Origin of the sequence: Dokdonella fugitiva (genome assembly GCF_004342425.1) — a bacterium.
In the GTDB taxonomy this organism is placed as follows: domain Bacteria; phylum Pseudomonadota; class Gammaproteobacteria; order Xanthomonadales; family Rhodanobacteraceae; genus Dokdonella_A; species Dokdonella_A fugitiva.
Genome location: NZ_SLWQ01000004.1, coordinates 1 through 55,690, shown reverse-complemented (window position 1 = coordinate 55,690; position 55,690 = coordinate 1). Strand labels below are relative to the sequence as shown.

Annotated in this window: 52 protein-coding genes and 4 pseudogenes (1 of these 56 cut by a window edge); 39 read left to right on the top strand and 17 right to left on the bottom strand. The window is 68.3% G+C overall.

Annotation, left to right across the window (positions count from 1 at the left end; all coding sequences use genetic code 11):
• The 5 genes from EV148_RS09020 to EV148_RS09000 form a co-directional block, all read left to right on the top strand.
• A protein-coding gene (locus EV148_RS09020; RefSeq protein ID WP_158287404.1) for an MraY family glycosyltransferase crosses the window boundary here: on the top strand, window positions 1-727 show its 3' portion. The gene continues 350 nt to the left of window position 1, outside the view; only the last 727 of its 1,077 coding nucleotides appear in the window; its start codon lies off the left edge, out of view; the stop codon is at window positions 725-727.
• Window positions 714-2,594 carry a nucleoside-diphosphate sugar epimerase/dehydratase gene (locus EV148_RS09015; RefSeq protein WP_131996841.1) on the top strand — a complete coding sequence of 627 codons (1,881 nt, stop codon included), beginning with the start codon at window positions 714-716 and terminating at the stop codon, window positions 2,592-2,594. The genes EV148_RS09020 and EV148_RS09015 overlap by 14 nt, the downstream gene beginning before the upstream one ends.
• A gap of 37 nt (window positions 2,595-2,631) precedes the next feature.
• Complete coding sequence (gene galU, locus EV148_RS09010) at window positions 2,632-3,507, top strand: UTP--glucose-1-phosphate uridylyltransferase GalU (protein ID WP_131996838.1); 876 nt, start codon at window positions 2,632-2,634, stop codon at window positions 3,505-3,507.
• 100 nt (window positions 3,508-3,607) lie between these two features.
• On the top strand, window positions 3,608-4,120 hold the full coding sequence (locus tag EV148_RS09005) for a DUF11 domain-containing protein (RefSeq protein ID WP_131996835.1): 513 nt from the start codon (window positions 3,608-3,610) through the stop codon (window positions 4,118-4,120).
• 30 nt (window positions 4,121-4,150) lie between these two features.
• Entirely contained in the window at window positions 4,151-5,317 is a 1,167-nt protein-coding gene (locus EV148_RS09000; RefSeq protein ID WP_131996832.1) for a trans-sulfuration enzyme family protein, read from the top strand.
• Between the two features lie 6 nt (window positions 5,318-5,323).
• Here the strand turns inward: EV148_RS09000 and EV148_RS08995 are convergent, their stop codons facing one another.
• Complete coding sequence (locus EV148_RS08995) at window positions 5,324-5,743, bottom strand: hypothetical protein (RefSeq protein ID WP_131996829.1); 420 nt, start codon at window positions 5,741-5,743, stop codon at window positions 5,324-5,326.
• 103 nt (window positions 5,744-5,846) lie between these two features.
• On the opposite strand from EV148_RS08995, the gene EV148_RS08990 reads away from it, so the two are divergent.
• Both EV148_RS08990 and EV148_RS08985 read left to right on the top strand, forming a co-directional pair.
• Window positions 5,847-6,776 (top strand): hypothetical protein, encoded by a 930-nt coding sequence (locus EV148_RS08990; RefSeq protein WP_131996826.1) that lies wholly within the window; start codon window positions 5,847-5,849, stop codon window positions 6,774-6,776.
• Window positions 6,777-6,832: 56 nt separating this feature from the next.
• Window positions 6,833-7,165: a tRNA-binding protein gene (locus EV148_RS08985; RefSeq protein WP_131996823.1), complete on the top strand. Its 333-nt coding sequence runs from the start codon at window positions 6,833-6,835 to the stop codon at window positions 7,163-7,165.
• Here EV148_RS08985 and EV148_RS08980 read toward each other — a convergent pair.
• The 4 genes from EV148_RS08980 to EV148_RS08965 form a co-directional block, all read right to left on the bottom strand.
• Window positions 7,162-7,515: a hypothetical protein gene (locus tag EV148_RS08980; RefSeq protein WP_131996820.1), complete on the bottom strand. Its 354-nt coding sequence runs from the start codon at window positions 7,513-7,515 to the stop codon at window positions 7,162-7,164. The genes EV148_RS08985 and EV148_RS08980 overlap by 4 nt on opposite strands.
• A 2-nt stretch (window positions 7,516-7,517) precedes the next feature.
• Window positions 7,518-8,714 carry an acetyl-CoA C-acyltransferase gene (locus EV148_RS08975; RefSeq protein WP_131996817.1) on the bottom strand — a complete coding sequence of 399 codons (1,197 nt, stop codon included), beginning with the start codon at window positions 8,712-8,714 and terminating at the stop codon, window positions 7,518-7,520.
• 111 nt (window positions 8,715-8,825) lie between these two features.
• Entirely contained in the window at window positions 8,826-11,201 is a 2,376-nt protein-coding gene (locus tag EV148_RS08970) for a 3-hydroxyacyl-CoA dehydrogenase/enoyl-CoA hydratase family protein (protein WP_131996814.1), read from the bottom strand.
• Window positions 11,202-11,375: 174 nt separating this feature from the next.
• Entirely contained in the window at window positions 11,376-11,951 is a 576-nt protein-coding gene (locus EV148_RS08965; protein WP_241988035.1) for a TetR/AcrR family transcriptional regulator, read from the bottom strand.
• A gap of 278 nt (window positions 11,952-12,229) precedes the next feature.
• Between EV148_RS08965 and ndk the strand changes: the two genes are divergently transcribed.
• The 10 genes from ndk to moeB all read left to right on the top strand — a co-directional run bounded on the left by ndk (window position 12,230) and on the right by moeB (window position 22,225).
• Window positions 12,230-12,655, top strand: a complete 426-nt coding sequence (gene ndk, locus EV148_RS08960) for a nucleoside-diphosphate kinase (protein WP_131996808.1) — start codon at window positions 12,230-12,232, stop codon at window positions 12,653-12,655.
• On the top strand, window positions 12,652-13,779 hold the full coding sequence (rlmN, locus tag EV148_RS08955; protein WP_131996805.1) for a dual-specificity RNA methyltransferase RlmN: 1,128 nt from the start codon (window positions 12,652-12,654) through the stop codon (window positions 13,777-13,779). The genes ndk and rlmN overlap by 4 nt, the downstream gene beginning before the upstream one ends.
• Complete coding sequence (gene pilW / locus EV148_RS08950; RefSeq protein WP_131996801.1) at window positions 13,769-14,545, top strand: type IV pilus biogenesis/stability protein PilW; 777 nt, start codon at window positions 13,769-13,771, stop codon at window positions 14,543-14,545. Before rlmN ends, pilW begins: the two co-directional genes overlap by 11 nt.
• 154 nt (window positions 14,546-14,699) lie before the next feature.
• On the top strand, window positions 14,700-15,680 hold the full coding sequence (locus EV148_RS08945) for a helix-turn-helix domain-containing protein (protein WP_131996798.1): 981 nt from the start codon (window positions 14,700-14,702) through the stop codon (window positions 15,678-15,680).
• 174 nt (window positions 15,681-15,854) lie between these two features.
• Window positions 15,855-16,547 carry a YfgM family protein gene (locus EV148_RS08940; RefSeq protein WP_131996795.1) on the top strand — a complete coding sequence of 231 codons (693 nt, stop codon included), beginning with the start codon at window positions 15,855-15,857 and terminating at the stop codon, window positions 16,545-16,547.
• A complete protein-coding gene (gene bamB / locus EV148_RS08935) occupies window positions 16,544-17,743 on the top strand; it encodes an outer membrane protein assembly factor BamB (protein ID WP_182517633.1) in 1,200 nt (399 codons plus the stop codon). Before EV148_RS08940 ends, bamB begins: the two co-directional genes overlap by 4 nt.
• A gap of 101 nt (window positions 17,744-17,844) precedes the next feature.
• A complete protein-coding gene (gene der / locus EV148_RS08930) occupies window positions 17,845-19,245 on the top strand; it encodes a ribosome biogenesis GTPase Der (RefSeq protein WP_131996792.1) in 1,401 nt (466 codons plus the stop codon).
• Between the two features lie 16 nt (window positions 19,246-19,261).
• Window positions 19,262-19,852: a molybdenum cofactor guanylyltransferase MobA gene (gene mobA, locus EV148_RS08925; RefSeq protein ID WP_131996789.1), complete on the top strand. Its 591-nt coding sequence runs from the start codon at window positions 19,262-19,264 to the stop codon at window positions 19,850-19,852.
• Window positions 19,824-21,077, top strand: coding sequence for a molybdopterin molybdotransferase MoeA (locus EV148_RS08920; RefSeq protein WP_131996786.1), 1,254 nt, complete (start codon window positions 19,824-19,826; stop codon window positions 21,075-21,077). The genes mobA and EV148_RS08920 overlap by 29 nt, the downstream gene beginning before the upstream one ends.
• Before the next feature lie 5 nt (window positions 21,078-21,082).
• Entirely contained in the window at window positions 21,083-22,225 is a 1,143-nt protein-coding gene (moeB, locus tag EV148_RS08915) for a molybdopterin-synthase adenylyltransferase MoeB (protein ID WP_241988034.1), read from the top strand.
• 46 nt (window positions 22,226-22,271) lie between these two features.
• Here moeB and EV148_RS08910 read toward each other — a convergent pair whose 3' ends face one another.
• Window positions 22,272-22,568, bottom strand: coding sequence for a DUF1244 domain-containing protein (locus tag EV148_RS08910; protein WP_131996780.1), 297 nt, complete (start codon window positions 22,566-22,568; stop codon window positions 22,272-22,274).
• 77 nt (window positions 22,569-22,645) lie between these two features.
• Here EV148_RS08910 and folD point away from each other — a divergent pair, with 77 nt between their 5' ends.
• Genes folD through EV148_RS08885 form a run of 5 tightly spaced genes read left to right on the top strand, consistent with a single transcriptional unit; the run spans window position 22,646 to window position 27,214 of the window.
• Window positions 22,646-23,500, top strand: coding sequence for a bifunctional methylenetetrahydrofolate dehydrogenase/methenyltetrahydrofolate cyclohydrolase FolD (gene folD, locus EV148_RS08905; protein ID WP_131996777.1), 855 nt, complete (start codon window positions 22,646-22,648; stop codon window positions 23,498-23,500).
• Window positions 23,501-23,534: 34 nt separating this feature from the next.
• Complete coding sequence (locus tag EV148_RS08900; RefSeq protein WP_241988033.1) at window positions 23,535-24,395, top strand: TRAP transporter TatT component family protein; 861 nt, start codon at window positions 23,535-23,537, stop codon at window positions 24,393-24,395.
• A 37-nt stretch (window positions 24,396-24,432) separates the two neighbouring features.
• On the top strand, window positions 24,433-25,437 hold the full coding sequence (locus EV148_RS08895) for a TRAP transporter substrate-binding protein (RefSeq protein ID WP_158287403.1): 1,005 nt from the start codon (window positions 24,433-24,435) through the stop codon (window positions 25,435-25,437).
• Window positions 25,434-25,937, top strand: coding sequence for a TRAP transporter small permease (locus EV148_RS08890; protein ID WP_131996771.1), 504 nt, complete (start codon window positions 25,434-25,436; stop codon window positions 25,935-25,937). Before EV148_RS08895 ends, EV148_RS08890 begins: the two co-directional genes overlap by 4 nt.
• Window positions 25,934-27,214, top strand: a complete 1,281-nt coding sequence (locus EV148_RS08885; RefSeq protein ID WP_131996768.1) for a TRAP transporter large permease — start codon at window positions 25,934-25,936, stop codon at window positions 27,212-27,214. The genes EV148_RS08890 and EV148_RS08885 overlap by 4 nt, the downstream gene beginning before the upstream one ends.
• Here the strand turns inward: EV148_RS08885 and EV148_RS08880 are convergent.
• Together EV148_RS08880 and EV148_RS08875 are read right to left on the bottom strand one after the other, a co-directional pair.
• A complete protein-coding gene (locus EV148_RS08880) occupies window positions 27,178-29,958 on the bottom strand; it encodes a serine/threonine-protein kinase (RefSeq protein ID WP_158287402.1) in 2,781 nt (926 codons plus the stop codon). The genes EV148_RS08885 and EV148_RS08880 overlap by 37 nt on opposite strands.
• A 55-nt stretch (window positions 29,959-30,013) precedes the next feature.
• Window positions 30,014-32,731 (bottom strand): serine/threonine-protein kinase, encoded by a 2,718-nt coding sequence (locus tag EV148_RS08875; RefSeq protein ID WP_131996762.1) that lies wholly within the window; start codon window positions 32,729-32,731, stop codon window positions 30,014-30,016.
• Between the two features lie 111 nt (window positions 32,732-32,842).
• Between EV148_RS08875 and EV148_RS08870 the strand changes: the two genes are divergently transcribed.
• Window positions 32,843-33,415 (top strand): ECF-type sigma factor, encoded by a 573-nt coding sequence (locus EV148_RS08870; protein WP_131996759.1) that lies wholly within the window; start codon window positions 32,843-32,845, stop codon window positions 33,413-33,415.
• 5 nt (window positions 33,416-33,420) lie between these two features.
• Here EV148_RS08870 and EV148_RS08865 read toward each other — a convergent pair whose 3' ends face one another.
• Entirely contained in the window at window positions 33,421-34,782 is a 1,362-nt protein-coding gene (locus tag EV148_RS08865) for an NHL repeat-containing protein (protein ID WP_158287401.1), read from the bottom strand.
• Window positions 34,783-34,873: 91 nt separating this feature from the next.
• Between EV148_RS08865 and EV148_RS08860 the strand changes: the two genes are divergently transcribed.
• From EV148_RS08860 to EV148_RS08840, 5 genes are all read left to right on the top strand, one after another.
• Window positions 34,874-35,617 carry a pseudouridine synthase gene (locus tag EV148_RS08860; RefSeq protein WP_131996753.1) on the top strand — a complete coding sequence of 248 codons (744 nt, stop codon included), beginning with the start codon at window positions 34,874-34,876 and terminating at the stop codon, window positions 35,615-35,617.
• Window positions 35,618-35,857: 240 nt separating this feature from the next.
• Window positions 35,858-37,315: an IMP dehydrogenase gene (guaB, locus tag EV148_RS08855; RefSeq protein WP_131996750.1), complete on the top strand. Its 1,458-nt coding sequence runs from the start codon at window positions 35,858-35,860 to the stop codon at window positions 37,313-37,315.
• Between the two features lie 2 nt (window positions 37,316-37,317).
• Window positions 37,318-37,929 (top strand): hypothetical protein, encoded by a 612-nt coding sequence (locus tag EV148_RS08850; protein ID WP_131996747.1) that lies wholly within the window; start codon window positions 37,318-37,320, stop codon window positions 37,927-37,929.
• Between the two features lie 3 nt (window positions 37,930-37,932).
• The gene (guaA, locus tag EV148_RS08845) at window positions 37,933-39,498 is read left to right on the top strand and encodes a glutamine-hydrolyzing GMP synthase (RefSeq protein WP_131996744.1); all 1,566 of its coding nucleotides are present in this window, start codon (window positions 37,933-37,935) and stop codon (window positions 39,496-39,498) included.
• A 337-nt stretch (window positions 39,499-39,835) separates the two neighbouring features.
• Window positions 39,836-40,021, top strand: coding sequence for a DUF2274 domain-containing protein (locus EV148_RS08840; protein WP_131997450.1), 186 nt, complete (start codon window positions 39,836-39,838; stop codon window positions 40,019-40,021).
• Window positions 40,022-40,048: 27 nt separating this feature from the next.
• Here EV148_RS08840 and EV148_RS08835 read toward each other — a convergent pair whose 3' ends face one another.
• From EV148_RS08835 to EV148_RS08820, 4 genes are read right to left on the bottom strand one after another with little or no spacing between them, the layout of a single operon-like run.
• On the bottom strand, window positions 40,049-41,782 hold the full coding sequence (locus EV148_RS08835; protein ID WP_131996741.1) for a UvrD-helicase domain-containing protein: 1,734 nt from the start codon (window positions 41,780-41,782) through the stop codon (window positions 40,049-40,051).
• 3 nt (window positions 41,783-41,785) lie between these two features.
• Window positions 41,786-43,621 (bottom strand): ATP-dependent nuclease, encoded by a 1,836-nt coding sequence (locus EV148_RS08830; protein ID WP_131996738.1) that lies wholly within the window; start codon window positions 43,619-43,621, stop codon window positions 41,786-41,788.
• A gap of 36 nt (window positions 43,622-43,657) precedes the next feature.
• Window positions 43,658-44,680, bottom strand: a complete 1,023-nt coding sequence (locus EV148_RS08825) for a nucleotidyl transferase AbiEii/AbiGii toxin family protein (RefSeq protein ID WP_131996735.1) — start codon at window positions 44,678-44,680, stop codon at window positions 43,658-43,660.
• The gene (locus tag EV148_RS08820; RefSeq protein WP_131996732.1) at window positions 44,673-45,269 is read right to left on the bottom strand and encodes a DUF6088 family protein; all 597 of its coding nucleotides are present in this window, start codon (window positions 45,267-45,269) and stop codon (window positions 44,673-44,675) included. The genes EV148_RS08825 and EV148_RS08820 overlap by 8 nt, the downstream gene beginning before the upstream one ends.
• A gap of 588 nt (window positions 45,270-45,857) precedes the next feature.
• On the opposite strand from EV148_RS08820, the gene EV148_RS08815 reads away from it, so the two are divergent.
• From EV148_RS08815 to EV148_RS08800, 4 genes and pseudogenes are all read left to right on the top strand, one after another.
• Window positions 45,858-46,127 (top strand): type II toxin-antitoxin system TacA family antitoxin, encoded by a 270-nt coding sequence (locus EV148_RS08815; RefSeq protein WP_131996729.1) that lies wholly within the window; start codon window positions 45,858-45,860, stop codon window positions 46,125-46,127.
• Between the two features lie 3 nt (window positions 46,128-46,130).
• Window positions 46,131-46,631, top strand: a complete 501-nt coding sequence (locus tag EV148_RS08810; protein ID WP_241988032.1) for a GNAT family N-acetyltransferase — start codon at window positions 46,131-46,133, stop codon at window positions 46,629-46,631.
• A pseudogene (locus tag EV148_RS08805) lies at window positions 46,628-46,879 on the top strand (type IIL restriction-modification enzyme MmeI); the annotation flags it as partial. The gene EV148_RS08810 and the pseudogene EV148_RS08805, both read left to right, overlap by 4 nt.
• A gap of 206 nt (window positions 46,880-47,085) precedes the next feature.
• Window positions 47,086-47,375: pseudogene (locus EV148_RS08800) on the top strand (transposase); the annotation flags it as partial.
• 26 nt (window positions 47,376-47,401) lie between these two features.
• Here the strand turns inward: EV148_RS08800 and EV148_RS08795 are convergent.
• A pseudogene (locus EV148_RS08795) lies at window positions 47,402-47,962 on the bottom strand (LysR family transcriptional regulator); the annotation flags it as partial.
• A gap of 170 nt (window positions 47,963-48,132) precedes the next feature.
• Between EV148_RS08795 and EV148_RS08790 the strand changes: the two are divergent.
• Genes EV148_RS08790 through tadA form a run of 3 tightly spaced genes read left to right on the top strand, consistent with a single transcriptional unit; the run spans window position 48,133 to window position 49,723 of the window.
• Window positions 48,133-49,008 (top strand): NmrA family NAD(P)-binding protein, encoded by an 876-nt coding sequence (locus EV148_RS08790; RefSeq protein ID WP_131996726.1) that lies wholly within the window; start codon window positions 48,133-48,135, stop codon window positions 49,006-49,008.
• On the top strand, window positions 49,005-49,211 hold the full coding sequence (locus EV148_RS08785; RefSeq protein ID WP_131996723.1) for a hypothetical protein: 207 nt from the start codon (window positions 49,005-49,007) through the stop codon (window positions 49,209-49,211). The genes EV148_RS08790 and EV148_RS08785 overlap by 4 nt, the downstream gene beginning before the upstream one ends.
• Window positions 49,212-49,231: 20 nt before the next feature.
• Window positions 49,232-49,723, top strand: coding sequence for a tRNA adenosine(34) deaminase TadA (gene tadA, locus EV148_RS08780; protein WP_131996720.1), 492 nt, complete (start codon window positions 49,232-49,234; stop codon window positions 49,721-49,723).
• 5 nt (window positions 49,724-49,728) lie between these two features.
• Here the strand turns inward: tadA and EV148_RS08775 are convergent, their stop codons facing one another.
• Window positions 49,729-50,262 carry a DUF488 domain-containing protein gene (locus EV148_RS08775; RefSeq protein WP_131996717.1) on the bottom strand — a complete coding sequence of 178 codons (534 nt, stop codon included), beginning with the start codon at window positions 50,260-50,262 and terminating at the stop codon, window positions 49,729-49,731.
• Between the two features lie 9 nt (window positions 50,263-50,271).
• On the bottom strand, window positions 50,272-50,484 hold the full coding sequence (locus tag EV148_RS08770; RefSeq protein ID WP_131996714.1) for a hypervirulence associated TUDOR domain-containing protein: 213 nt from the start codon (window positions 50,482-50,484) through the stop codon (window positions 50,272-50,274).
• 122 nt (window positions 50,485-50,606) lie between these two features.
• On the opposite strand from EV148_RS08770, the gene EV148_RS08765 reads away from it, so the two are divergent.
• The gene (locus tag EV148_RS08765) at window positions 50,607-51,203 is read left to right on the top strand and encodes a uracil-DNA glycosylase family protein (protein WP_131996711.1); all 597 of its coding nucleotides are present in this window, start codon (window positions 50,607-50,609) and stop codon (window positions 51,201-51,203) included.
• A gap of 45 nt (window positions 51,204-51,248) precedes the next feature.
• Here the strand turns inward: EV148_RS08765 and EV148_RS18895 are convergent, their stop codons facing one another.
• A complete protein-coding gene (locus tag EV148_RS18895) occupies window positions 51,249-52,514 on the bottom strand; it encodes a CPBP family glutamic-type intramembrane protease (RefSeq protein ID WP_131996708.1) in 1,266 nt (421 codons plus the stop codon).
• 140 nt (window positions 52,515-52,654) lie between these two features.
• Between EV148_RS18895 and EV148_RS08755 the strand changes: the two genes are divergently transcribed.
• The 3 genes and pseudogenes from EV148_RS08755 to EV148_RS19095 all read left to right on the top strand — a co-directional run.
• Window positions 52,655-53,653 (top strand): FkbM family methyltransferase, encoded by a 999-nt coding sequence (locus tag EV148_RS08755; RefSeq protein WP_158287400.1) that lies wholly within the window; start codon window positions 52,655-52,657, stop codon window positions 53,651-53,653.
• Window positions 53,654-53,757: 104 nt separating this feature from the next.
• Complete coding sequence (locus EV148_RS18665; protein WP_131996701.1) at window positions 53,758-54,780, top strand: restriction endonuclease; 1,023 nt, start codon at window positions 53,758-53,760, stop codon at window positions 54,778-54,780.
• Between the two features lie 806 nt (window positions 54,781-55,586).
• Window positions 55,587-55,690, top strand: a pseudogene (locus tag EV148_RS19095) (DUF1153 domain-containing protein); the annotation flags it as partial.

The following is a 55,690-nucleotide window of genomic DNA, read 5'->3' as shown; positions in this document are numbered from 1 at the left end:
GATGGTCGCCGGGGCGATCCTGCTGCAGGACGCGCTGCCGCCGCACGTCGCCCGAGCCGGTGCGCTCATGCCGCTCGCCGCGGTGGCCGCGGCGCTCGCGGTCGTCTGGTCGATCAACCTGCACAACTTCATGGACGGCCTCAACGGCTTGCTCACCCTGCAGGCGATGTTCGTGCTCGCCGTGCTGGCCGCGCTCGCGCTGCTGCGCGGCGTGCCCGGAGGGATGCCCATGCTCGTGTGCGGCGCCGCCTGCGCGGGTTTCCTGCCGTTCAACTTCCCGCGCGCACGCATCTTCATGGGCGACGTCGGCAGCGGCGTGCTCGGCTTCGTCGTCGGCGCCGGCGCGCTCTGGCAGGCCATGCATCCGGAGATCGCGCCGACCAGCGGCCTGGTCCTCTGTTCGGCCTTCGTTACGGACGCCACGTGCACGCTGGTTTCCCGCATGCTCCACGGACGGCGTTGGTATAGTGCGCACCGCGAGCACCTGTACCAGTGGCTCGTGCGCTGCGGCTTCTCGCATGCCCGCATCGTCGCCCTGTACATGGGCTGGAACTTGCTCGTCGCATTGCCTGTCGTTGGCTGGATGAACCGCGTGCCGCACCCCTCGATGTCCACAACGCTCGTGCCTGCCATCGCCGTCCACGCCGTCGCCCTTGCGGCCTGGTGGTTCGGCAAGCGCTGGTGCCTGCGCCACGTGCGTGAACGGAGCGCCCATGCTGCCGCGTAGGGCCGTCGCCGCGATCCATCCGCGCCTCGCCGTCGTCGCGCACGACACGTTCATGGTCTGGCTCGCCTGGACCGCGGTCAGCATGATGCGCTGGTCCCTCGCGCCGAACCCGTCGCCGGTCTCGCTGTTCGGGCCCGAAGTGTGGATCGTCATCGCCGCGCAAGGCGCGATCTTCTGGTGGACCGGCCTGTACAAGGGCCTGTGGCGCTTCGCGAGCCTGCCGGACCTCTGGAACATCGCCAAGGCGGCCGTGCTCGGCGCGCTCGTGATCGCGATGGCGCTGGCCATCTACAACCGCCTGGAAACCGTGCCACGCACGGTGCTGGTCGTCTATCCGCTCGTGCTCGCGCTGCTGCTCGGCGCGCCGCGCCTGCTGTATCGCTACTGGAAGGACAGCCGCCTCGACTTCGTCGCGCGTGCGCCGAGCGAGCGCGTGCTCGTGCTCGGCGCGGGCAAGGCCGGCGAGGCACTCGTGCGCGACCTGCGCCGCGAGAACCGCTACGCCGTGGTCGGCTTCCTCGACGACAACGCCCAACTGCGCGGCGCGCGCGTGCATGGCGTGCCCGTACTCGGCTCGATCGACCAGCTGCCGCAACTGGCGCGCGAGACCGCCGCGGAAATGCTCGTCATCGCGATGCCGGCGGCGAACAAGGCGCAGATGCGGCGCGCGGTCGACCTGTGCGAGGCGACCGGGCTGCCGTTCCGCACCGTGCCACGCCTGGAGGACGTCGTCGCCGGGCGCTCTAGCTTCAACGAACTCAAGGAAGTCGCGATCGAGGACCTGCTCGGCCGCGAACCTGTGCGCCTCGACTGGACCGCGATCCGCACGCGGCTCGCGGGCCGGCGCGTGCTCGTCACCGGCGGCGGCGGCTCGATCGGCTCGGAACTGTGCCGGCAGGTCGCGCGCCTCGGCGTCGAGTCGCTGAGCGTGCTCGACCAGTCCGAGTACAACCTGTACACGATCGAACAGGAACTGCGCCGCGACTATCCGGACCTGCTGCTCAATGCATGGCTCGGCGACTGCGGCGACGCGATGACGTGCGAACGCGTGTTCGCCGAAGCCCGCCCGGAAGTCGTCTTCCACGCGGCCGCGTACAAGCACGTGCCGCTGCTGCAGGGCCAGGTGCGCGAGGCATTCCGCAACAACGTGCTCGGTACGCGCGTCGTCGCCGAGGCGGCCGACCGCCACGGCACCGACAGCTTCGTGCTGATCTCGACCGACAAGGCGGTCAACCCGACCAGCATCATGGGGGCGTGCAAGCGCGTGGCGGAACTGTTCTGCCAGAACTTCGCGCAGCACTCACGCACGCATTTCATCACGGTGCGGTTCGGCAACGTGCTCGATTCGGCGGGCTCGGTCGTGCCGCGCTTCCGCGAACAGATCCGCGCGGGCGGCCCGGTCACGGTCACGCACCCGGAGATCACCCGATACTTCATGACGATCCCCGAGGCCTGCCAGCTCATCCTGCAGGCGGCCGTGCTGGGGCAGGGCGGCGAGATCTTCGCGCTCGACATGGGCGAGCCGGTGAAGATCCGCGATCTCGCCGAGCAGATGATCCGCCTCGCCGGCAAGCACGAAGGCAGCGACATCGCGATCGTCTACACCGGCCTGCGGCCCGGCGAGAAGCTGTTCGAGGAACTGTTCCATCCGCAGGAGCGCTACACCGACACGGCGCATGCGAAGATCTTCCTCGCCCAGCCGCGCAGCATGGCGTGGCCGCTGCTGACCGCGCAGCTCGGCAAGGCCGAAGCCGCCGTGCGCGAGTTCGACCAGGAGACGCTGCGGCGCATCCTCGAGCAGCTGCTGCCGGAATTCGCCGTGACCGAAGCGGCGCAGGACAACGTCGTCACGTTCGGTCCGCGCTGACGGAACATCCAACAGGGACTTCGCAGAAGGACATCGCATGAGCAAGCGTTTGCGCAAGGTCGTCTTCCCGGTCGCCGGGCTCGGCACGCGTTTCCTGCCCGCGACCAAGGTGGTCGCGAAGGAAATGCTGCCGGTGCTGGACCGCCCGCTGATCCAGTACGCGGTCGACGAGGCGGTCGATGCCGGCGCCGACACCCTCGTGTTCGTGACCAACCGCTACAAGCACGCGATCGCCGACTACTTCGACAAGGCGTACGAGCTCGAGAGCAAGCTCGCCCAGTCCGGCAAGAACGACCTGCTCGCGATGGTGCAGGGCACGCTGCCCAAGCACGTGCGCTGCGTGTTCGTGACGCAGCCGGAGGCGCTCGGCCTCGGTCATGCGGTGCTGTGCGCCAAGCCCGTGGTCGGCGACGAGCCGTTCGGCGTGGTGTTGCCCGACGACCTCATCTGGAACGGAGAGGGCGCCGGCGCATTGCGCCAGATGGCGGAACTCGCCCAGGCGGAGCAGGCGGGCGTGATCGCGGTGGAGGAAGTGCCGCGCGACCAGACCTACAAGTACGGCATCGTCGACGCGACGCCGGTGTCCGAGCGGGCCGCCAGGGTCAAGCTCGTGGTCGAGAAGCCGAAACCGGAGGTCGCGCCGTCCAACCTCGCGATCGTCGGCCGCTACGTGCTGCCCGGGCGCATCTTCGAACTGCTCGAGCGGACGACGCCCGGTGCGGGCGGCGAAATCCAGCTGACCGACGCGATCGAGGCGCTGCTCGCCGAGCAGGCAGTGCTCGCCTATCGCTTCGAAGGCACGCGTTTCGACTGCGGCAACAAGCTCGGCCTGGTGAAGGCGACGCTCGCGATGGCGCTCGCGGATCCCTCCCTCGCGCCGGCTACGCGCGAGTTCGTCGCCGGGTTGCATTGAGCGCGACCGGCGACGCGCGCGCGCGTCGTCTGGTACACGCAATGGCATTTGCCTAGAATTCCACGGCAACGGCCGCCCATCGGCCGGGGGACTCGACAGGATGGAACGGATCGACCGGTTTCGCCGCGGTGCCACGGGCGCTCTGCTGCTCGCATCGCTCGTCGCGGCCCGCCTCGCCGCTGCCGGCACGCCGGCAGCACTGACCATAACGATCGACGACGCGCGCGATTTCGCCCGGCTCGGCGGCTTCCTCGACTACACCGTCACGCTCGCCAATGCCGGCGGCGTCGACGCGACCGGCGTCGTGCTCGCCAACGCGTTCCCGCCACAACTCGATCCCGCGTACACGACGTGGGTCTGCCTGCCGAGCGGCGTCGGTGCGACCTGCACGGAGAGCGGCTCCGGTCCGCTCGAGGACGCCAACCTTTCGATCCCGGTCGGCAACAGCCTCACCTGGCTCGTGCACGCGCCCGTGCGCGTCGACGCAACCGGCGAGTCGGTCGACAACGCCGTCAGCGCGACGTGGAACTCGACGACGGTCAATGCGCTCGACAGCGATGCCCTCGTCATCTTCCGCGAAGGGTTCGACACGCCCTACGGCGACGGTTCGTGAGCATGATCGCGGCCGCGTGACCGTTCCGGCATGGATCTCGGCTACATCCTGAACCAGCTCGGCGAGGAGCGCGAACGCTATTTCGGCGCGGTCGCGCCGCCGATCGTGCAGTCCTCGATCTTCGCGTTCCCCAACGTCGAGGCGATGCGCGAGGGTTTCCGCGACGAGCTCGGCGAACACGTCTATACGCGCGGCAACAACCCGACCGTCGAGATCCTGCGGCGCAAGGTCGCTGCGCTCGAAGGCGCCGAAGACTGCCTCATGTTCGGCAGTGGCGCGGCGGCGATGTCGGCCGGCGTGATCGCCAGCGTCGCCGGGGGCGACCATGTCGTCTGCGTCGCGCGCCCCTACAGCTGGACGCGCGCGGTGCTCAAGGACCTGCTCGGCCGCTTCGGCGTGTCGACCACGTTCGTCGACGGCACCGATACCGGCAATTTCGAGGCGGCGCTCACCACGCGCACGCGCCTGATCGTGCTCGAAAGCCCGAACTCGATGACCTTCGAGCAGCAGGACCTCGCCGCGGTGGCGGCGCTCGCGCGCGCCCGTGGCATCCGCACACTCTGCGACAACAGCCATGCGACCCCGTTGAACCAGTCGCCGATCGCGCTCGGCATCGACCTCGTCGCGCATTCGGCGACCAAGTACCTCAACGGCCACAGCGACGTCGTCGCCGGTGCGCTGTGCGGCAGCTCGGCGCTGATCCGCGACGTGTTCCGCGGCCCGTACATGACGCTCGGCGCGATCCTCGCGCCGCACGATGCCTGGCTGATGATCCGCGGCCTGCGCACGCTGCCGATCCGCATGCAGCGCATCGCGACGACGACGACGACCGTGCTCGCCTTCCTCGAGGGCCATCCGCGCGTGCGTCGCGTGTATTCGCCGCGCGCATCGGACAACCCGCAACTCGGCCTCACCGAACGGCAGCTCGCGGGCGCGAGCGGGCTGCTGACGATCGAGCTCGCCACCGATGAGGTCGCCGCGGTCGAGCGCTTCTGCGACGGCCTCACGCGCTTCCTCATGACCGTGTCGTGGGGCGGCTACGAATCGCTCGCGTTCCCGGTGTGCGCGGTGTTCCCGCGCGATGCGCCGTTACGCCCCCCGCAGGGCGTGCCGCTCAATGCGGTGCGCCTGTCCATCGGTCTCGAGGATGCCGACGTGCTCGTCGCCGACCTCGAGGCCGCGCTGCAGCGGCTGTAGGCGGCGTCACACGCCGAACAGGCGCCAGCTCACCGCGAACGTCGCCGCGGCGAACAGGAAAAGCAGCAGCGACAGCAGTTTGAGCAGGCGGGCGATGCGCAATGCGGCCTCGCCGTGCCGCACGGGCGTGTCACGCAGGACCCGCGTACCCGCGACCGGCCAGCGCTGCCCGGCCACCGCGGCGCGCGCGCGGCGCAGTGCATGGATCGCCAGCACGAGCAGGCACGCGGCGATCAGCACGACGGTGATGCCGATCCACTGGCGCATCTGCATGACGAGGCCTTCGATCGACGAAGCGATCGCGCGCTCGACCAGCCAGCGCCGCGCGAAGTACAGGAACGCCGCCGCCGCGGCAACCGCGAACACGAGCACGGACACGGTGATTCGGCGCAGGCGGGTATCGGCGCGCTGGATCTCGATCGTCATGCCACCCCCGGGAACGTGCGCGCACTATAGCGACCGCCGGGCGCGCGCGACGTGCCGTCCGTCGCCGAATCGCCGCGCTGGTCGCGGCTGCTATGCTTGCGTGATGGACATCCGATTCATCCCCGTGATCGCGCTCGCGCTCATGCTGGCCGCGTGCCAGTCGCCCGCGCCGCGCGCATCGAATGCCGCGGTTCCGGCCGCGTCGGCCGCGGGCGAGTACGACAACCACGAGCAGGTCTGGAGCGCGCGCGAGAACCCGGCCCTCATCGCGCCGCCGCACGTGCACGTGACGGTCGAAGCGACGCCACGCACCGACTGGACGATCTGGCGAGTGCAACTGGACGCCACGCCGCCGATCGAGGCGTCGTGGGCCCTGCGCACGAGCGATGCGGACGGTGCGCTGGTCTGGCTGCCGCATCGCGCGCTCGTCGCCGGGCCGGGCCGCGGCGCGGCGTTCGACCCGGCGCAATGGACCGCGCTCGATGCCTGCGCGCTGCGCGGCCGCGCCACGGCGCGCGGCGTGCAGCTCGCGGCGGACGCGAGCGCCTGCGCGGTGCTCGCACCCGGCGTCGGGCCCATGGCGGCATTGCTGCCCCTCGACATCGAACGCGAGGGCGACGCGTTGCACGTGCGTTTTTACGTCGACCAGGCTCGCGGCACGGATGCGCGCGAGAGCCTGCGGCGCGTGCGGCGCTACGAAGGCTGGGCCGCATTGAACGGCGCCGGGCCGACCGCGGCCGCCGACAGCAACGACTGGCACACGGACCGCAAGGTTTCCCTCGGCAACGAGGGCGGACGCTATGCCCTGGCCTACCGCGACGGGCGACCATCCGGTTATTCGCTGCTGCTCGAGCGCCTGAGCTATCGCGACGGCAACGTGCCGGTGCTCAAGCTCTCGGTCGTCGATGACGCGACGGGTCGCACCCTCGCCTATGCGTGGGCGAATCCCGAAGCGACGAGCATCGGCATCAACCTCGGCTGGGTGCAGGTCGGGCTGGAATCGTCCGCGACGATTCACCCCGCATCGCCGTGAGCGGCGAGGCAAGCGCGGCGGGCTGCGCCCGCCGTCGTTCCTGACTGGACGAATGCATGGACACCATCAGCTGGAGTGATTTCGAGAAGGTGCTGCTCGTCGCCGGCACCGTCACGCGCGTCGAGCGCTTTCCCGAGGCGCGCAAGCCGGCCTACAGGATCTGGGTCGACTTCGGCCCGTACGGCGAAAAGAAGACGAGCGCCCAGGTGACGACGTTGTATGCGCCGGAAGACCTCGTCGGCCGACAGGTCGTCGGCGTGATCAATTTCCCGCCGAAGCAGGTCGGCCCGTTCGTTTCGGAATTCCTGCTCACGGGCTTCCCGACGGAGCAGGGCGTCGTCGTCACCGCGATCGAACGCGCGGTGCCGAACGGAACGCGCCTCGCCTAGCCGCTACGAACGGCGTCTGCGCCGGCGCAGCGGAGCACTGCAGCGCCGGCGGCCGCCTCCAGCGCGGCGGCGAGGCAGGCCCACATCCCGAACAGCGGCACGATGCGACGGCCTGCGAAGGCATCGATGTCGAGCGACAGCATCGTTTCGAGCGAGCCGCCGAACAGGCCGCCGAGGCCGAACTGCACCCAGGCAGTGACGACCGCGAGGAATGCGAGCATCGCCGCGGCCGATCGCAGCGCGGGGGCCTCGAGGGCGCCGTCGCGCCCCGCCGCGATCATCCATGCACTGCAGCAGGCGACGCCTGCCGCAGCGCCGGCGAGCGCGACGGCGACGGGCCCGACGATCATCGTCAGAGCGCTTCGAAGATGCCCGCCGCGCCCATGCCGGTGCCGATGCACATCGTGACCATGCCGTACTTCTGTTTGCGGCGGCGCAGGCCGTGCAGCAGGGTCGCCGCGCGGATCGCACCGGTCGCACCGAGCGGATGGCCGAGCGCGATCGCGCCGCCGAGCGGATTCACCTTCGCCGGATCGAGGCCGACGTCGCGGATCACCGCGAGCGCCTGCGCCGCGAACGCTTCGTTGAGTTCGATCCAGTCGAGCTGGTCCTGCTTGAGGCCGGCCTGCGCGAGCGCCTTCGGGATCGCCGCGATCGGGCCGATGCCCATGATCTCCGGCTTCACGCCGGCGACCGAGAAGCCGACGAAGCGCGCGATCGGCGTCAGGCCATGCTGCTTGATCGCCTTCTCGCTGGCGAGCAGCAGCGCGCCCGCGCCATCGGACATCTGCGAGGCATTGCCCGCGGTCACGCTACCGCCCATGCGGAACACCGGCTTGAGCTTGGCGAGTCCTTCGAGGCTCGTGTCCTTGCGCGGGCCTTCGTCGACCGCGATCACGCGCGTGTCGTCGCGGATCGTGCGCGCCGCGAGGTCGGGGTAGTGGTCGGCGAGGGTGAACGGAGCGATCTCGTCGGCGAATTCGCCGGCGGCGATCGCCGCGAGCGCCTTCTGGTGGGAGGCGAGCGCGAACGCGTCCTGGTCTTCCCGGCTGACCTTCCACTGTTCGGCAACCTTCTCGGCGGTGATGCCCATGCCGTAGGCGATCGCGACGTTGTCGTCACTGAACGCGGCGGGGTTCATCGCGATCTTGTGGCCCATCATCGGCACCATGCTCATGCTCTCGGTGCCGCCGGCGAGCATGAGGTCGGCCTCGCCGAGGCGGATGCGGTCGGCCGCCATCGCGATCGCCTGCACGCCCGAGGAGCAGAAGCGGTTGATCGTGACGCCGGGCACGCTGTCGGGGAGTCCTGCGAGCAGCACGCCGATGCGCGCGACGTTCATGCCTTGCTCGGCCTCGGGCATCGCGCAGCCGATGATCGCGTCGCCGATCGCGGCGGGGTCGATGCCGGGTGCTTTCGCGATCGCGGCGCGGATCACGTGCGCGAGCAGGTCGTCGGGACGCGTGTGGCGGAAAACGCCGCGCGGCGCCTTGCCGACCGGCGTGCGCACGGCGGAGACGATGTAGGCGTCCTGGATTTGGCGGGTCATGGAATGCTCCGGGAATCGGGAATGGGGAATGGGGAATCGTCGAGCAGGCGAGAACCGTCGGCGTCAGCGCCTTCGACGGCTCCCGGTTTCCTGCGCCCGATTCCCGGCTTTTCAGTTCCTCAGCGGCTTGCCGGTCGCGAGCGTGTGGGCGATGCGCTCCTGCGTCTTCGGCATCTGCGCGAGTTCGAAGAAATGCTTGCGTTCGAGGTCGAGCAGCCATTGCTCGTCGACCTGCGAGCCGCGCTCGACCGCGCCGCCGCAGAGCACGTCGCCGATGCGCGTGGCGATGACGTCGTCGTGCGCGGAGATGAAGCGGCCTTCGAGCATGTTGACGAGTGCCATCTTCAGGGTCGCGAGGCCGACGTCTCCGGCGACGCTGACCGCGTTCGCCGGGAGCGGCGGGCGATAGCCGGCATCCGCCATCGCGGCGGCGACCTTCCTGGCGACATGCAGCAACTCGAAGCCGTTGAACACGACGACGTCGTCAGGGCGCAGCAGGCCGAGCTGCTTGGCCTCGAGCGCGCTGCCCGAGGTCTTCGCCTGCGCGACCGCCTCGAACATGCACTTGATCTCCGGAAACACGTCGCCGTCGGCGGCGCGCTGCGATGCGCGCACGGCGATCTCCTTGAGGCCGCCGCCCGCGGGCAGCAGGCCGACGCCGGCTTCGACGAGGCCGATGTAGCTCTCGAGCGCCGCGACCGTGCGCGCGCAGTGCATCTGGAATTCGCAGCCGCCGCCGAGCGCGAGGCCGCGCACGGCGGCGACCACCGGCACGAGCGAATACTTGATGCGCTGGCTCGTCTTCTGGAAGTTCGCGATCATCGACTCGAGCTTGGCAATCTGCCCGGATTGCACGAAGCCGAGCATGCCCTTGAGGTCCGCGCCGGCGGAGAACGCCTTGTCGCTGTCCTGCCAGATCACGACCGCATCGAGGTTCTTCTCGGCGTAGTCGATCGCCTGCTGCACGCCGTCGAGCACCGCGTCGTTGACCGTGTTCATCTTGGTCTTGAACGAAAGGATCCCGACGCGCTCGTCGCCGAAGCGCCAGAGGCGCACGCCGTCGTTCTCCCATAGCGTCGTGCCGGTATCGAACGTCTCGCCGACGAGCGCATCCGGGAACAGCTGGCGCGCGTATACCGGATGCGACGAGCGCGGCTCGTCCTTGCCTGTGCCTGGCGAATACGAGCCGCCGGCGTGATGCACGCCGTCGACCTGGCCGACCCAAGCCGGCAGCGGCGCATTGCTCATCGCCTTGCCGGCCGCGATGTCCTCGGCGATCCACTTGGCGACGTCGGCCCAGCCTGCGGTCTGCCAGGTTTCGAACGGCCCGAGCTTCCAGCCGTAGCCCCAGCGGATCGCGAAGTCGACGTCGCGCGCAGTGTCGGCGATGTCGGCGAGGTGGTAGGCCGAGTAGTGGAAAAGGTCGCGAAACACCGCCCACAGGAATCGCGCCTGCGGATCGGGCGACGCGCGCAGCTTGGCGAACTTCTCGGCCGGATTCCTGATCGCGAGGATCGCGGCCACTTCATCCGACGGCTTCGCCGCCGCCGGCACGTAGTCCTGCCGGGCGAGATCGAGCACCACGATGTCCTTGCCGCGCTTGGTGTAGATGCCTGCGCCGGTCTTCTGGCCGAGCGCGCCCTTGGCGATGAGGGCCGAGAGCCAGGGCGGCGACTGGAAGTGCGCATGCCAGGGGTCGCCGGGGAGCGTGTCGGCCATCGTCTTGATCACGTGCGCCATCGTGTCGAGGCCGACCACGTCCGCGGTGCGATAGGTCGCGCTCTTCGGCCGGCCGATCGCCGGGCCGGTCAACGCGTCGACGAGGTCGAAGCCGAGGCCGTACTGCGCGGTGTGGTGCATCGTCGCCAGGATCGAGAACACGCCGATGCGGTTGCCGATGAAGTTCGGCGTGTCCTTCGCGTGCACGACGCCCTTGCCGAGCGTCGTGGTCAGGAATGCCTCGAGGCCGGCGAGCACGCCGCGGTCGGTGCGGCTGTCGGGGATCAGCTCGACCAGGTGCATGTAGCGCGGCGGGTTGAAGAAGTGGATGCCGCTGAAGCGCGGCTGCAGCGCGGCCGGCAGCGCCTCGGCGAGCGCATTGATCGACAGCCCGGACGTGTTGCTCGCCAGCACTGCAGAATCAGACACATACGGTGCGATCTTCCTGTAAAGATCGAGTTTCCAGTCCAGCCGTTCCGCAATCGCCTCGATGATGAGGTCGCAGCCGCGCAGGGCCTCGAGGTGCTCGTCGTAATTGGCCGGCGTGATGCCCGCGACCTTCGACTTGTCGGCGAGCGGCGCCGGCGACAGCTTGGCGAGGTTCGCGATGGCCTTGATGGCGATGCCGTTCTTGTCGCCGTCCTTCGCCGGCAGGTCGAACAGCAGCGTCTCGACGTCGGCATTGGCGAGGTGCGCGGCGATTTGCGCGCCCATGACGCCGGCGCCGAGCACGGCCGCCTTGCGGATACGGAGGGGCGGATGACTCATGGAAGACTCCGGATTGAAAAGTGGATGTCGATGTTGCCGGCAATGTGTTGCCGACGACGTGTTGCTGTCGATGAAAAGTGCGGCCATGGATGGCCGCTCTGGACGACACGAGGCCGTGAATGCGTCACGAGGCCAAGCGCGACGCCGAAGCGGCCATCAGGGACGATGGCACAGCTACGCCCTCAATCCCGCGGCGGCGAACCGCACGAGATGCTGCGCCGCCTGCTCGCGATGACTGTGCTCGCTGACGTCGCTCTTGCGCTTGATCATGCCGAAATCGGCCATCGCATAGGTGAGGGCGCCGGCGACGATATCGAGGCGCCAGTACAGCTCTTCCTTGTCCAGCTGCGGCAGCAGGCGCGCGAACGCGGTGGCGAAATCACGCAGCACGTGGCCGTAGTTGTCGGACAGGAACTTGCGCAGGCGCTCGTCGTGTTCGGCATAGGCACGCGCGAGCACGCGCACGAACGCGGCACCGCCGGCGCTGTCCATCGATTGTTCGAGCGCGGGGCGGATGAACGCGTCGAGCACGTCCTCGAGCGTGTGGTCCGCTCGCGCCTGCACGGCCGCGAGCGCCGCGAGGCGATGGCGGTTGAGCTCGTCGAGGCGGCGCCTGAACACCTCCTCGATGAGGCTTTCCTTCGAACCGAAGTGATAGTTCACCGCGGCGAGGTTGACCTTCGCGGCCGCGGTCACCTGGCGCAGCGAGGCGCCGGCGAAACCATGCCGGGCGAACAGGGTTTCGGCCACGCCGAGGATGCGTTCCCTGGTGGAAAAATTCGGGTTTGCGCTGCGCACGATCCGGACGACGGGTCAAACGATCGTTTGAATGTTAGGCGAGTCGGCGGCGATCGGTCAAACCGGCGAAGCCGGCGGTGTCCATCGCGCCATTAATTAGCTAGAATCTCGCGCGATAATGTGAGCTAAGCCCGCGGATTGGCGCGGATTTGGCGTTATAACGGCATCCGGGCGCCCGAACGCGGCCCGGCCGTCCCCCAGAAAACCGACCTGACTGGAGAAACCGGCACATGGCGCTGGAGCGCACCCTTTCGATCATCAAGCCCGACGCAGTGGCTAAGAACGTCATCGGCGAGATCTACACCCGTTTCGAGAAGGCGGGCCTGAGGATCATCGCGGCGAAGATGAAGCATCTCTCGCGCAAGGAAGCCGAAGGTTTCTACGCGGTCCACCGCGAGCGCCCGTTCTTCAACGCGCTCGTCGAATTCATGGTCTCGGGCCCGGTGATGATCCAGGTGCTCGAGGGCGAAGGCGCGGTGCTCAAGAACCGCGAACTCATGGGCGCCACCAATCCGAAGGACGCCGCGCCGGGCACGATCCGCGCGGACTTCGCCGCGTCGATCGACGCCAACGCGGTGCACGGCTCCGACGCGCTGGAAACGGCCAAGGTGGAAATCGCGTATTTCTTCGCCGACACCGAGATCAGCCCGCGCTGAAGGAAGCGATCGTGACGACGGCGAAGGCCAACCTGTTCGACTACGACCGCAAGGGGCTGCGCGACCTGTTCGCGCAGCTCGGCGAGAAGCCGTATCGCGCCGACCAGGTCATGAAGTGGGTCTATCACCGCCACGTCACCGACTTCGCGCAGATGACCGACGTCGGCAAGGCGCTGCGCGACAAGCTTTCGCAGGCGATCGAGATCACGCCGCCGAACACCCTGTTCGAGAAGCAGGCGAGCGACGGCACGCACAAGTGGCTGCTCGGCATGGACGGCGGCAACGCGATCGAGACGGTGTTCATCCCGGAGACCTCGCGCGGCACGCTGTGCGTGTCCTCGCAGGTCGGCTGCGGCCTCAACTGCCAGTTCTGCTCCACCGCGACGCAGGGCTTCAACCGCAACCTCTCCGCCGCCGAGATCGTCGGCCAGGTGTGGGTCGCGGCGAAGCACCTCGGCAACGTGCCACACCACCAGCGCAAGCTCACCAACGTCGTCATGATGGGAATGGGCGAGCCGCTGCTGAACTTCGACAACGTCGTCACCGCGATGGACGTCATGCGCGACGACCTCGGCTTCGGCCTCGCCAACAAGCGCGTCACGCTGTCGACCGCGGGACTCGTGCCGATGATCGACAAGCTGTCCGAGTCCAGCGACGTGTCGCTCGCGGTTTCGCTGCACGCCCCGAATGACGAGCTGCGCACCGAGCTCGTACCGCTCAACAAGAAGTATCCGATCGCCGAACTGCTCGCCGCATGCGCGCGCTACGCCGCGCGCCGCCCGCGCACGACGATCACGTTCGAATACACGATGCTCAAGGGCGTCAACGACAAACCCGAGCACGCGCGCCAGCTGATCAAGCTCATGCGCCGCCTGCCGGCCAAGGTCAACCTGATCCCGTTCAACCCGTTCCACGGCACGCGCTTCGAGCGTTCGGAGGAGGCCGACATCCGCGCCTTCCAGAAGATCCTGCTCGACGCCGACGTGCTGACGATGGTGCGCCGCACGCGCGGCGACGACATCGACGCGGCGTGCGGCCAGCTCAAGGGCCAGGTCATGGACCGCACGCGGCGCCAGGCGGAATTCCGCCGCAAGCTCGAAGGAGGCGTCGCCGATGCGGCTTGAGCGTGCATTCCTCGTGGTGGCGCTCGCGGCGTCCGCCGGCGTACTCGTCGGCTGCGAGGGCGGCAGCACGGGGACGGTGAGGAAGGACGACCCCGCGACGCAACGCGACGACGCCGCGCGCGTGCACACCGAACTCGGCCAGAAGTACCTGCAGCAGGGCAAGCTCGAGCTCGCGCTCGAGAAGCTCAACAAGGCGCTCGATTTCAACCCGGACTACGTCGATGCGCAAACCGTCATCGCCGTACTCTACGAGAGCATCAATGACCTGCCGAAAGCCGAAGAGCACTACCGGCGCGCGGCGCAGCTGAAGCCCAAGGGCGGCGCCGAGAACAACAACTACGGCCGTTTCCTCTGCACGCAGGGGCATTACGACCAGGCCCAGCAGTATTTCGAGCGCGCGCTCGCCGACCCGTTCTACCAGACGCCGGCGCTCGCGCTCGCCAATTCGGGGACCTGCCTCGCCAAGGCCGGCAAGACCGAGGAAGCCGAAAAGGTGCTGCGCCAGGCGCTGGCGCTCAACCCGAACGATGCCGGAGCACTGCTCGCGCTCGCCACGATCCTGTACGGCAAGGGCGACTACATGAAGGCGCGCGCGTTCGTGCAGCGCTTCGAGTCGCTTTCCGCGCCGCGCCCGGACGCGCTCATGCTCGGCCGCAACATCGAGCTGCACCTCGGCAACGCGAGCGGGGCGAGCGAGTATTCGCGCAAGTTGTTGCGCAGCTTCCCGGATTCGGCCGAAGCACGGACGCTGAATCCACACGGGTAGGGAAGCGGTGAGAGGGATCGACCAGGATGCCGGGATCGTCGACGACACCGGCTCGCATGCAGCGAAGGGGAGCCCGCAGCGGACGTGCGGGCCTGACGAGGCGGACCGGGAGTGCAGCCAGCTGGCGCTGCCCCCGTCCAGAGGAATCCATCCGATGAGAGCCGAAGAGGCCACCGAAGTGAACGAGTATTCCGCACCGCAGGACGTTCATGCAGCAGGGGCGCCGATGGATCTGCGCGACCGCATCGAAGCATCGTTCGGACAGCAACTCGCGAACGCACGCGAACAGCGCGGACTGGGCCGCGCGGATGTCGCCGCGCGCCTCAAGCTTCCGCTCAAGCTGGTCGAGCGACTCGAATACGACGACTACACCGGCATCAGCGACGGCGTGTTCCTGCGCGGCTACCTGTCCGCCTATGCGCGCCTCGTCGGCGTGCCCGAGGAGGACGCGGCCCGCGTCGCCGCCGCGCACGCGCGCACGGCGCCGCTCGTCGCGACCGGCACGATCTCGCACACGCGCTACCTGTTCGAACGCTATTCGGGCAGCGCGACCTACCTCGCGCTCACCGCGATCATCGTCGTACCGGCCGTCTGGCTCGCCACGCACGGCGGCATCGAGCAGAACCTCGTGCGCACGACGCCGCTCGATCCGCCCGCGCACGTCGCGCTCGCCGAAATTCCCGTGGGCACCGCGGCCGACACGGTGTCGCCGGGGAGTGCCACGGACGCGCCGGCGGACGTGCCGGCGGATGCCGCCGAGGACCCGCCGCCCGTCGTCGCATCGATGGCGCCGTTCCCGGTCGCACCGGTCGAACCGAAGCCGCAGGCCCCCGTGCCCGCGGCGGCCAGTGGCGAGGGCGCCCACCTCATCAATCTCAAGCTCGCCGAGCAGAGCTGGGTCGAGATCGTCGCGCCCGATGGCCGTCGCCTCGAATACGGCATGCTCGCGGCCGGCAGCGAACACGCCTATCGCAGCGACGCGCAGGTGTCCGTGCGCATCGGCAACGCGCAGGGCGCGGAAGTCAGCGTCGATGGCCACGCCTTCGACCTCGGTCCGTACCAGCGCGGCAACGTCGCGCACTTCAAGCTGCTCGCCGACGGCAGTGCCGCGCGGCCCGACCGCGTCGCGCAGTAGTACGCCCGCCGCGTCCGCGGCGGGCGTTGGACCACGTCCCGCGGTGAGCGCCTGCTGAACCGCGCCGCCCGTGCCGCACGGCGCGGCGCGGCCGTTTCCTGCTAACCTTGTCCGCCTTTGGGCCGGCCCGCGCCGTGCCCTGCTTTCCGCATCGTTGTCCTTCCGGGTGAATGCATGTCTTTCGACGTTCTTGACGAACACGAACAAGGGGAACTGGTCCAGAAGTGGTTGCGCGAGAACGCGGCGGCGATCGCCGCCGGCATCGCGCTCGGCCTGGTCCTGATCTTCGGCTGGCGCCAGTGGAACAGCCACCAGGCGAGCCAGAACGAAGCCGCCGCGAGCCGCTACCAGGCGCTCGCCGATGCCGTCGAGGCGAAGAAGCCGGATGATGCGCTGCAGGTCGCCGAGACCTTGCGCACGGAATTCCCGAAGTCGACGTATGCGGTGCTCGCGGCCCTGCAGCAGGCCGAGATCGCGGTCGGCAAGAACGATCTCGCCGGCGCGGCGAGCGCCCTCGATTGGGCGCGCGAACACGCGCGCGATGGCAGCCTCGGCGCGCTGATCGCGTTGCGCAGCGCGCGCGTGAAGCTCGCCCAGGGCGACGCGGACGCGGCGCTCAAGCTCGTCGACGGCGTGCCGAAGGGCAGCTACACGGCGACCGCCGCGGAAATCCGCGGCGATGCCTACGTCAAGCTCGGCCGCGCCGACGATGCGCGCAAGGCGTACGAGGAGGCGCTCGCGAATCCCGCCAATGGCGCGATGATGATGCCGGGCAGCGTGCTCGAGATGAAACTCGAGGACGTCGGCGGCAGCATGCCTGCGACGGGCGGCCTCGTCGTGCCCGCGATGGAGAAGCCGGCATCATGAAGCGCACCCTCCTGCTCGCCGCAGCCATCGCCCTCGCGCTGTCCGGTTGCACCTGGCTGAAGAGCCTCGGCAAGAAGGACAACGTGCAGCCGCCGACCGAACTGGTCGAGTTCGCGCCGACCACGCAGGTCGATCGCGTGTGGAGCGAGAGCGTCGGTTCGGGCGCCGGCGCATCCGGTGCGCGCCTCGCCCCCGGCGTCGACGGCGACCGGCTGTATGCCGCCGGCATCGACGGCAGCATCGAGGCGCTCGATGCGGCGACGGGCCGCACGCTCTGGCATGCGCGCCTCGGCGATCGCCACGGCTGGCGCGTCTGGTCGCGTCGCGACAACTCGTTGCGCTGGGCCGGGGGCCCGAGCGCGGCGGGCGACCTCGTCGTCGTCGGCGGCCTCGACGGGCAGGTCTACGCATTGTCCGCGGCGGACGGCACGGAGCGCTGGAAGGCGCAGATGAGTTCGGAAGTCATCGCCGCGCCGGCGATCGCCGACGGCATCGTCGTCGTGCGCAGCAACGACGGCCGCCTCGCCGGCCTCGATGCGACCGACGGCAGCCGCAAGTGGATCTTCGACCAGTCGGTGCCGGCGCTCAGCCTGCGCAGCAATTCCGCGCCGCTGGTCACCAGCGGTGTCGTCTACGACGGTTACGACAACGGCCGCGTGGTCGCCGTGCGCCTCGACGACGGCAATGAGCTGTGGTCGCAGACGCTGTCCGGCGGCGAGGGCCGCACCGAAGTCGAACGCCTCTCCGACGTCGACGGCAACATCGTGTCCGACGGCCACGCGCTCTACGCCGCCGGCTATCGCGGCCAGCTCGCGGCGATCGCGCTCGACAGCGGCCGGCCGGTCTGGCAGCGCGACCTGTCGAGCTACACGGGTGCCGCGGTCAGCGGCAACACGCTCGTCGCGGTCGACGCGGACGGCAACGTGTGGGCGTTCGATCGCGAGACCGGCGTGAACCTGTGGAAGCAGGACCAGCTCAAGTATCGCTGGCTCACCGCGCCGGCGATCCAGGGCAAGTACGTCGTCGTCGGCGACGTCGAAGGCTACGTGCACTGGCTCAGCCTCGACGAGGGCAAGTTCGCCGCGCGCGAACGCCTCAGCCGCAAGCCGATCGAAGGCGCGCCCCTCGTCGTCGGCGACCTCGTCTACGTCGAGGACGTCAAGGGCCATATCGCGGCCTATCGCGCGCGGCAGTAGGCGCGCGCGCATGGGTCGACCGCGCGCCTGCGCGCGGTGCCGTATCCTGATACCCCCGTGCCTTCGACGCACGGGGTTTCGTTTTTTTCGCGGAGCGAGCAATGCTGCCCGTAGTAGCCCTGGTAGGGCGCCCGAACGTCGGCAAGTCGACCCTGTTCAACGTGCTCACGCGCTCGCGCGACGCGCTCGTGCACGACCTGCCGGGCGTGACGCGTGATCGCCATTACGGCGTGTGTCGCCTCGGCGCCACGCCGTTCGTCGTCGTCGACACGGGCGGCTTCATCGAGAACGCCGAAGGCCTCGACAGCCAGACCGCGCGGCAGGCGCAGTTCGCGATCGACGAGGCGGACGTCGTGCTGTTCACGGTCGACGCGCGCGACGGCGTGCTGCCGACCGACCGCGCGATCCTCGACCGCCTGCGCCGCTCGGGTAAGCCGATGCTGCTCGTCGTCAACAAGGTCGACGGCCTCGACGAGAACGCGGTGCTCGCCGAATTTTCCGCGCTCGGCATCGCCGACACGTTCCTCACCTCGGCGGCCCATTCGCGCGGCGTCACGCCGTTGCTCGCGACGGTGCAGTCGCTGCTGCCGAAGGTCGACGCCGATGCGCTCGCCGAGGGCGCCGACGACGGCATCCGCGTCGCGATCGTCGGCCGCCCGAACGCGGGCAAGTCCACCCTCGTCAACCGCCTGCTCGGCGAGGAGCGCGTGATCGCATCCGACGTGCCCGGCACGACGCGCGACTCGATCCGCATCGCGCTCGAGCGCGACGGCCGGCGCTACACGCTGATCGACACCGCCGGCATCCGGCGTCGTGCGCGCATCGAGGACGCGTTGGAGAAATTCAGCGTGATCAAGTCGCTGCAGTCGGTCGAGGCGGCACACGTGACGGTGCTCATGCTCGATGCGCGCGAGGGTGTATCGGAGCAGGATGCGACCCTGATCGGCCACGTGCTCGAATCGGGCCGCGCGCTCGTCGTCGCGGTCAACAAGTGGGACGGCCTCGACAAGTACCAGCGCGAGCAGTGCATGACCTCGCTCGCGCGCAAGCTCGACTTCGCCGCGTGGGCACGCCAGGTCTACATCTCGGCCTTGCACGGCAGCGGCATCGCCGAACTCATGAAGGCGGTCAACCGCGCCTACGCTTCGGCCAACCACGTGTTCACTTCGTCCGAACTCACGCGCGCGGTCGAGCAGGCGTACCAGGCCTACCAGCCACCGCTCGTGCGCGGCCACACGCCCAAGCTCAAGTACGCGCACCCGGGCGGCACCAATCCGCCGACGATCGTCATCCACGGCGCGCGTACCAAGCACATCGCCGAGGGCTACCGGCGCTATCTCGAGAATTTCTTCCGCAAGCGCTACCGCCTCGAGGGCACGCCGATCCAGATCGTGTTCCGCGACGGCGAAAACCCGTACGCCGGCAAGCGCAACGAGCTCACCGAAGGACAGCAGCGCCGGCGCACGCGGATGATCCGCAACGCCAAGCGCGGCAAGCGCTGAGGCCAGGCTGCCGGCCATGACCGCGCGACCGGCGATCACCGCGGCGATCCTCGCGGGTGGCGCGGGCCGCAGGCTCGGCGGGCGCGACAAGGGCCTCGAGCCACTCGCCGGCGTGCCGCTGGTCGAACACGTGCTCGCCGCACTGCAGGGCGTCGATGCGCGGCTGATCGTCGCCAACCGCAACCACGACGTCTATTCGCGCTACGCGCGCACGGTCGCCGACACGGTCGACCGGCACGGCCCGCTCGCCGGCATCGCCACGGCATGCGCCGCGTGCGAAACCCCTTGGCTGCTGACCGTCCCGGTCGACTGTCCCGAACCACCGGTGGACCTCGCCACGCGGCTGCTGCGCGAGGCGCTCCTGCACGACGCGCCTGCGGTCGTCGCCCACGACGGCACGACGCGGCAGCCGCTGTTCGCGCTGTACCGGCGCGAGCTCGCCGATGCCGCCGCCGCGGCCGCCGCGGCGGCGCAGGGCGTGTGGGCGTGGCAGGATGCGATCGGCGCGCGCGAACTTGATTTCGCCGATCGCGGGCAACAATTCCAGAACCTCAACACCCCGGACGATTTTCTCGCCCATGCCAGCAGGCCACACTCCACCGACTGAGTTCGCGACCCGCCTGCCGGTCGCCGAAGCGCGCGCGCATGTGCTCGCGCTGTGCGCCGAACGACGCCTCGCAAGCGAGTCGGTCGCGCTCGACCAGGCGCTCGGGCGCGTGCTCGCGGCCGACATCCTCGCGGCGCACGACCAGCCGCCGTTCGCCAACTCGGCGATGGACGGCTACGCCCTGCGCGGCGCCGAGCTGCCGCGCGAGGGCGAGCGCCGCTTCCGGATTGCAGGGCAGATGCTCGCCGGCGCGGCAGTCGAGATCGCTTTCGGCCGTGGTGAGTGCGTGCGCATCACGACCGGCGCGCCGTTGCCACGCGATGCGGATACCGTGGTCATCAAGGAAAACGTGCGCCTCGACGGCGACGCGATCATCGTCGGCGCGGGCGAACGCGCCGGCGCGAACGTGCGTCCCGCCGGCGAGGACATCCGTGCCGGAGCGCGTGCCCTGCGCGCCGGCGACATGCTCACGCCCGCGCGCCTCGGCGTGCTCGCCGCCTGCGGACAGGCGCGGGCGCACGTCGCGCGCCGCCCGCGCGTCGCCCTGTTCGTCACCGGCGACGAACTCGTGCCACCGGACCAGCCGCTCGGCTACGGCCAGATCCACGACAGCAATCGCTACGGCCTCGCCGGCATGCTGCGCACGCTCGGCATCGAGCCCGAGCCGGTCGCTCGCCTGCGCGACGACCCCGAAGCGTTGCGCGTGGCGCTGCTCGAGGCCGCGCGCCGCTGCGACCTCGTGATCAGCAGCGGCGGCGTGTCCGCCGGGGAGGCGGATTACCTGCCGGGCCTCGTCGCGGAGCTCGGCCGCGTGCACTTCTGGAAGGTGCGCATGAAGCCGGGCATGCCGATCCTCTGCGGCAGCATTGAAAGCGCGCTCGTGTTCGCGTTGCCCGGCAACCCGGTGTCGTCGCTCGCGACGTTCGAGTTGTTCGTGCGCCCGGCGCTGCTGGCGCTGCAGGGGGCGAACGAAGCCGACCCGCCGCCGCGCAAGGCGCGCCTCGCCGCGCCCCACGTGAAGCGCCACGAACGCGCCGAGTACCTGCGCGCGCGCCTCGAATGGCGCGACGACGGCGCCTGCTGGGCGACGCCGCTGGAGCAGCAGGGCTCGGGCATGCTGCGCGGCATGGCCGGCGCCGACGCGCTCGTCGCGCTCGGCGAGGACGTGCGCGAACTCGGAGCGGGCGCGGTCGTGGATATCCTGCCGTTGCCCGGCCTATGCTGAGCGCGATGAACGCCCATCCCCGCCCCGCCGACGACGCACTGGAAATCGATCCGGCCGACGCGCTCGAACGCCAGCGGCACGGCGCGCTGCTGCTCGACGTGCGCGAGGACGACGAGCGCGCGGGCGGCTACGCGAGCGGCTCGCTCGGACTGCCGCGCGGCGAGATCGAGCGCTGCATCGCGGACCTCGCGCCCGCGCGCGAGCGCGAGATCCTCGCGATCTGCGCGGGGGGCGCGCGCTCGCTGCTCGCCGCGAAGACGCTGCGCGAACTCGGCTACGCGAACGCACGATCGGTCCGCGGTGGCCATGCGCGCTGGCGCCTCGAAGGCCTGCCGATGGAACGCGGCGCGCTCGACGCCGATGCGAGCGAACGCTACGCGCGGCACCTCGTGCTGCCGGAAGTCGGCGTCGCCGGGCAGCAGAAGCTCGCGCGCGCGCGCGTCGCGCTGGTCGGCGCGGGCGGGCTCGGTGCGCCGATCGCGCTGTACCTCGCGGCCGCAGGCGTCGGCACGCTCACCCTCATCGACGACGACGTGGTCGAACGCTCGAACCTGCAGCGCCAGGTCATCCATGCCGACGCGCGCGTCGGCATGCCGAAGGTCGACTCCGCGCGCGCCGCGCTGGACGCACTCAACCCGAACGTGCGCGTCGTTACCGTCCACGAGCGGCTGCGCGCGGCGAACGTCGAGGCGATCCTGAGCGGACACGACCTCATCGTCGATGGCGCCGACAACTTCCCGACGCGCTACCTGCTCAGCGCCGCGAGCCTGCGCCTCGGCCTGCCACTCGTTTACGGCGCGGTGCACCGGTTCAGCGGCCAGGTCAGCGTATTCGATCCGCGGCGCGCGGATTCGCCGTGCTACCGCTGCCTGTTCCCGCAACCGCCCTCGGCGGCGGAAGCACCCAACTGCAGCGAAGCAGGCGTGCTCGGCGTGATGCCGGGCATCGTCGGCCTGCTGCAGGCGAACGAAGTGCTCAAGCTCGTGCTCGGCATCGGCGAGCCGCTGGTCGGCCGGCTGCTCTGCCACGATGCGCTCGCCGGCACGTTCCGCGAATTGCGCCTGCCGCGCGACCCGGCGTGCCCCGGTTGCGGCGCGGGCGCGACGTTCGCCGGTTACGAGGACGTCGCGCGCATCTGCGCCGCGTAGGCCGGACGCGCGCGACGCGGCCGGCATCTCCGCGACGCGGCCTCGCCTAGGCGTGTCGGCGTTGCGCCGCGGCGAACGCGGCGAGCTGCTCCGGCGTCGCTTCGGGCTGGTGCTTCGCCTTCCACTCGGCGAACGGCTCGCCGTAGATGCGCTCGCGCGCCGCGTCCTTGCCGAGCTCGATGCCGCGCGCGGCGGCCGCTTCACGGTACCAGTCGGCGAGGCAGTTGCGACAGAAGCCGCCGGTGATCATGAGGTCGATGTTCTGCACGTCGGTGCGCGTGCGCAGGTGCTCGAGCAGGCGGCGGAACGCGGCCGCTTCGAGTTCGGTTTCCAGATCGGACATGGCGCCTCCCGTGCCGCGCGTGGTTTGAGCCGTGCCGCGCGGGCGTGGGATAATGCCTGCTTTCGCCTGGAATCGAAATGACCGCGCGACTCCTCGACGGCCGCCGCATCGCCGATGACCTGCTCGACAGCGTGGCCGCGCGCGTGCGCGCGCGCGTCGCGGCGGGCCGGCCGGCGCCCGGGCTCGCGGTGATCCTGGTCGGCGCGGATCCGGCGTCTGCGGTCTACGTGCGCAACAAGCGCCGCGCCTGCAAGCACGTCGGGTTCCGCTCGTTCGATCACGACCTGCCGGCCGATACGCGCGAGGACGAACTCGTCGCGCTGATCGACCGCCTCAACGCCGACCCCGACGTGCACGGCATCCTGCTGCAGTTGCCGTTGCCCGCGGGCATCAATCCGACGCCGTTGATCGACCGCATCGACGCGCGCAAGGACGTGGACGGTTTCCAGGCCGAGAACGTCGGTCGCCTCGCGCTGCGCCAGCGCGGCCTGCGGCCGTGCACGCCCAAGGGCGTGATGACCCTGCTCGCGCATACCGATCGTCCTGTGCGCGGGCGCAAGGCGGTCGTGGTCGGCGTGTCGAACCACGTCGGGCGACCGCTCATCCTCGAGCTGCTGCTCGCCGGCTGCACGACCACGGGCTGCCACAAGTTCACGCGCGACCTGCGCCACGAGGTCGCCGACGGCGACATCGTCGTCGTCGCGGCCGGCAAGCCGGGCCTGGTGAAAGGGGAGTGGATCAAGCCGGGTGCGGTCGTCATCGACGTCGGCATCAATCGCCTCGACGACGGCCGCCTCGTCGGCGACGTCGAGTTCGAGGCGGCGGCCGAGCGCGCGTCGTGGATCACGCCGGTGCCTGGCGGCGTCGGCCCGATGACCGTCGCGACGTTGATGGAAAATACCCTCGACGCCGCCGAGACCTTCTTCGACTGACAGCCCGCGCCATCCGCGCGCAAGCGAGACACGCATGATGCCCATTCGAGTCCTTCTCTCCGGCGGCGTGCTGCTCAGCGCCCTGATGTTGCTGGGTGGCTGTGCCGGCGTCGTCAACCGGGCCAGCCAGCGCCTCGCGGACAGCCTCACCGCCGGCGTGCTCGACCAGGACGACGTCGAACTCGCGCGCGACGGCATTCCGTCGTGGCTGCTGCTCGTCGACGGCGTGATCCATGGCGACCCCGAGAACACCGGCGCGCTGCTGGCCGGATCGCGGCTGTACGGCGCCTATGCGGGCGGCTTCGTCGACGATCCGGCGCGCGCCAAGCGCCTGTCGGCGCGCAGCTTCGACTATGCCCGGCGCGCGACCTGCATCACCGCGGCGGCACTGTGCAAGCAGATCGACGCGCCCTTCGAGCCGTTCCAGGCCGAGGTCGCGCGCAGCCGCGACGCCGCGATGCTCTATGCGCTCGCCGCGGCCTGGGCCGGCCGCATCCAGGCCAACAGCGACGACTGGAAGGCGATCGCCGACATCCCGAAAGTGCAGGCGCTGCTCGATCGTGTCGTCGCGATCGCGCCCGGTCACGCGCAGGGCGAGCCGTACATGTATCTCGGCGTGCTCGCGACGCTGCGGCCGGCTAGCCTCGGCGGCAAGCCGGAAGAGGGCAAGGCCGATTTCGAGAAGGCGCTTGCTTTGTCGGGCGGGCGCAACCAGATGGTGCGCGTGCTGTACGCGCAGCACTATGCACGGCTCGTTTTCGACCAGGAACTGCACGACAGGCTGCTCGACGAAGTGCTCGCGACCGATCCGCACGCACCGGGACTCACGCTGATCAACACGCTCGCGCAGCAGCGCGCGCGCAGGCTGCTCGAATCGGGCAAGGATTTCTTCTGAGGGCGCGCGCGCCCGCACACGAACGATGGGAACGACGATGAACCGCTTGAACCAGACCCTGCTCGCCGCCGCGCTCGCGCTCGGCGCCGGCGCGGCCGATGCCGCGACGCTGAAGATCGCCACGATCGCTCCCGACGGCACCGCCTGGATGCGCGAGATGCGCGCGGCCGGCGACGCGATCAAGACGAAGACCGAAGGCCGTGTCGAGATGAAGTTCTATCCCGGCGGCGTCATGGGCGACGACGCGACCGTGCTGCGCAAGATGAAGATCGGCCAGCTGCAGGGCGGCGCGTTCACCGGGGGCGAGGCGTCGATCATGACCAAGGACGCGCAGATCTACAGCCTGCCGTTCATGTTCCGCAGCCAGAGCGAAGTCGACAAGGTGCGCGCCAAGCTCGACCCGCTGCTCAAGCAGCAGTTCGCCAAGGACGGTTACGAGCTGCTCGGCATCAGTGGTGGCGGCTTCGCGTACCTCATGAGCACGCGCGAGATCAAGACGCGCGACGACCTCAAGGCCGCCAAGGTGTGGGTGCCTCAAGGCGACAAGGTCGCCGAACTCGGCTTCAAGGCCGCCGGCGTCACGCCGATCCCGCTGCCGCTCTCCGACGTCTACACGAGCCTGCAGACCGGCCTCATCGATTCGGCCGCCAACACGACCTCGGGTGCGCTCGCGTTCCAGTGGCACACGAAGATCAAGCACATCGTCGATCTCCCGCTCAGTTACGTCGTCGGCGAGGTCGTCGTCGACAAGAAGGCGTTCGATGCCCTCTCCGCCGAGGACCAGAAGGTCGTCGAGGCGGAGTTCACGGCCGGCTTCGCACGCCTGGAAACGAGCAACCGCAACGACAACACTGCCGCGCGCGAAGCGCTGAAGCAGCAGGGCATCACCTTCGACGCGCCGTCCGAGGCCGAGCGCAGGAACTGGCAGGCGGTCGGCCAGGACGTGTTCAAGCAGCTCGAGGGCGAAGGTGCGTTGTCGCGGCCGATGCTCGATGCGCTGACCGCGGCGCTCGCCGAGGCGCGTGGCGGATCCGCCGAATGACCGGCCACTGCGCGACCCTCGTGCGCTGGATCGAGCGCATCGAGACCGGCCTCGTCGCCGTGCTCGTGCTCGCGATGGTCGTGCTCGCCGGCGCGCAGATCCTGCTGCGCAACCTGTTCGAGAGCGGCCTGTCCTGGGCCGATCCGCTGCTGCGCGCGATGGTGCTGTGGGCGGCGATGCTCGGCGCGCTCGCGGCCGCGCGGGACGACAAGCACATCGGCCTCGATCTCGTCACGCACTTCGTGCACGGGCGCACGCGCCGCGTGCTGCGCGTCGCCACCTTGCTGTTCGCCGCGGCGATGTCCGCGGCGATGGCGTGGTACGGCGTCGGCCTCGTGCGGCTCGACGTCGACTCGGGCGCCGCGACCGCAGGCATCCCGAATTGGGTGATCGAGGCGATCGTCCCCGTCGGATTCGGCCTGCTCGCGCTGCGCCTCGCCATGCGCGCGTTCCTGCCGCCGCGCAGCGACGCGCCCGCGCTCGCGCCGGAGCTGCCGTGATCTGGCTCGTCGCGGGGCTGCTGCTCGTCCTCGCCGCGCTCGGCGCGCCGCTGTTCGCGCTGATCGCCGCGGTCGCGCTGCTCGGTTTCCATGCGGCGGGGCAGGATGGCGTCGCGGTCGCGGTCGAGTTCTACCGCCTGGCCGACATGCCGGCGCTGATCGCCATCCCGTTGTTCACGCTCGCCGGCTACGTGCTCGCCGAAAGCCAGGCGCCACAACGCATGGTGCGCGTGACGAACGCGCTGCTCGGCTGGCTGCCGGGCGGCCTGGCGATCGTCGCGGTCATCGCCTGCGCGATGTTCACCGCGTTCACAGGCGCGACCGGCGTGACGATCGTCGCACTCGGTGCGGTGCTGTACCCGGCGTTGCTGCAGCAGAGGTACGGCGAGAAGTTCTCGCTCGGCCTGCTCACCGCGTCGGGCAGCCTCGGCCTCATCCTCGTGCCGTCGATGCCGCTGATCCTCTACGGGGTCGTCGCGCAGCAGTTCCACACCACGCCACCGGTGACGATCGACGCGCTGTTCAAGGCCGGCGTGCTGCCGTGCGCGCTGATGGTGCTGCTGCTCGGCATCTACAGCGTCTGGCACGCGCGCCGCGTCGGCGTCGCGCGCTCGAAGGTCTCCGGCCGTGAACTGCTCGCCGCGCTGCGCGGCGCGGCCTGGGACATTCCGCTGCCGTTCGTGATCCTCGGCGGCATCTATTCGGGCAAGCTCGCCGCGTCGGAAGCGGCGGCCGCGACGGCGCTGTACGTGCTGGTCGTGACCGTGCTGATCCGCCGCGAGATCCCGCTGCGCAAGCTCCCGGCGATCGCGCGCGAGGCGATGCTGCTGGTCGGCGCGATCCTCGTGATCCTCGGCTTCTCGCTCGCGCTCACCAACTGGCTCATCGACGCCGAAGTGCCGGAGAAGCTGTTCCAGGCGATCCAGGGCCACATCACGAGCCGCGGCACCTTCCTGCTCATCCTCAACGTGTTCCTGCTCGTGTTCGGCATGCTGCTCGAGGGCTTTCCCGCGATCATCATCCTCGTGCCGCTCGTGCTGCCGGTCGCGCTGCACTACGGCATCGACCCGGTCCACCTCGGCATCGTGTTCCTCGCCAACCTGCAGCTCGGCATCTTCCTGCCGCCGGTCGGCATGAACCTGTTCATCGCGAGCATGCGCTTCGGCAAGCCGGTCATCACGCTCGTGCGCGCGAGCCTGCCGTTCTTCCTGATCCTGTTCGCCGCGGTGCTCGCGATCACCTACTGGCCGGAACTCTCGCTCGCGTTGGTGCGCTGAGCGGTCTTCACGCCACGCCAGCGGCGCAGCGCATCGTCGACCGCGGCGGCCTCGACCGGCAGCAGGCGCGCCTGCTCGCCGGTCAACGCGGCGATCGCCTCGGCCGCGCGGTCGCGCTGGCCGGTTTCGATCCAGCAGGCGGCGAGCGCCGCGCGTGCGTGCAGGCGCTCGTCGCGTTTCGCCGCGATGGCGTCGAGCAGGGCGACCGCTCGTCGCGCATCGGCGCATTCGCGGTCGGCCGCGTCGAGCGCGAGGGCGAGCCACGTCCGCTCGACGAGCCCCGCGGCGACGGCGCCGTCCGGGACGCCTTCGATGGATGCCAGCGCGGCGCGGTAGGCTTCGAGCGAAACGCTCGCGTCGTCGAGGCGGCGTGCGTGCCGCTGCGCGCGTGCGAGCAACAGCCACGCCTCGGCATGCTCGCTCGCACTCACGCCATCGATCGTCTTGCGCTCCTCGCGCAGGCGTGCAAGCACGTCGATCGCCTCGGCGCTGCGTCCGGCCGCGTCGAGCGCGAGCGCCCAGCCGCGCAGCTGGTTGTCCGGCCGGCGCAGGCGCTTGCGCGTCGGGTTGGCGACGCGCCAGGCGATCGCGCGTGCGTAGGCGTCGGCGGACTCGGTCACCTCGCCGGCGCGATACAGCGCCGAGGCGAGATTGACGAGCGCCTCGTTCGTATTCGGATGATCGTCACCGTAGACACGTCCGGCGATCGACAGCGCTTCGCGCTGGACGGCGACGGCTTCGTCGTAGCGGCCTGCCTGGGTCAGCGCGTAGCTGCGCGCGCCGAGCAGGTAACTGCGGTCCCAGTCGCCGGCCGTGGTGCGCGCCGCGATCGCCCGCCATGCGGGTTCGAGCAGGGCGAGTGCTTCGTCCGCCTGTTCGCGCGCGGCGAGATTGAACGTCCACGGCACGAGCACCTGCCAGTACGGTTCGCTGTCCTTGCCGAACAGCGCCGCGCGCGCCTGCGCGCTGCGGCGCAGGCGGGGCTGCGCCTCGCTCCAGCGATCGAGGTTGGCCAGCTCGATGCCGGCATGCAGGTCCGCCGTCGCGCGCAGGTCGGCCGCCTGGCGAGAGTCACCCGCGCCGAGCGCGAACGCGCGTTCGGCTTCGGCGAGCGCGTCCTCGTTGCGCGACTGGCGACTCCATACGGTGCCGAGCGCGAGTCGCACGCTCGCCTCGGCGAGGCGGTCGTCACCGGCGACGCGCAACGCGAGCGCCTCTTCGAGCAGCGGTCGTGCCTCGTCGAATGTGCCGAGGCCGTTGCGCGCGCGGCCGAGCGCCTCGAGCAATGCGGCACGCTGCGCGGGCTGGTCGCGGAGCTTGCGCCGCACGGTGCGCACGCCTTCGTCGAGCAGGTCGGCCGGCGTCACGGTCTCGCCGGGGTGCGTCGCCGGGTTGGCGGCCCTGAACACGTCGACGAGCACGTCGACGGTGCGGCGCGCGGTTTCCGCCTCGCGCTGCGCGACATCGCGCTGCTCGGCGGCGACGTGCGCCTGCCATGCGGCGAGGGCACCACCACCGATCACGGCGATCGCACCCAGCGCAGCAGCGGTCGCCGCGATCGCATGGCGGCGCAGGAAGCGCCCCGTGCGGTAGCGCCAGTCGCCGCGGCGCGCGTGCACGGGCCGGTTCGCGAGATGGCGTTCGATGTCCGCGGCGAACTCGCCGACGCCCGCATAGCGCTGGCGCGGATCGTCGCGCAGTGCCTTCAGCACGATCGCATCGAGGTCGCCGTGCAGGCGCCGGCGCAGGGTTCGCGGCGTGAGCTGGCGGCGCGCCGCCGCGCGCGCGGTACGCACGCCGCCGGTGCGGGCGAGGGCCGCGCTCGGCCGGGCCGGCGCGAGCGTGCCTGTCGACGGCTGCACGGCGTCCGCGAGCTCGCGCGCGCGGCGACCGACGAGCAGTTCGTACAGCAACAGGCCGAGCGCGTACACGTCGACCGCGGTCGTCACGGCTTCGCCGCGCAGCTGTTCCGGCGCCGCGTATTCGGGCGTGAACAGGCGCGTCGATTCGGCCATCGTCGGCGGCGCGTCGAGCAGTTTGGCGATGCCGAAATCGAGCAGCTTCACGATGCCGTCGCGGCCGACCAGGATGTTCGACGGCTTGAGGTCGCGGTGTACGACGAGGCGCTGGTGCGCGTGGCTGACGGCTGCACAGACCGTCAGCAGCAGGTGCAGGCGCTGCTCGATGCCGAGGCGCCGGCGGTCGCACCAGGCGCGCAGGTCCTCGCCATCGACGTATTCGAGCGCGAGCCACGGCTTGCCGTCCGCGGTGACGCCGCCATCGACGAGATGGGCGATGTTCGGATGCTGCAGGCCGGCGAGGATCTGCCGCTCGCTGCGGAAGCGCGCATGCGCCTCGTCCGCATCCCATTCGCCCCGAATGAGCTTGATCGCGACCTGCTGCGCATACGCGCCGTCGGCCCGTTCGGCGAGCCAGACCGCGCCCATGCCGCCGCGGCCGATCTCGCGCACCAGCCGGAACGGCCCGACGAGCCGGCCCTGCGCGGACTGCACCTCGTCGGCGGCAATCCGCTCGGCGAGGCCCTGCAGCACGAGCGGTGCGTGCGCGGACAGGTCGGTGCGCGCGCTGGTGGCCGCGTCCGCGCGCAGCATCGCCAGCACTTCGTCGCGCAACTGCGCATCGTCGCCGCAGTCGTGCAGCAGGCGTCCGTGCCAGGACGATTCCGGCAGGTCGACCAGGCGGTCGAACAGGTCCCGTGCGCGTTGCCAGCGCCGTGCGTCCATGGCTCCTCCTCGCGCCGATGCTACCCCGCGCCTGGCGCGGCGTCTGCCGCGTCGTTCACCGCGCCGCGGCCCAGGCGTCGCGGATGCGCGCGACGATGCGCGCGTAATGCACCGCGAGCGGCGGTGCCGGATCCACCGGAGGCGCGTGCTGCGTGCAGAGCATCGCCAGGTACGCCGCGAACCGCGCATCCGCGCCGGCGGCCTGTGGCGTGCGCATGAACGCCTCCGCGATCGCGCCTGCGTCGGCGCACGCGGGTGCGGTCGCGGCCGCAGGCCCTTGCTCGATCAGCGCGGCGGCGAAGGCGAGTGCGCGGCCGCGCAGCATGGCGTCGTCGCCGGCCGCATGGCTCGGTGCGAGCACGTCGGCCATGCGCTCGCCGTCGGCGCGCGCATCGGCGGTGCGGCCGGCGACGAGATGGACGACCGCGCGCCACCACAGGCTGCGGCCGAGGTCGGCGTCGAATTCGGCCTCCCGCGCGAGCTCGACCGCTTCGTCGAGCCTGGCCAGCGCATCGGCGTAATGTTCCTGCTTCACGAGCAGCACCGCGAGGTTGCACAGCGCGCTCGCGAGTTCGGGGTTCCTGCCGCCGGCCTCGTTGCGCCGGTCGAGTTCGACCGCATGCTCCATCGCGGCCACCGCCTCGTCGATGCGTCCGGCGCCGTTGAGCGTACGCGCGAGCGTGTTGTACGACTCGGCGACGGTCGGATCGTCGCGACCATACAGCTTCTCGGCGATCTCGATCGCCTCGCGCTGCATCGCGATCGCCTCGTCGTGCCGGCCGAGCGCGCTGAGTGAACTCGACAGCGTGCCAAGCGTATCGACGAGAAGCACGCGCTCGGTGTCGTCGTCGTGGCGCAGTTCGGCCAGCCACGGCGCCAGCACGCGCTCGGCTTCCGCGGGCCGGCCGAGGCGATTGAGCGCGAACGCGAGATGCGAGGCGAGTTCGACGCGCAGGTAGCGGTCCTCGCGCCGGTCGCCGAGCAGGGCGAGGCCGCGTCGCATCGATTCGACGACCGCCTCGTAGCGGTTGGCGAGCTGCAGGCCGTAGACGCGCAGCGCGAGCGAGTACGCGACGAGGCGTGCCTGCTCCGGCTCGCGCGGATCGAGCAGGCTTTCCGCGTGGTCGAGCAGGGGCGGGCAGTCGTCCGGGTGGTTGCCGAGGTCGCGCAGGCGGCATTGCTGGATCATCGCGGCGGCGAGCTGCGCGCGGTCGGCGCGTGCCTCCGCCGATGCACGCACTTCTTCGATGAGCGGTGCAGCGGCGTCGAGTTGTTCGAGGCCGAGGTACGCCGATGCCATCGTCAGCAGCAGCTCGCCGCGCGCGGCGTCTTCGCCGGGCAAGGCGGTGCGCATCGTGCGCACGCCGGCATCGAGCAGGTCGCGCGCGCTGAGCTGGTCGCCCTTGCGGTGCGCGGGATCGGCGTTGTCGAACAGCGAGCGCATGAAGGCGAGCGCCGCGCGTGCGCTGTCGCGCTGCACGTTCGCTACGCGCGCCTGCCACAGCGCGGCGCCGAGGCCCGCGCACAGGGCGAACACGGCGACGCCGGCGAGCGTCGCCGCGAGCGCGTGCCGGCGCAGGAACCGCGCACTGCGGTAGCGCCAACTGCCGCGGCGCGCGAGCACGGGCTGCCGGGCGAGATGGCGACGCACGTCGTCGGCGAACGCCTGCACGCTCGCGTAGCGCTGGCCCGGTTCCTTGCGCAGCGCCTTCAGCACGATCGCGTCGAGGTCGCCGCGCAGTTCGCGACGCAGGCGTGCCGGCGCGAGGTCGCGGCATGCGGCGATCGCGGCGCCCGCGTCATCCCCGCGGGCGAGCGCGAGGCTCGGTCGCGTCGGCTCCCGATCGAGCACGGCGCGCTCGTAGGCGGCCGGCGTCGGATGGTCCGCCTCGAACGGGCGCCGCCCGCACAGCAGTTCGTAGAGCAGCAGGCCGAGCGCATGGATGTCGACCGCGGTCGTCAGCAATTCGCCGCGCACCTGTTCCGGCGCCGCGTATTCGGGCGTGAACATGCGCGTCGAGCTGATGCCGGCATCGGTGCCGTCGAGCAGCTTGGCGATGCCGAAGTCGAGCAGCTTCACGACGCCGTCGTTGCCGACGAGGATGTTCGACGGCTTGAGGTCGCGGTGCACGACGAGGCGCTGGTGCGCGTGCGCGACCGCATCGCAGACGGTGAGGAACAGCTGCAGGCGGGCGGCGAGGTCGAGCCGCCGGCTGTCGCACCACGCGCGCAGGTCCTCGCCGTCGATGTACTCGAGCGCGAGCCAGGGCTTGCCGTCCGCGGTGATGCCGCCGTCGACGAGATGGGCGATGTTCGGGTGCTGCAGGCCGGCGAGGATCTGCCGTTCGGCGCGGAACCGCGCGAGCACTTCGTCGACATCCCAGCCGCTGCGGATGAGCTTGACGGCAACGCGCTGCTCGAACGCGCCATCGGCGCGCTCGGCGAGCCAGACCGCGCCCATGCCGCCGCGGCCGATTTCCCGCACGAGGCGGAACGGACCGACGCTGCGGCCCTCGTGCCCGGCTTCCGCATCGGCGGCCTTCACGCCGGCGAGGCGCCCGGCGAGTTCCACGACCGCCGCCGGCAGGCTGGCATCGAAGATCTCCTGTTGTCCCGTGGCCTGGTCCGCGCGCAGCATCGCGAGTACTTCGTCGCGCACCAGCGGGTCGTCTGCGCAGGCTTCCGCGACGCGAGCGTTCCAGCCGGCCTGCGGCGTATCCACGAGCTCGTCGAACAGTTCGCGTGCGCGGCGCCAGCGTTGCGCATCCATCATGCCCCCTCCACATCCCCGATCGATTCTACGCCGCGCCACGGGCACGCTTCGCGCCGCGCGCGATGCTGACGCGGGGCGGGCGGCGCATTACCATCGCCGCAGGAGGGACCCATGAGCAGCGAATACCCGGAACTGACCCGCGTCATCGCCGCGAGCGCCGAGGACTCCGCCGCACGCGAGGAAGCATTGCGGCTCGTCTACGACGACCTGTTGCGGATCGCGCGCGCGGAACTCGGCCGGCACCGGCGCGGCGACACGCTCAACACGCGGGTACTCGTCAACGAGGCCTACCTCAAGCTGTTCGAGGGCCATGCCGGCGTGTTCGAGAACCGCGTGCACTTCTTCGCCACCGCCGCGCGCGCGATGCGCCAGGTGGTAATCGACTACGCGCGCGCGCGCCTGGCCGAACGCCGCGGCGGCGGCGCCGAGCATGTCCCGCTCGACGTGCTCGAAGGCGCACCGCTGCCGGTCGACGAACAGGCGGCCCAGCTGGTCGGCATGGACCGCGCGATGGAGAAGCTCGCGCTGCTCGATCCGCGCCTCGTGCAGGTGGTCGAGATGCGCTTCTTCGCCGGCCTCGAGGTCAAGCAGATCGCCGAACTGCTCGGCGTGTCCGAACCTACGATCAAGCGCGACACGCGCGCCGCCAAGGCGTTCCTGCAGAAGGAACTCGAGGCGGCCTGATCCGCTCACGGCTTCTCCATGCCGCTCTGGAAGATGCGATCGAGCGTGAACGCGGCGACCGCGAAGTCGTAGTCGTTCGTGTTCATCTCGTAGAGCGTGGCGCCGGCGACGAGCAGGCGCCCGCCCTGGAATGCGAGCGCGTGGCCGAAGTCCTGCTGGCCGAACGAACCGAAGTCGTGCGCGGCACGACCCGCGGGGGCGGCGAATTCGAGCGCGTCCAGCTCGAGGGAGGGATCGAGACGTGCCACGAACAGGTCGGACGGCGCGTTCTGCGTCGGCACGTGGCTGCCGGCGACGAGCCAGCGGCCGTCGGCTTGCGGCAACAGCGCGGAGAACGTGACGCTGTAGCTGAGCGCATACTCGTACCCGGGGGCGATGCCGTGCGGGCAGGTGACGCCGCCACCCCCGGCGAGCAGGCACCTGGTGAATCCCCGCGACGAAGGGGCCATACGGTTGCCGATCGCGACATATTGCTGCCACTGCGCGTTCCAGGCCACGTCGGTGTATTCCGACTTCACGCTTGGCGAGCGCGCGTACCCATGCCCAGCGCTGAATGTGGTATCGACGACACCGTCGGCGCCGATATGGACGATCACGCCGAAATGCGCGGCATCGGCATCGTACGCCGAGCCTGCGGTGACGAACGAGCCGTCCGGATTGCGGCGGATGCGCACCGCGTCGAACGACACGAACGGCGCACCGGTGTAGGTGGTCTTGCCGCCGTTGCCGAAACCAGCATCGGGCGTGCCGTCGGCCAGGAGGCGCACGACGGCAAGCGTCGTCCCGGTGTCGGTCGAGGCGTAACCCGCCAGAACGATCTTGCCGTCCGGCTGCACGAGGATCGAGTTGGCGACGTCGGTCTTGAAGCCGCCGATGTTGAAATCGGGATAGGCGCAGGCCGACTGGCCGCCGACGAAGTTGGCGGGTTCGCCAGCGGGGTCGAAGCGGCAGACGAGGAGGCTCGTGTCCGCGCCCGAGACCTGCTTCGAGCCCGCGACGAGCAGGTAGCCTTGTGCATCGAGCACGGCGCTCGTCACGCTGATCGATGCCTGGCCCGGCGGCGCGACGACCTTGCCCAGGCCTTCGCTGCCGTAGTCGTAGTCGACCTGGCCGTTCGCGAGCAGGCGTGCGATGCCGATCTTGCTGCCCGTCGTGCTGTCGACGTCGCCGACGAGGTAGCTGCGGCCTTGTGCATCGACGACGATCGCGCGGGCGTAATCCTTGTCGGTGTTGCCGGCGTCGAACGAGACCGTGCGCTGCCCGGCGGAGCCGAACGAGCTGTCGAGCTGGCCGTCGAGGGCCTGGGCACGGGCGCCGGTGGTCGCGGCGAGGACGAGGGGCAGGGCGAACAGCGGCGATGTACGCATGGTGATGGCTCCGGCAGTGCGGCGAAGCGCCGCTCGTCTCCACCTACGAAAACCGGGCGGGGCAGGGATCATCCGCCGCTAGAATCGCGTGATGACCGCGCTCACCTTGCTCCATGCCGACGACGACCTGCTCGCGATCGACAAGCCCGCCGGGCTTGCCGTGCATCGCAGCCGCCTCGTCGGCGCGGACGACGACTACCTCATGGATCGCCTGCGCCTGCAGGCCGAAGGCCCCCTGCACGCGGTGCACCGGCTCGACCGTGCGACCAGCGGCGTGCTGCTCGTCGCGCGCCATGCCGCGGCGGCCGCCGATCTCGGCCGCCAGTTGATGGCGCGCTCGGTGGGCAAGGCCTACCTCGCGGTGGTGCGCGGCTGGCCGGCCGAGCACGGTGAAATCGATTACCCCCTGTCCGGCTCGAGCCTCGCCGGCGAAGCCAAACCCGCGCTCACGCGCTGGCGGCGGCTCGCGACGGTCGAGGTGCCAATCGCGCACGGGCGCTATCCGCAGCAGCGCTACTCGCTGCTCGAGGTGGCGCCGGAAACGGGCCGCTACCGGCAGATCCGTCGCCATTTCCACCATATCTCGCACCACCTGCTCGGCGATACCAGCCATGGCCGCGGCGACCACAACCGGCTGATCCGCCAGCATTACGGCGTGCATCGCCTGTTGCTGCACGCGTGGCGGCTCGAGGTGCGCCACCCGGCCACGGGCGAGCCGCTGCGCCTCGAGGCACCGCTCGACGCGGCCTGGCAACGGTTGCTCGGGGCGTTCGGTTGGGAGGCGGCGCTGGCCGGGCACGCGCAATGCGCGAGGCAGGAAGTCGCAGCCCCGTAGCCGCTCGGGTCCTCCTATGCCTCCGCGCACTCCCGGCGCAGGCCGCAGGCCGGAGTCGAAGGGCCGTCGCGCGAGTGGCGTCCCCGCACGAACGTCGCTCGACTCCGCCCGCTTCACGGGCTGCGCCCGGCGCGAACGGGTTGCATGCGTGCGTCCAGCCAGCCCATGCATTCACCGGCTCCCACGATCCGGCTGTGAAGAGTGGGTAGCGAGGACGCCGCGACCTCTGTAAAATAGGGCATGCGCATACTCACCGACGCTCTCACCTTCGACGACGTCCTGCTCGTTCCGGCCCATTCGGCCGTCCTTCCGCGCGACGTCGACCTCTCCACCCGGCTCACCCGCAGGATCCGCCTGAACCTGCCGATCATTTCGGCGGCGATGGACACCGTGACCGAGGCACGCCTCGCGATCACGATGGCGCAATGCGGCGGCATGGGCATCATCCACAAGAACATGACGATCGAACGCCAGGCGGCCGAAGTGCGCCTGGTCAAGAAGTTCGAGGCGGGCGTGATCCGCGACCCGATCACGGTCGAACCGCTCACTTCGATCCGCGAGGTCATGCAGCTGACCCGTCGCCACAACATCTCGGGCGTGCCCGTGGTCGAGGGCGAACAGCTCGTCGGCATCGTCACCAACCGCGACCTGCGCTTCGAGAAGAAGCCCGACGATCCGGTCAAGAACGTCATGACGCGCAAGGAGCGCCTCGTCACCGTCAAGGAAGGCGCCGAGGACGACGAAGTGCTCGCGCTGCTGCACAAGCACCGCATCGAGAAAGTCCTCGTCGTCGATGATGCGTTCCGCCTGCGCGGCCTCATCACGGTGAAGGACATCCAGAAGGCGCGCGACAATCCGAACGCGTGCAAGGACGCGCACGAGCGCCTGCGCGTGGGCGCCGCGGTCGGTACCGCCGGCGACACCGAGCAGCGCGTCGCCGCGCTGGTCGAAGCGGGCGTCGATGCGATCATCGTCGATACCGCGCATGGCCATTCGCAGGGCGTGATCGAACGCGTGCGCTGGGTGCGCAGGCAGTTCCCGGATGTCTCGCTGATCGCCGGCAACATCGTCACCGCCGATGCCGCGCGCGCGCTCGTCGACGCGGGCGTCGATGCGGTCAAGGTCGGCGTCGGTCCCGGCTCGATCTGCACCACGCGCATCGTCGCGGGTGTCGGCGTGCCGCAGATCTCCGCGGTCGCGATGGTCGCCAAGGCGCTCGAAGGCAGCGACGTCGGCCTCATCGCCGACGGCGGCATCCGCTATTCGGGCGACATCGCCAAGGCGATCGCCGCCGGCGCGGACTGCGTGATGATCGGCGGCATGTTCGCCGGCACCGAGGAAGCGCCCGGCGAGGTCGAGCTCTACCAGGGTCGTTCGTACAAGAGTTATCGCGGCATGGGTTCGCTCGGCGCGATGGAGAAGGGTTCGAAGGATCGTTACTTCCAGGACGAAGCCGACGCCGACAAGCTCGTGCCCGAAGGCATCGAGGGCCGCGTGCCGTACCGCGGCCCGCTGCGCAACATCGTGCACCAGCTGTCCGGCGGCCTGCGCGCGTCGATGGGCTACGTCGGCTGCGCGACGATCGAGGAGATGCGAACGCGCCCGCAGTTCGTGCGCATCACGACCGCCGGCGTGCGCGAGTCGCACGTGCACGACGTGACGATCACCAAGGAAGCTCCCAACTACCGCCTGGATTGACCGTGCGCACGACGCCGATGCTCCTCGCCGCGCTGCTCGCAACGACCTGCAGTGCGGCCAGCGACGAACCGCCGACGCAGCTGCGCGTCGAACTCGACGGCCGGCAGTACGTGACGACCGCGGGCGCTTCGCTCGAGGTCGACATCGGTGGCACGAAGAAGAAGCTGCGCATCGACGAGCTGCCGTGGCGGCACTTCGCACAGGGCTCGCTGCAGTTCGACTACCCGCGGCATTTCCCGTGGGAGAGCGACCCGTCGCCGCCGCGCAGCTGGACGCTGGACGGCAACGACGCGGTAATCATGGTGTTCGAGCAGCCGCGCGGCCACGCACGCACGGCCGACGACGTCGCGGACGGTTTCGAGAAATCGCTCGGCTCGACCAAGCCCGCCGAACGCGCGAAGGCGGTGCTGCGCACCGAACGCGCCGGCACGCTGACCGGCGTCACGTCGAAGGTGCGCGTCGCCGCGAACACGATCAGCCACGAAGTGTTCGCGCTCGGCAAGGACGACCACGCCTGGCTGCTCGTGCTGCAGGACGCGCTCGACGAGCAGGGCGACCACAGTTCCGAATACATCGAGATGCGCCAGCGTCTCGCCGCCACCTTGGAGTTCTGATCCTTGGACCGCATCCACCAGGACCGCATCCTCATCCTCGATTTCGGCGCGCAGTACACGCAGCTCATCGCGCGCCGCATCCGCGAACTCGGCGTCTACTGCGAGATCTGGGCCTGGGACCACGACCCCGCCGAGATCGCTGCATGGGGCGCGAAAGGCATCATCTTCTCCGGCGGGCCGGAGTCGACCACGCTCGCCGGCGCGCCACGCGCGCCGCAGGAAGCGTTCGACAGCAACCTGCCGATCCTCGGCATCTGCTACGGCATGCAGACGATGGCCGCCCAGCTCGGCGGCGCGACCGAAGCGGCCGATGCACGCGAGTTCGGCCATGCGCGCGTCGAGGTCGTCGCGAAGGACACGCTGCTCGCCGGCCTCAGCGACCATGGGCCGGCACCGGTGCTCGACGTCTGGATGAGCCACGGCGATCACGTCGCCGCGGCGCCGCCCGGCTTCGTCGTGACCGCGAAGACCGATCGCATCCCGGTCGCCGCGATGGCACACGAGGAGAAGCGCTGGTACGGCGTGCAGTTCCATCCCGAAGTCACGCACACGAAGCAGGGCAATACGCTGCTCAAGCGCTTCGTCACCGAGATCTGCGGCTGCGAGACGCTCTGGACCGCAGCCAACATCATCGAGGACCAGGTCGCGCGCGTGCGCGCGCAGGTCGGCGACGACCGCGTGCTGCTCGGCCTCTCCGGCGGCGTCGATTCCTCGGTCGTCGCCGCGCTGCTGCATCGCGCGATCGGCGATCGCCTCACCTGCGTGTTCGTCGACACGGGCCTCCTGCGCTGGCAGGAAGGCGACCAGGTCATGGCGACGATGGCCGAGCACATGGGCGTGCACGTGATCCGCGTCAACGCGGCCGATCGTTTCTACGGCGCGCTCGCCGGCGTCGAGGACCCGGAAACCAAGCGCAAGATCATCGGGCGGCTGTTCGTCGAGGTGTTCGACGAGGAAGCGCACAAGCTCGAAGGCGTGAAGTGGCTCGCGCAGGGCACGATCTATCCCGACGTGATCGAGTCGGCCGGCAGCAAGACCGGCAAGGCACACGTGATCAAGTCGCACCACAACGTCGGCGGCCTGCCCGAGCAGATGAAGCTCAAGCTCGTCGAACCGCTGCGCGAGCTGTTCAAGGACGAGGTGCGCCGCATCGGCGTCGAGCTCGGCCTGCCGCGCGAGATGGTCTACCGCCACCCGTTCCCGGGCCCCGGCCTCGGCGTACGCATCCTCGGCGAAGTGAAGCGCGAATACGCCGAAATACTCGCGCGCGCCGACGCGATCTTCATCGAGGAACTGCGCAAAGCCGACCTCTACGACCGCACGAGCCAGGCCTTCGCGGTGTTCCTGCCCGTGAAGTCCGTCGGCGTCGTCGGCGACGCACGCGCCTACGAATGGGTGATCGCGCTGCGCGCGGTCGAGACGATCGACTTCATGACCGCGCACTGGGCCCACCTGCCGTACGACTTCCTCGGCACGGTCTCCAACCGCATCATCAACGAGATCCCGCACGTCTCCCGCGTCGTCTACGACATCAGCGGCAAGCCGCCGGCGACGATCGAGTGGGAGTGAATTTACGTCCTTCGAGGACTATCGCCAGCTATCGAAAAACTGACGTAAAGTATTGATTTAGAAAGAAATACGTCACAGCAGCTATCGGTGGCTATCGCCGGCCAGCAGAAAAAGTTGGCGGTAGAGCTGACGGTAAAAATCGAGGCCGGATTAAGACGCTCTCGTTCACTATTCAGACTTTTACCGTCTTTGACGGTAAAAGCCTTCTCGGGAATGCTTGTTTTATGCGGCTTTCCGGGCATCAGCAGGTCTCCAGGTCCTTGACGGTAAAACCTGACGGTAAAGCCGTCACAAGCCGGAGGAAACCTCGATGCTTACTGACGCTGCACTACGAAATATGAAGCCTAAGTCCAAGATTTATAAGGCTTCGACCACGCTCAAGGCCGACCTCGACCGCTACGCGGCCATGCACGCGCAGACCTACGGCGAAGCGGTCGATGCGACGACGCTGATTCCGCACATGCTGGAAGCATTCATGGCGAGGGACCGGGGCTTTCGCCGGAAGTCGTCGGAGCAGAAGTAGTCGCGTTGCTGCGGCCGAAAGACGTTCCTAAAGCCGATGACCTTGAAGTAGGGCGGTTGGAGTGAACATGTCGCAGAGCATCAGCACATGATGCCGAGCGCGGGTGATGCCAACCCGCGTCAACTTCCGGCAGCGTGGGTGCGGCGGAGCTTCTTGTGTGAAAAGCAGAGGGCTGCTGTTCGGGTCGTCGAAGAGGATCGCCGCGTCGAACTCCTTGCCCTTCGACTTGTGGATGGTCATGACGTGGATGCCTCTTAGGTCGTTTCCGCCAGACAGGAGCTGGTCTTCGGCAATGGCCGCATCGAGCGCGCTGCGAGCATTTCGATATGCTCCCTGCGTTTGCCAGAGTTCGGTCAGTGCCGCGGAAATGCGGCGACCGCGCTGAAAGGCGACAAGCTGTTCGGCATCCTCGGCTATGGATTGAAACGGGTTGGCACCCGCGTTGCGGAGGATGCTGCGCGCGTCCAGCCAATCCCGCTTCGGGTCTCCCGTGAACTCGTGGGTGCGCAGTGTGCGCAGTGCATCCAAAAGTTTGGATGCCACTCCGTTGGCGCGAGGGGAAGTTCCGCCGCGGCCTTGTATCGCGCTTGTTGCCAACCGCTGTGCGGTACCAAGGTTGGTGTTCCCGCCGCGCGCGCGAAAAACTGTCGCAGCAAGATCAAGTCCATCGGCCAGGTCCAACAGCTCTTCCGCTGCTGGCCTGCGCGGCTCCAGCATGAACGCCACCATGCGGCTGGAAAGAAGCACCGACGCTTCGTCGATCATCACCCGATGCGGGATCAGGTTCGTGCCATCGCCGGTCAGCGCGCGGGAAATGACGTTGACACCACGCCCCCATGTTGCCAGGACGGCTAGGCTCTCGATGTCGCCCTGAGCCGCTTCCTTGGCGCGCTGGATGGCGATTCCGATTGCCTGGCGGATCGCACGGTCACGGTACTCTCGATTGGCGCGATAGTTCATGCGCGACACGCCTCGGTAGGCTGCCCCTCGCGGTGTGTTCAGTAGCACGTCGTTGCCGAAGGCGACGATTTCCGAATCGGGGCTTCTGTGATTCTCGCCTGCCAGATCCACACGCAACGGTTGCAGGGCGGCCATGATGTGCGTTACCCGGTCGGAACTGACGCCCGGCCGGAAGTCGTAAATCTGCTGGTCCAGGTCGGCGAGGCACATCATCTGCGTGCCAGCGGATAACAGACGGACGCATTGCCACTGGTCTTCTGCGGTATCTTGGGCCTCGTCCACAACGATCAGCGGATAGCACGACGAGAAGAGTTCTCGCAGGCGCGCGCTTCGAGACAGTAGTTCATGAGCTTTCGGGGCGAACAGGTCGAACGCGACCCTGCCGGCCTCACGGAACAGGAGCTCGCGCTCGACATTCCAATTGCCGCCGTTGTTCTCGAACTCGTGCCGCATCGCTGCCTCATCGTGAGGCATCAGCAACCGCAGGGATCTTGGTGCGCCCAACAGATATCCGTAAGCCTGCAAGATGCGCCAAAAGAACGAGTGGAACGTCTGGATTGAGAGCTTTCCTTGCAGGGCAGCCGGCAACTGTGTCTTGCTCGCTTCGGCGACGCGCGCTACGGCAGCACGCGAGAAGCTGAGAAACAGGACAGATTGACCAAGTGACAGGCCCCGTTCTATGACAAGTCTGGCCTTGGCTAAAGCGATGGTCGTCTTGCCGCTGCCTGGGCCACCCGTAACGAGGATGGCACCGTCCTCGTCGAGGATGCTTTGTCGCTGCGCGCAGATGACCAGGGCCACGATCTAGAGTTCCTCGGGGTCTTCGGCCGCGGCTTGGTTGTTGCCTGCCGCTTCCGCGTTGGCGTCGGCTTGCGGGGCAGGCACTTCCTTGCGCCTTGGCTTCGGGTAGCGTTGATAGATGTCGGCGAGGAAGTCGGTGATGGTCTTGGGCAACTCGGCTACGGCGCAGAGTTGCAGCAGCTTTGCCGCGCCGCCTTCGCCCTTCAGGCCCTTAAGCGTGGAGGTGGTCAGCTTGCGTAGTTCGTCGTCAGCGGGGCGGGCGGCCGGAATCCCGAACCGGCCATCAGTGTCCTCGGCGCGTAGGGCTTCCAAGTATTGCCACTGACGATCCAGGGGCGCTTCCTCGGCCATCAGCACCTCGGCGCCTTTTTGCTGGATTTCCTTGGCTACCACGTAGCTGCCTTGAAGGGCAGTGACTTCCGCATCCGTGCGCTTCTTGCGATCGAAGAAGGCAAAGGCTGGCGTGCCGATCTCCTTGAAGAAGGCGCCCAGCTTCTCCAGGTTCCCATCACCGTCAGCGTTGATGACGCACAGACCGGCCACGTCCAAGGGAAACAAGGCAGGATCGTTGTCCTCCATTTTCTGTGCGGCCACCAGCAAGGCATCCTGTTCAGTGATGCCCTCGCCGACGATCACGCCTTGGCCGAGCATGGCTTCCGCGATGGCCCGGCGGAAGTTCTGTCGGTAGTTCTTAGCCTTCATGCCGGCGGGTAGCTTGATCGCCGTGCCGGTCAGTGTGCCTTGCTCGTCGCGGTTGAGCTTCAGTATCCCGTCCGGCTCGAAGCGTTCGATGACGTAGGGAGAGTGCGATGTGACGAAGCATTGCGAGGTTTCTTCCAGAAGGTAGTTCGCAATCCGCCGCTGAGTGTGCGGTGGAAGGGCGATCTCGGGTTCTTCCATCGCAAAGATGACGTTGTCTTTTTTGAGGTCAGCGATGAAAGTCAGTAATGCCAGCAGAAGCGTGTTCAGCGTTCCGCTGCCCGCCTGCTGGAACGGAACGGCTTCCTCACCGCGGCCCATCGTCAGGAAGAAGGCGATGGTCTTTCGCAAGTGCTCACGCGTGAGTTGGGAGACGAACAGACGGGTCGAGCGGCCCTCGCCGCCGGGCGCGATGTATTCCGACAGCCGTGCTTCGATTTCATCCAGGATCGGCCCCAGTTCGGTGGCGTCGGCGTCTATCGGTGGATCGAGGGCAGACAGCCGCCGGCGGATGCTTTCCCACATCCCCTTTCGGGCTTCTTTCATTCGCAGGATGTTGTCGAGCAGCGTGCCGCGCTCCAGGCTCAATGCACGCGAGCCGGTGCGAATGGTGCGCAGGTAGAGGAAGCCTATCGCTCGCTTGACCTTGGTGGGTATCGACCTGGGATCGGCGGCGTCATCGTCATCGCTTCGGCCATAGATCGTCTTGGCGAAGAACTGGTCTTCTTCGATGTCGTACTGGGCGACGGTAATCAGGCGAAGGCAGAGTTCCACGTTGGGATCGTCGGCGTTGCCAATCTCGCCTTCGCCGAGAACCCGCTTGTCAGCTTTGTGCCAGAACTCCAAATTGGCGGCGCAGAGCTTCTTGATGTCGTCGGTCAGATCGACGAGGACGGCTTCGATGCGGATAGGAACGGGGGTTTCGCCATCTTCGTTCAGATAGCCGGCATTGCGGAAATCGAACTCTTCAACCGGGGGTGTTCGATTCAGGCGATCCGGCCCAAGCACGAGATCGAGTGCTTCGCAGATCGTGCTCTTTCCGACGTTGTTGCCGCCGATCAGGAGCGTATGCCCAGAGAAGTGAAGTTCCGTCTTCTTGATGCCGCGGAAGTTCTCTATCTGCAATCGTGAAACACGCATGGCTCCCCCAAGTAGTCCTTGTTGATCTTGTTGTCGCTACGCGGCAGGCCTGTTCGCCTTGGCTTCGAGGTCGGCGCATGCTTCCAATAGCTCGTCGAACGATACGGCATTGCCTACCATCACTTCGTCCGCCAGCATGGCTGCATAGTCCTTGGCGAGTGCCGTCCTCGCTTCGCCTTCGGGGACGATTTTCAGATGCCCCGCGGTCGCGGGCATGTAGTCGATCACCTGGCCGTCGGCGTCCTTCTCGATGAAGAAGTAGGACTTGTGGCGAGCGACGGCCGTTGCCACTGTGCGATCGGCGATGACGGTGGCGAAATGAGGGCTCCGCGCGATCGCGGCCAAGTCGTGCCAATGCCGGGCATAGCGTTCGCTGCGGATGCGGCCTTGCGCGCAGAACACGTGCGCAGCCGTGGCCTTCTCCCAAAAGGTGCGCGCGACGCTCATGACCAATGGCGAGGCGGTGGGAAATGACACGTCGGCCAGGTGCGCGGCGATGTCGCAAGTCACTTGGAATACCTGATGCGGCTCGCCGGTGGCGCGCGCACCGAACTCCAGCGTGACGACAGGCGCCACGTAGCCCGTTCCTTGCGTCAGGGCAGGGTAGTGCAGGAACAGCTTGTCGTTCTCTTGCCCGCCAAGTTCGAGCCGAGCAGCCAGGCGCTCGCGCGTCAGCGCAGCTTGCAGCGCCGGCTGCACGTTCAGCGTGATCCAGTCCGGCAGCCGATGCCGCACGGCTTGAGTCCACTTGCCGGCCTGGCTTCGGCTGGCCGGCAGCTCGCCGCCTTCGCCGATCAGGTCCGGGATCAGCTTGCGGATGTCGTAGGTCAGGTCGATGTCTTCGGAAAAGCGGTCGATGACCTTGTAGACCTTCGACAGCGAGGTGCCACCCTTGAAGGTCAGGTCGGCCGCGAGCGGCGCCTCGAACAGGGCGCGCAGCGTCCACACCACCCATACGTCCTTTTCGAGCAAGTGGACCGGGCGGCCGGTTTCGGCCCGCCCGTATTCCAGCGCCTCGCGTTGATCCTTCTTGCTCAGGTCGAAGAAATACTCAGCCACGCGCGGCTTCCTCGCCGATGGCTCGTGCCATCCAGCCGGGCAGCGTCGCACGCGCCGAGGCCAGCGCCTGCCATTCGGAGCGGGGAAGGGTACGGCGCAGCGACGCCAGCGACTTGCCGGCGTGCGTGGGTCCAATCCAGGCCAGTGCGCGCACGGCTGCGCCGGCCGGCCGCGTGCCCAGTGCCAGCATCCAGCGCGGTGCGTGCTTGACCAGCACTTCCGAGCGCCCGAGCTTCAGCTTCCGGGTGCGGCCGGAGGTCAGATAGACCTCGCGGATGGGCACTTGCTGCGTCAGGCCCAGGGCATTGGCCGCGCTGGCGCCGTGCGGTACGACGACTTCGCCGCTTTGTTCGCCCAGCGCCTTGACGACCTTCTCGGGCGCGGGAGCGCGCGAGCCGAATCGGCTGGAAACCGGGGCGGCATAGGCGCCACGCGCTACGCGTAGCAGCTTGCCGGTCTTGGCGAGCCGCGAGAACGCTTGATCCACCGCCGACCGGCTTCCCAGGTGCAGGAACTCCTTGGGCGACAGCACGCCTCCCTCGGGGAGAGATCGTGCTTGTTGCAGGATGGTCTCGGGCAGCGTGTTCATGGGGCACCTCTCGAACAGAGAAATGATACACTAGTTTCTGACATCTTGGCAGCGGCAAGAAGGTGGACGGTGTTCTTTTCTGCCGCAGTGCCGAACGAGCGTCGTGGGTTGCGCCCGAGTCGTTTGGATAGGTTGTCGTTGTCGTAGTCTGACTACGACTGGACCAACAATTCCAAGTCGCCGATGGCTTGCGCAGGGGGCGGTTGCGGGGGGCGAGCAAGATTCGCTGAACAGCAAAAATGGCTGTCCGACCGAACATCCAGTGTGGCTGCCGAGCATGGAGCACATCGGGTTGGCACTCAACGTGAGGGGTGAAGTGCGGTCGCCTGTTCGGTATGATTGACGCTGATTGATGATGAGCCGATGCCGCGTAAACCCGCGCCAGCAAAAGAAGTGTTTTTCTGACGGTAAAAGCGACGGTAGAGGCCCATGTCGATCAAAGCCAATCCCTTTAATCACGCGGACTTGCGTGACTCGTTGATGATCGAGTGGGAGTGAGCTCCGATTCACACTGAAGACGTGAGCCATGGAAATCCTCCAGAAAAGGTTGTACGGTATTGTTCCGTACACTCTTCTGAGGGCGCCGCCATGTCCACCGCTGCCCGCTTAGACCTCCGTCTGGTCGACCACGACAAGGAACGCATCGCCAAGGCTGCTGCCCTCCGTGGGGTCACCGTCTCCACGTTCGTACGGGAAGTCGCCCTACGCGAGGCTGATGCCGCGATTGCTGCGAACACGGCAGTCACGCTTTCGGCTGAGGAATCCCGCCGCTTCTTGGCCACACTTGATGCACCGTTCCAGCCCAATGCCCGCCTGCAGCGGGCGATGGACCAAGCCACCCGCGCGAGCCGGCGCTGAGCGGTGGCGCTGGCCTTTGCCGTCCTGGACGGCAGGCTTCATGACCGGGATGGCTTCACCTGCGGCGTTGTGCCGCTGGACGACTACCTGCGCCGCTTTGCCACCCAGCATCATCGGGATGGAATCGCCACGACGCATGTGCTGGTGGACGATGCCGCACCTTTGCGCATCCTCGGTTACTGCTCACTGGCCGCGGCGCAGCTGCACCTGCAGGAACTGAACGAGGCCGACCGCCGACGACTGCCGGCCTACCCGGTGCCCGCCGTGCGGGTGGGGCGCCTTGCCGTCGCCGCAGGCCAGCAGGGCAAGGGCTGCGGCGCGATGCTGGTCGGCCACGCGGTCAACCAGGCGCTCGCGGTACGCCAGAGTCTTGGCGTGCGGGTGATCGTCGTCGACGCCAAAGATGAACGCGCCGCAGCGTTCTATGAAGCCTTCGGCTTCCGTCGCACTGCCGAAGCTGGCCTCACGCTGTATCTCCCTGTTGTCGAGTTCTCCAAACCATGAATGCCGTAGAGATCGAACAAGCCATCTCCGAACTTGCCGAGAAGCCGTTCGACCGGAGCGAGTTCCCGTATGCCTTTCTGGAAGCGTTCGGCAACAGGGAGACGACGCTCAAGCGCCTGCGCACGGGAGCAACCAACAAGTCCGATGTCGGCGGCGTACCCCAGACCAACAACATCCACATCCTGACCTGCGTTGCTGGACAGGTAACGCAGTCGCTGGCTGCGCTGAAGGCCAGTCCGGCCACCGCCAATCTGTTCAAGGCTATCGTGGCGCGTCCCAGCTTGCTGGAGCCGGCCGGAAGTTCTTGACTGATCGGCTGGGGGGAGCGACGTCCCCCCGATTTTGAGTAGCACGCCGATCTGGAGTCCAATCCCCCCCGAAGAGGAGATTGGACGTGAAGAAGCGATTCAGCGAAGAGCAGATCATCGGCTTCCTGCGTGAGGCAGAGGCCGGCATGGCGGTGAAGGACCTGTGCCGCAAGCACGGCTTCAGCGAGGCGTCGTACTACCTGTGGCGGAGCAAGTTCGGCGGCCTGAGCGTGCCGGAGGCGAAGCGGCTGAAGGAGCTGGAGACGGAGAACGGTCGCCTGAAGAAGCTGCTGGCCGAACAGGTGCTCGAGAACGAAGTGATCAAGGAAGCGCTGCGAAAAAAGTGGTGAGCGCACCGGCGCGTAGAGAGCTGGTGCGGACAATGACGATGGGGGGCCTGAGCGAACGTCGGGCGCTGGCGGTGGCCGGCATGAGCTGGAACACCCAGTCGTAGGCGCGCGCATGCGCGGCGTCCCAGAAGTCGATCGTTGCATGGTCGGCGAGTTCGCCCGGATGCGCGGGGCGCCCATGAGCATCGAGATAGTCCGGCGACGCGGCGGTGAGCACGCGCGTCTCGAACAGCTTGCGCGCGACGAACGAGCCGTTCGGTGGATCGCCGAAGTGCAGCGCGAGGTCGAACCCGTCCGCGACGAGATCGCCGACCGAATCGCGCATGATGAGTTCGAGCCGCACGTGCGGGTGGCGTTCGAGGAAATGCGCGGCATTCTCGGCGAGTACCACCTGCGAGAAGAACGGATCGACATTGACGCGTAGCCGGCCGCGTACGATCGCCGCCGAGCCGCTCGCTTCCTGCGCCGCCTCCTCGATGCCGTCGAGCAGTGGACCCAGTCGTTCGTAGAAGCGGCGGCCTTCGTCGGTGAGGTGCATCGTCCGCGTCGTCCGGTCGAGCAGCCGCACGCCGATGCGGGATTCGAGGCGCTGGATCGCGCGACCGACGCCCGACGGCGTCAGCCCGAGGCCTTCGGCGGCGCGTGTCATCGATCCCGCTTCGACCACGGCCATCAGCACCGTCACGCCCGCGAGCAGCCGCCCGTCGTATGCCATGGATATTCATTACTTCAAGTCCATTCAATAGTGACATATCGGCGCTGGAGTCGCGAAATCGCGTCTGGAAAGATGGGTTGGATCGGCAGCGCGCCTGCCTCCACCCGCTTCCAACCAGAAGGACGAACATGTTCGCGATCACCGCAATCACCGGCCGCGTCGGCGGCGCACTCGCCGAGACGCTGCTGTCGACGGGGCAGGGCGTCCGCGCTGTAGTCCGCGACGAAAAAAAGGGCGCGCCCTGGGCTGCCCGGGGCTGCGATGTCGTCATCGCGGACATGGAAGACGCGGGGCCGCTCACCAAGGCCCTGACCGGAGTCGAGGGCGCTTTCATCCTGTTGCCGCCGCTGTTCGATCCGAGCCCCGGCTTCCCCGAAACGCGCGCGATGATCGCGGTCATTCGCGAAGCCCTGGAAAAGGCGGCTCCGCCGAAGGCGGTCGTCCTTTCGACGGTCGGCGCCGATGCGATGCAGCCGAATCTGCTCAACGGCCTTCGCTTTCTCGAGGAAGCGCTGGCCAGCCTGCCGATGCCTCTCACGTTCCTGCGCGCGGCCTGGTTCATGGAGAATGCCGAGTGGGATATCGCCTCTGCGCGCGACGAAGGTGTCATCCGCTCCTGCCTGCAGCCGCTCGACAGGCCCATTGCGATGATCGCGACGGCCGATGTCGGCCGCACGGCGGCCGAACTGCTGCTGGAGGACTGGAATGACAAGCGCGTGGTCGAACTGCAAGCCGAGGAACGCGTGTCGCCGAACCGCATCGCCGCTGCATTCGGCAAGGCACTCGGACGCGAGGTGAAGGCCGAGGTTGTCGCGCGCGACACCTGGGAGGCGACCTTCCGGGCCCACGGCATGAACAATCCCGTGCCGCGCATGCAGATGCTGGACGGTTTCAACGAAGGCTGGATCGACTTCCGCGACCGGGGAGCACACGTACGCAAGGGCCGCGTCGGGATCGACGAGGCCGTCGCGAGTCTCGTCGCGCGAAAGGATAAGCCAGCGTGAACCGGATCGCCGATCAGGCCTCGGGTGTCGCGGCGAGCGACTCGCCCGTTGTGCGGCATAATTGCGCATCTCTGCGCATTCCAATCATGGCCCGTGCAGGCACGCGCCCAACGACGGGCGTGCGGTACCGGCCGCGGGCGACGCACGCTGCGTCGCGGGCCGGCCTGGTCGAGATGTCGAACACGGGTGACGGTTTTTCGTGAAAGAGGAAATGGACCAAGCCATGGCATCCGGGCGCGATCCCGGCACGAAAACCGAAGCGGACGCCTCCGATGCCGCATGGATGCGGCGTGCGCTCGAACTGGCGCGCCACGCCGAGGAGCACGACGACGAGGTGCCGGTCGGCGCCGTGCTCGTGCTCGGAGGCGAGGTCGTCGGTGAAGGCTGGAACCGCAACATCACGCTCGACGACCCGACCGCGCATGCGGAAGTGCAGGCGCTGCGTGATGCCGGTCGGCGCCTGCGCAACTACCGTTTCCCGGGCTCGACGCTGTACGTCACGCTCGAGCCGTGCGTGATGTGCGCGGGTGCGATCATCCATGCGCGCGTCGGTCGCGTCGTATACGGCGCGACCGATCCGAAGACGGGCGCCGCGGGCAGCGTGTTCGACACGCTCGTCAGCGATCGCCACAACCATCGCACCGCCGTCATCGGCGGCGTGCTCGCGGAGGAGGCGTCGGCCATGCTCACGCGCTTCTTCCGCTCGCGGCGTTGAGCGCGCTAGCGTGCCGGATAGACGACCGTGCCGTCGGCGCGCACTTCGGCTCCCGGCGTGAGTTGCGCGCGCTCGATGCGACCGTGGCCCATGATGTGTTCCACCGTCTCCCCGGCGGCGATCAGGTAGTCCGTGATGATGCGCCGGTGGCAGCGCCACCACACCGCCTCCGAACACATGATCGCGCAGCGGCCCATGCGCCCCTTCGCGAGCAGGTGTTCCAGCGCCGCGCGGAACTCCGTCGACAACGCATGATCGGCATAGTTGTGGAAGCTGCGATTGGTCCAGTATGCATTGAGCGCCGGCGGCACGTCGGCATGCTTGCCCCGCAATCCACCAAGCGCGGCGAGGTGCTCGTAGGCGATGCCGGCAGCGGCGAGCGCCGACGGCAAGGTGTCCTCGTTGAACTGCGGGTTCGACCGCGACCGCGGCAGCTTGCGCACGTCGGCAAGGCAGGCGACCTGCGAAGCGGCCAGCAGGTCGACGAACCCCGGCAGGCTGCGGTCGGAATGGCCGATCGTGAAGTAGGGGAGCTTCATGCCGCGGCCTCAGCGCACGTATTCGAGCACGCGCCCCTTGTGCGCGGCGACGTGGTCCGTGCGGTCGCTCCTGATCTCGTACTGCGGCTCGTCCTCGCTCGCGTGGTGGCGATGGCCCTTGTAGTCGAAGTCGCGCGTGTGCACGGCGATGATCGTGCCGGTCACGTGCCCGGCTTCGGAATTCCAGCGGACGTGGTCGCCGACCTTGAATGTCTTCTTCATCGCGCGCCTCCTCGCGGCGCGGTCGCCACGCGCCGCATCCAGGGCCACCATAGCGCCGGCCGCGTGAACGATTCGTTTCGTCGCGATGCGCGCGCGACTGCCGTTGCGGCAGCAGGGATCGGATGAAGGCGCGCGACCGCGAATCACTCGGCCCGCTGCTCGCCGAGATCCGCGCGTGCCGCGCCTGCGTGGCGCAGCTGCCGTTCGGGCCGCGTCCGGTGCTGCAGGCCCACGCCGACGCACGCATCCTCATCGTCGGCCAGGCGCCCGGCGCGCGCGTGCATGCGAGCGGGATCCCGTGGGACGATGCGAGCGGCAAGCGCCTGCGCGAATGGCTCGACGTCGATTCCCACGTCTTCTATGACGTGACCACGTTCGCGATCGTCCCGATGGGCTTCTGCTATCCGGGGCGCGGGAAGGGCGGCGACAACCCGCCGCGACCCGAGTGCGCGCCGCTCTGGCTCGACCGCCTGCTCGCGCAGCTGCCGGCGATCCGCCTCACCTTGCTGATAGGCCAGTATGCGCAGCAGCGTTTCCTCGGCGCCGCGCGCAAGCCCTCGCTCACCGACACCGTGCGAGCCTGGCGTGACTACGGCCCGGCCGTGCTGCCGCTGCCGCATCCGTCGCCGCGCAACCAGGGATGGCTCAGGCACAATCCGTGGTTCGACCTGGATGTGCTGCCGGAGCTGCGTGCGCGTGTCGCCGCGGCGAGGCGATGACGCAGTCACACCGACGACGCGTGCGAGCCCTGCGGGGGCAGCGCATCAAAGCGGGCGCAGCTGCTCCGCGATCGTGCGCGTCGGTACCGCGACGGCGTGGCCGCTTCCCGCGTGCAAGGTTGCGGCATGCTCGATCAGCATGAGCAGGCATTCCTCGTCCGCCGTGGGGTTGTGCAGCACGCCGCGAGGCACGACGAAGCAATCGCCCGTGCCGAGGTCGGCCCGTGCGTCCTGCATCGCGATCGCGAGCCGTCCTTCGAGCACGACGAACAGCTCATCCGTGTCGTGGCTGTGCCAACCGAACGTGCCATGCACCTTGCACACCTTGACGTAGTAGTCGTCGAGCGCGGCGACCACGCGCGGCGACCAGCGTTCGGTGAGACGCGAAGCGGATTCGCGCAGCGCGACGACGCCCGCAGGGTTCGTCCGGGACGAGTCCGGGGCTGCAGCCGGTCGCCCCTCGACGGCGCTGCCCGTGAGCTTCCGCCGAGCGAGCGTGAAGACGACTGCGGCGACGATGAGGATCGTCAGCACCGAGTTCTCCGGCCCGAACGCACCGCCCGTGAGCCAGATCGGCCCACGGTCGACGGTGACCAGCGGCGCCGCGGCGAGCCATTCGCCGAGCCCGGACAGCGGCGCGCCGCTGAGCACGATCGTGAAATTCCATGCTGCGTGATGGAGCGTGACGAACCAAAGGTTGCGTGTGCGAGCGAACAGCACCGTCCAGAAGCCGCCGATGACGGCGACGGACACGAAGGTGGTCGCGAACGCCCGCATGTCGCTTCCGTCGCCGAGGTTCGGCAGGTGCACGGCCGCGAACACGAGCGCCGTGCAGACGATCGCAGCCGTCGTGCCCAGCGCGCGTTCGAGCTGGCGGAACAGCACGCCACGGAACACGACCTCTTCGAGCATCGCCGCGACGAGGATGACGACGGCATCGCCCGCCAGAGCGGCCTGCCATCCACGCCACGTCGTCTGGTATGCGCCGATCGCGAACAGCACGAGCATCGTGGGCGCGATCATCAGGGCGCCCGTGATGATGCCGCCGACGATCGCGCGTGGACGAGGGTACAGCTCGGTCGCAGCGCGCCGCTCGCGAAATCTCACGAAGGCACCGTACGCGAGCAGGATGCCGAGCGCCGCGCCGCCGCGGCGCAGGGATGCCGCGGCGATCGAATCGCCGGCCAAGCCGAGGCCTTCGATCACGGCAGGAACCAGCGCGAAGCGGATCACGCCGAATGCGAGTGCGATGATGCCGAGCGCGAGCGCGAGATCGACGGCGGACGACAGCAGGACGCGCTTGTTCGACATGGCTTCCCCCAGGTCATCGGCAGCGCGGGCAGGGCGCGCGTGCACCGGCACGCTAACCGACCGATGCGCATGTCGGAATCACCAGGCTCGAATGAAGCTCATGCATAATTGCATGGACGCTCATGCAGACGAGGCATGGCATGGAATGGAACGACCTGCGCGTCTTCTTGCCGTCGCGCGCGAGGGTTCGCTCGGCGCGGCTGCGAATCCGCACGTTCCAAAGTAGGCTGACATTACATCGCACCCGCGGCTGCGGGGACCGCTTCTCGTGGACATGCCTGGGGGATCAATCGATGCATCCGTGGATATCGGTGCCGCTCAAGAAGATGCTTGGCATCCATGCACAATCCGGCGTCAAGCCTCTGCGGGACATGCGCTCGATCGGCTGGCGCCGGCACAGCTACCACGTCCCGGCGCAACTGCTCGATCGCAATTCCGTGTGCTACTGCGTGGGTGCCGGTGAAGACGTTTCCTTCGACACCGAGCTCAAGCTGATCTACGACTGCCACGTCTTCATCTTCGATCCCACGCCCTATGGCATACAGCATTTCACGCAGCTCAAGGAACATGTCGAGAGCGGAAAAACCTTCGTCGCGAACCCGAAACACACGCCGTACACCTATCGCATCGGTGCCGACCAGCTGGCCCAGATCACGTACGTGCCGGTAGGCGTGTGGAGCAGCAAAACCACGCTCCGATTCTTCGATCCGCAAATCAACGACTACGCTTCGTACTCGGCATGCCTGTTTACGGATGCGAAGACGGTGGTCGAAGCGCCGGTGGACCGGCTCGCCAATCTGATGGCGCAATTCGGCCACGCGTCCATCGACCTCCTGAAGCTGGAGATCGAAGGCGCCGAATACGAAGTCGTCGACACCATCATCGAGGACCGTCTCGACATCAAGGCGATCCTGATCGAATTCGACGAGGTCTACCACCCGAAGGACAAGTTCCACCATTTCCGCATCAAGCGGTGCTGCGATCGACTCCGGGCCGCCGGGTATGTCCTTGTCCATTCCACGCCGAACCTCAAGCGCGCCTTCGTCCGGCGCGACGTGTACGAGCGCCTCAAAGCCCTGGAGGGGTCGCGCCCTGACGCCACGTCCCTGTCATCGGTGACGGAGCAGGCTCAGGAATAGCGTGCTTTCGCGTCGCACGCGGCCTGCGGAAATCATTTGCAACTAGCACCGGGCATCGATCCCGAAACTGCAGGTATCTACTCGTGCAATCCTCAGCGGAAGCAATGGAAAGCAAGACCGCGATCTACGTGAAGTGCCGGCCACAGGACGCCGACACCACGGCACTGCTTCGAAAGCATCGACGGATTTTCCTGGGCTACCCGCCGTTCATCGAAGGCGTGGATCCCGCGTTGCCGATCGAGCAGCGCATGCATTCTCTGGGCCTGGCCAGCCATATCCCTTCCGAACGCTTGAGTGAGGATTGCCGAGGTCGCGGCTACAGGAGCTCGATTACGCTTCAGCAGAACATTGTCCGCCAAGTCGGCATCGGGTCCATCGCCGTGGTTCCGCAACTCGGATCCGGCGTTTGTTGGCTGGCCAAGATCGCGAGTCCTTTTACGCTGTTTGCGCCTGGAGAGATCGGGGAGGAATATCTCCAGCTCCGACGTGAGCAGGGACTGCCCGTCGAGGAACCGGAATGGCACTTGGCCGATATGGTCCAAGGGTGGAGTACCACCGAATGGGTCGAAGTCCCTTTCGTTTGGATCCCGCGATGGATCGGCCAGCGGGCGCTCCAGCGCAACACTGTCGGCATCATCAAGGATAGGGACGGGCACCATCGCGCCTACGATGTACTGGAGCGGCTTTTTGCAGCGCCTTCAGGTATCGCCACGTACGAACCGACTGAAGATTCCGACGAGATCGCTCGGCGACTGGTCGATCTCCTGTCGCCGGCATCGTTCGAGCATCTCGTCGTGGATGTGCTACGGCTGGAGCGACCGGACCTGATGTGGCTGCACGTCGGCGGGACCGGCGACGGCGGTGCTGATGGAATTGGCTTTCGAGCAGACGGTACCCCCGCAGTCATTTTGCAGTGCAAGTTGCGATGGCCAGGGTGGCTGGATGACCCGAGAGCAGAGGCTGCCGTCAGGCGCCCTGAACTCATCATCGCGTCGCTGGACCCGGTTGATGCGAGAGCGCCGGCGGACGCGGAGATATGGGGGCCGGAGAGGATCGCCACGGCCGTGGTACGGCACGCCGGGCGACTCCCTGTAGCTCGACCGCTCGGTATCTCCGGGGCATGGTGACCACCGGTTCTATGGAACGGTGGCGCTCGGACCGGGTCAAGTGGAGATGACCGTTGCTGAAGAGCGCGCCGTCGCGCATATCGCGGGACAGGATGTATTTTACATAATAGGCATTGCGCACCTAAAGGCGAGCCCGGCGGCGATGCTCGAACCTGGCGACTCTGGGCTACACGGCGGTCGCCCTGACGATCAGGCCGGCGATGTCCGCCGGACGCGAAATCAGTGTTCAGCGCCAACAAGTTGCCCCGGCAAAAGCCAACAAAGCGACCCGTAGCCGCCGACAAGCCACTCATATTCGCAGCAGCGCCGAAAAGACGCCCCATTGGTGATGGATTCTGCCAACAAGGCGCCCTCGCGTTGTGAACTGGTACGCCGGATACCGGCTATCTCGCTGGCCGTCCGCGGGGGGGGTCTAAAATGCTTGGGCAGCGTCACAGCTCTGCCAGTTCAGCGTCGAAAGACGGTCTGGCAGAACCGCCGAGGACGCTGCCCCTCACCGATCATTCGGCCGCGCTCTAGGCTGCCTCTGCAGGAGATTTCCGATCCCCGTACCTGCCGGTTTCCGGGCGGCCTCTAGGGTCATGTAGCGCTGGCTTTCCCGCGCGGACGCCGTGGCGTTGCCGACGGAGCGCGTGGCTTGGCGGTTAAGGACGCTTGCGCGCGCGCAAGGTCGCGCTGAAGGCGCACCACTTCGGCGTCGCGCGCACCGCGTTGGCGCTCACTCGCGCGCAGGTCGTTGCGCAAGCCTTTGATGTAATGACCCAGTGAATTCCTGCTCAGGTGTAACCTTTGACCGAGGAGACACCATGAGTGCAGTGATGGAAGAAGAGATCAAGCGTTGGACAGCGCGTCGGAAGTCGGCGCTGGTGCTGGAGATCATCCAGGGCAAGACGACGGTGGCGGAGGCGAG

Excerpts from the sequence above, each read along its gene's own strand:
- EV148_RS09015 (WP_131996841.1), top strand. The coding sequence starts at position 714 with ATGCTGCCGCGTAGGGCCGTCGCCGCGATCCATCCGCGCCTCGCCGTC.
- galU (WP_131996838.1), top strand. The coding sequence starts at position 2,632 with ATGAGCAAGCGTTTGCGCAAGGTCGTCTTCCCGGTCGCCGGGCTCGGC.
- EV148_RS09005 (WP_131996835.1), top strand. The coding sequence starts at position 3,608 with ATGGAACGGATCGACCGGTTTCGCCGCGGTGCCACGGGCGCTCTGCTG.
- EV148_RS09000 (WP_131996832.1), top strand. The coding sequence starts at position 4,151 with ATGGATCTCGGCTACATCCTGAACCAGCTCGGCGAGGAGCGCGAACGC.
- EV148_RS08995 (WP_131996829.1), bottom strand. The coding sequence starts at position 5,743 with ATGACGATCGAGATCCAGCGCGCCGATACCCGCCTGCGCCGAATCACC.
- EV148_RS08990 (WP_131996826.1), top strand. The coding sequence starts at position 5,847 with ATGGACATCCGATTCATCCCCGTGATCGCGCTCGCGCTCATGCTGGCC.
- EV148_RS08985 (WP_131996823.1), top strand. The coding sequence starts at position 6,833 with ATGGACACCATCAGCTGGAGTGATTTCGAGAAGGTGCTGCTCGTCGCC.
- EV148_RS08980 (WP_131996820.1), bottom strand. The coding sequence starts at position 7,515 with ATGATCGTCGGGCCCGTCGCCGTCGCGCTCGCCGGCGCTGCGGCAGGC.
- EV148_RS08975 (WP_131996817.1), bottom strand. The coding sequence starts at position 8,714 with ATGACCCGCCAAATCCAGGACGCCTACATCGTCTCCGCCGTGCGCACG.
- EV148_RS08970 (WP_131996814.1), bottom strand. The coding sequence starts at position 11,201 with ATGAGTCATCCGCCCCTCCGTATCCGCAAGGCGGCCGTGCTCGGCGCC.
- ndk (WP_131996808.1), top strand. The coding sequence starts at position 12,230 with ATGGCGCTGGAGCGCACCCTTTCGATCATCAAGCCCGACGCAGTGGCT.
- pilW (WP_131996801.1), top strand. The coding sequence starts at position 13,769 with ATGCGGCTTGAGCGTGCATTCCTCGTGGTGGCGCTCGCGGCGTCCGCC.
- EV148_RS08945 (WP_131996798.1), top strand. The coding sequence starts at position 14,700 with ATGAGAGCCGAAGAGGCCACCGAAGTGAACGAGTATTCCGCACCGCAG.
- EV148_RS08940 (WP_131996795.1), top strand. The coding sequence starts at position 15,855 with ATGTCTTTCGACGTTCTTGACGAACACGAACAAGGGGAACTGGTCCAG.
- bamB (WP_182517633.1), top strand. The coding sequence starts at position 16,544 with ATGAAGCGCACCCTCCTGCTCGCCGCAGCCATCGCCCTCGCGCTGTCC.
- der (WP_131996792.1), top strand. The coding sequence starts at position 17,845 with ATGCTGCCCGTAGTAGCCCTGGTAGGGCGCCCGAACGTCGGCAAGTCG.
- mobA (WP_131996789.1), top strand. The coding sequence starts at position 19,262 with ATGACCGCGCGACCGGCGATCACCGCGGCGATCCTCGCGGGTGGCGCG.
- EV148_RS08920 (WP_131996786.1), top strand. The coding sequence starts at position 19,824 with ATGCCAGCAGGCCACACTCCACCGACTGAGTTCGCGACCCGCCTGCCG.
- moeB (WP_241988034.1), top strand. The coding sequence starts at position 21,083 with ATGAACGCCCATCCCCGCCCCGCCGACGACGCACTGGAAATCGATCCG.
- EV148_RS08910 (WP_131996780.1), bottom strand. The coding sequence starts at position 22,568 with ATGTCCGATCTGGAAACCGAACTCGAAGCGGCCGCGTTCCGCCGCCTG.
- folD (WP_131996777.1), top strand. The coding sequence starts at position 22,646 with ATGACCGCGCGACTCCTCGACGGCCGCCGCATCGCCGATGACCTGCTC.
- EV148_RS08900 (WP_241988033.1), top strand. The coding sequence starts at position 23,535 with ATGATGCCCATTCGAGTCCTTCTCTCCGGCGGCGTGCTGCTCAGCGCC.
- EV148_RS08895 (WP_158287403.1), top strand. The coding sequence starts at position 24,433 with ATGAACCGCTTGAACCAGACCCTGCTCGCCGCCGCGCTCGCGCTCGGC.
- EV148_RS08890 (WP_131996771.1), top strand. The coding sequence starts at position 25,434 with ATGACCGGCCACTGCGCGACCCTCGTGCGCTGGATCGAGCGCATCGAG.
- EV148_RS08880 (WP_158287402.1), bottom strand. The coding sequence starts at position 29,958 with ATGGACGCACGGCGCTGGCAACGCGCACGGGACCTGTTCGACCGCCTG.
- EV148_RS08875 (WP_131996762.1), bottom strand. The coding sequence starts at position 32,731 with ATGATGGATGCGCAACGCTGGCGCCGCGCACGCGAACTGTTCGACGAG.
- EV148_RS08870 (WP_131996759.1), top strand. The coding sequence starts at position 32,843 with ATGAGCAGCGAATACCCGGAACTGACCCGCGTCATCGCCGCGAGCGCC.
- EV148_RS08865 (WP_158287401.1), bottom strand. The coding sequence starts at position 34,782 with ATGCGTACATCGCCGCTGTTCGCCCTGCCCCTCGTCCTCGCCGCGACC.
- EV148_RS08860 (WP_131996753.1), top strand. The coding sequence starts at position 34,874 with ATGACCGCGCTCACCTTGCTCCATGCCGACGACGACCTGCTCGCGATC.
- guaB (WP_131996750.1), top strand. The coding sequence starts at position 35,858 with ATGCGCATACTCACCGACGCTCTCACCTTCGACGACGTCCTGCTCGTT.
- EV148_RS08840 (WP_131997450.1), top strand. The coding sequence starts at position 39,836 with ATGAAGCCTAAGTCCAAGATTTATAAGGCTTCGACCACGCTCAAGGCC.
- EV148_RS08830 (WP_131996738.1), bottom strand. The coding sequence starts at position 43,621 with ATGCGTGTTTCACGATTGCAGATAGAGAACTTCCGCGGCATCAAGAAG.
- EV148_RS08820 (WP_131996732.1), bottom strand. The coding sequence starts at position 45,269 with ATGAACACGCTGCCCGAGACCATCCTGCAACAAGCACGATCTCTCCCC.
- EV148_RS08815 (WP_131996729.1), top strand. The coding sequence starts at position 45,858 with ATGTCCACCGCTGCCCGCTTAGACCTCCGTCTGGTCGACCACGACAAG.
- EV148_RS08790 (WP_131996726.1), top strand. The coding sequence starts at position 48,133 with ATGTTCGCGATCACCGCAATCACCGGCCGCGTCGGCGGCGCACTCGCC.
- tadA (WP_131996720.1), top strand. The coding sequence starts at position 49,232 with ATGGCATCCGGGCGCGATCCCGGCACGAAAACCGAAGCGGACGCCTCC.
- EV148_RS08775 (WP_131996717.1), bottom strand. The coding sequence starts at position 50,262 with ATGAAGCTCCCCTACTTCACGATCGGCCATTCCGACCGCAGCCTGCCG.
- EV148_RS08770 (WP_131996714.1), bottom strand. The coding sequence starts at position 50,484 with ATGAAGAAGACATTCAAGGTCGGCGACCACGTCCGCTGGAATTCCGAA.
- EV148_RS08765 (WP_131996711.1), top strand. The coding sequence starts at position 50,607 with ATGAAGGCGCGCGACCGCGAATCACTCGGCCCGCTGCTCGCCGAGATC.
- EV148_RS18895 (WP_131996708.1), bottom strand. The coding sequence starts at position 52,514 with ATGTCGAACAAGCGCGTCCTGCTGTCGTCCGCCGTCGATCTCGCGCTC.
- EV148_RS08755 (WP_158287400.1), top strand. The coding sequence starts at position 52,655 with ATGGAATGGAACGACCTGCGCGTCTTCTTGCCGTCGCGCGCGAGGGTT.
- EV148_RS18665 (WP_131996701.1), top strand. The coding sequence starts at position 53,758 with ATGGAAAGCAAGACCGCGATCTACGTGAAGTGCCGGCCACAGGACGCC.